General features: G+C 63.5%; 53 protein-coding genes and 1 pseudogene. 29 read left to right on the forward strand and 25 right to left on the reverse strand.

The window, feature by feature from the left end:
• Nucleotides 1-151, forward strand: a pseudogene (locus ACVOMF_RS05820) (MutS-related protein); the annotation flags it as partial.
• Here the strand turns inward: ACVOMF_RS05820 and ACVOMF_RS05825 are convergent.
• Entirely contained in the window at nt 150-2,774 is a 2,625-nt protein-coding gene (locus ACVOMF_RS05825) for a hypothetical protein (RefSeq protein ID WP_481508421.1), read from the reverse strand. The pseudogene ACVOMF_RS05820 and the gene ACVOMF_RS05825 sit on opposite strands and share 2 nt — an antisense overlap.
• Before the next feature lie 173 nt (nt 2,775-2,947).
• Here ACVOMF_RS05825 and prfB point away from each other — a divergent pair.
• Both prfB and lysS read left to right on the forward strand, forming a co-directional pair.
• Nucleotides 2,948-4,073, forward strand: a protein-coding gene (gene prfB, locus ACVOMF_RS05830) for a peptide chain release factor 2 (protein WP_296252185.1) whose coding sequence is annotated in 2 segments (ribosomal slippage) — nt 2,948-3,022 and nt 3,024-4,073 — 1,125 coding nt in all. Because the reading frame shifts where the segments join, the coding sequence is not laid out codon by codon here.
• 100 nt (nt 4,074-4,173) lie between these two features.
• The gene (lysS, locus tag ACVOMF_RS05835) at nt 4,174-5,694 is read left to right on the forward strand and encodes a lysine--tRNA ligase (RefSeq protein WP_481508422.1); all 1,521 of its coding nucleotides are present in this window, start codon (nt 4,174-4,176) and stop codon (nt 5,692-5,694) included.
• 226 nt (nt 5,695-5,920) lie between these two features.
• On the opposite strand, the gene ACVOMF_RS05840 is transcribed toward lysS, so the two are convergent.
• Nucleotides 5,921-6,949, reverse strand: coding sequence for a YeiH family protein (locus tag ACVOMF_RS05840; protein ID WP_481508423.1), 1,029 nt, complete (start codon nt 6,947-6,949; stop codon nt 5,921-5,923).
• 127 nt (nt 6,950-7,076) lie between these two features.
• Between ACVOMF_RS05840 and ACVOMF_RS05845 the strand changes: the two genes are divergently transcribed.
• The 4 genes from ACVOMF_RS05845 (at nt 7,077) to ACVOMF_RS05860 (ending at nt 11,376) form a co-directional block, all read left to right on the forward strand.
• Nucleotides 7,077-7,982, forward strand: a complete 906-nt coding sequence (locus ACVOMF_RS05845) for a LysR family transcriptional regulator (RefSeq protein ID WP_481508424.1) — start codon at nt 7,077-7,079, stop codon at nt 7,980-7,982.
• A 35-nt stretch (nt 7,983-8,017) separates the two neighbouring features.
• Nucleotides 8,018-9,907, forward strand: a complete 1,890-nt coding sequence (locus ACVOMF_RS05850; RefSeq protein WP_481508425.1) for an ATP-binding cassette domain-containing protein — start codon at nt 8,018-8,020, stop codon at nt 9,905-9,907.
• A gap of 85 nt (nt 9,908-9,992) precedes the next feature.
• Nucleotides 9,993-10,421 carry a VOC family protein gene (locus ACVOMF_RS05855; protein ID WP_481508426.1) on the forward strand — a complete coding sequence of 143 codons (429 nt, stop codon included), beginning with the start codon at nt 9,993-9,995 and terminating at the stop codon, nt 10,419-10,421.
• Between the two features lie 427 nt (nt 10,422-10,848).
• The gene (locus ACVOMF_RS05860) at nt 10,849-11,376 is read left to right on the forward strand and encodes an SRPBCC family protein (protein WP_481508427.1); all 528 of its coding nucleotides are present in this window, start codon (nt 10,849-10,851) and stop codon (nt 11,374-11,376) included.
• A 3-nt stretch (nt 11,377-11,379) separates the two neighbouring features.
• Here ACVOMF_RS05860 and ACVOMF_RS05865 read toward each other — a convergent pair whose 3' ends face one another.
• Both ACVOMF_RS05865 and ACVOMF_RS05870 read right to left on the reverse strand, forming a co-directional pair.
• Nucleotides 11,380-11,826 (reverse strand): barstar family protein, encoded by a 447-nt coding sequence (locus ACVOMF_RS05865; RefSeq protein WP_481508428.1) that lies wholly within the window; start codon nt 11,824-11,826, stop codon nt 11,380-11,382.
• Nucleotides 11,823-12,296: a guanyl-specific ribonuclease gene (locus ACVOMF_RS05870; RefSeq protein ID WP_481508429.1), complete on the reverse strand. Its 474-nt coding sequence runs from the start codon at nt 12,294-12,296 to the stop codon at nt 11,823-11,825. The genes ACVOMF_RS05865 and ACVOMF_RS05870 overlap by 4 nt, the downstream gene beginning before the upstream one ends.
• Nucleotides 12,297-12,575: 279 nt before the next feature.
• On the opposite strand from ACVOMF_RS05870, the gene ACVOMF_RS05875 reads away from it, so the two are divergent.
• The gene (locus ACVOMF_RS05875; protein WP_481508430.1) at nt 12,576-13,187 is read left to right on the forward strand and encodes a superoxide dismutase; all 612 of its coding nucleotides are present in this window, start codon (nt 12,576-12,578) and stop codon (nt 13,185-13,187) included.
• 123 nt (nt 13,188-13,310) lie between these two features.
• Here the strand turns inward: ACVOMF_RS05875 and ACVOMF_RS05880 are convergent, their stop codons facing one another.
• Nucleotides 13,311-14,120, reverse strand: coding sequence for an endonuclease/exonuclease/phosphatase family protein (locus tag ACVOMF_RS05880; RefSeq protein WP_481508431.1), 810 nt, complete (start codon nt 14,118-14,120; stop codon nt 13,311-13,313).
• Between the two features lie 178 nt (nt 14,121-14,298).
• Here ACVOMF_RS05880 and ACVOMF_RS05885 point away from each other — a divergent pair, with 178 nt between their 5' ends.
• Nucleotides 14,299-15,873 (forward strand): POT-type proton-dependent oligopeptide transporter, encoded by a 1,575-nt coding sequence (locus ACVOMF_RS05885; RefSeq protein ID WP_481508432.1) that lies wholly within the window; start codon nt 14,299-14,301, stop codon nt 15,871-15,873.
• Nucleotides 15,874-15,875: 2 nt separating this feature from the next.
• Nucleotides 15,876-16,496 (forward strand): rhomboid family intramembrane serine protease, encoded by a 621-nt coding sequence (locus tag ACVOMF_RS05890; RefSeq protein ID WP_282270348.1) that lies wholly within the window; start codon nt 15,876-15,878, stop codon nt 16,494-16,496.
• A 132-nt stretch (nt 16,497-16,628) separates the two neighbouring features.
• On the opposite strand, the gene ACVOMF_RS05895 is transcribed toward ACVOMF_RS05890, so the two are convergent.
• Nucleotides 16,629-16,793 (reverse strand): hypothetical protein, encoded by a 165-nt coding sequence (locus tag ACVOMF_RS05895; protein WP_481508433.1) that lies wholly within the window; start codon nt 16,791-16,793, stop codon nt 16,629-16,631.
• Nucleotides 16,794-16,992: 199 nt separating this feature from the next.
• Between ACVOMF_RS05895 and ACVOMF_RS05900 the strand changes: the two genes are divergently transcribed.
• The 7 genes from ACVOMF_RS05900 (at nt 16,993) to ACVOMF_RS05930 (ending at nt 23,242) form a co-directional block, all read left to right on the forward strand.
• A complete protein-coding gene (locus tag ACVOMF_RS05900; protein WP_481508434.1) occupies nt 16,993-17,286 on the forward strand; it encodes a GNAT family N-acetyltransferase in 294 nt (97 codons plus the stop codon).
• Nucleotides 17,287-17,346: 60 nt separating this feature from the next.
• Nucleotides 17,347-18,174, forward strand: coding sequence for a DUF3298 and DUF4163 domain-containing protein (locus tag ACVOMF_RS05905; RefSeq protein WP_481508435.1), 828 nt, complete (start codon nt 17,347-17,349; stop codon nt 18,172-18,174).
• Nucleotides 18,175-18,191: 17 nt separating this feature from the next.
• Nucleotides 18,192-19,307: a cyclopropane fatty acyl phospholipid synthase gene (cfa, locus tag ACVOMF_RS05910; RefSeq protein WP_481508436.1), complete on the forward strand. Its 1,116-nt coding sequence runs from the start codon at nt 18,192-18,194 to the stop codon at nt 19,305-19,307.
• 90 nt (nt 19,308-19,397) lie between these two features.
• A complete protein-coding gene (locus ACVOMF_RS05915) occupies nt 19,398-19,892 on the forward strand; it encodes a MarR family winged helix-turn-helix transcriptional regulator (protein WP_481508437.1) in 495 nt (164 codons plus the stop codon).
• A 7-nt stretch (nt 19,893-19,899) separates the two neighbouring features.
• On the forward strand, nt 19,900-22,044 hold the full coding sequence (locus tag ACVOMF_RS05920) for an FUSC family protein (protein ID WP_481508438.1): 2,145 nt from the start codon (nt 19,900-19,902) through the stop codon (nt 22,042-22,044).
• A complete protein-coding gene (locus ACVOMF_RS05925) occupies nt 22,034-22,231 on the forward strand; it encodes a DUF1656 domain-containing protein (RefSeq protein WP_282270361.1) in 198 nt (65 codons plus the stop codon). The genes ACVOMF_RS05920 and ACVOMF_RS05925 overlap by 11 nt, the downstream gene beginning before the upstream one ends.
• A 9-nt stretch (nt 22,232-22,240) precedes the next feature.
• Nucleotides 22,241-23,242 carry an HlyD family secretion protein gene (locus ACVOMF_RS05930; protein WP_481508439.1) on the forward strand — a complete coding sequence of 334 codons (1,002 nt, stop codon included), beginning with the start codon at nt 22,241-22,243 and terminating at the stop codon, nt 23,240-23,242.
• Nucleotides 23,243-23,584: 342 nt separating this feature from the next.
• Here the strand turns inward: ACVOMF_RS05930 and ACVOMF_RS05935 are convergent, their stop codons facing one another.
• A complete protein-coding gene (locus ACVOMF_RS05935; RefSeq protein WP_481508440.1) occupies nt 23,585-25,756 on the reverse strand; it encodes a M3 family metallopeptidase in 2,172 nt (723 codons plus the stop codon).
• Between the two features lie 155 nt (nt 25,757-25,911).
• Between ACVOMF_RS05935 and ACVOMF_RS05940 the strand changes: the two genes are divergently transcribed.
• Nucleotides 25,912-26,394, forward strand: a complete 483-nt coding sequence (locus ACVOMF_RS05940) for a glutathione peroxidase (RefSeq protein ID WP_481508441.1) — start codon at nt 25,912-25,914, stop codon at nt 26,392-26,394.
• 16 nt (nt 26,395-26,410) lie between these two features.
• Here the strand turns inward: ACVOMF_RS05940 and ACVOMF_RS05945 are convergent, their stop codons facing one another.
• The 9 genes from ACVOMF_RS05945 to sigJ form a co-directional block, all read right to left on the reverse strand.
• Nucleotides 26,411-26,704: a HigA family addiction module antitoxin gene (locus ACVOMF_RS05945; RefSeq protein ID WP_481508442.1), complete on the reverse strand. Its 294-nt coding sequence runs from the start codon at nt 26,702-26,704 to the stop codon at nt 26,411-26,413.
• Nucleotides 26,704-26,982 (reverse strand): type II toxin-antitoxin system RelE/ParE family toxin, encoded by a 279-nt coding sequence (locus ACVOMF_RS05950; RefSeq protein WP_481508443.1) that lies wholly within the window; start codon nt 26,980-26,982, stop codon nt 26,704-26,706. The genes ACVOMF_RS05945 and ACVOMF_RS05950 overlap by 1 nt, the downstream gene beginning before the upstream one ends.
• Before the next feature lie 113 nt (nt 26,983-27,095).
• Nucleotides 27,096-29,504 (reverse strand): AAA family ATPase, encoded by a 2,409-nt coding sequence (locus ACVOMF_RS05955; protein WP_481508444.1) that lies wholly within the window; start codon nt 29,502-29,504, stop codon nt 27,096-27,098.
• A 112-nt stretch (nt 29,505-29,616) separates the two neighbouring features.
• Complete coding sequence (locus ACVOMF_RS05960; protein ID WP_481508445.1) at nt 29,617-30,405, reverse strand: ferredoxin--NADP reductase; 789 nt, start codon at nt 30,403-30,405, stop codon at nt 29,617-29,619.
• A 246-nt stretch (nt 30,406-30,651) separates the two neighbouring features.
• Nucleotides 30,652-32,511, reverse strand: a complete 1,860-nt coding sequence (locus ACVOMF_RS05965) for an ABC transporter ATP-binding protein (RefSeq protein WP_481508446.1) — start codon at nt 32,509-32,511, stop codon at nt 30,652-30,654.
• 70 nt (nt 32,512-32,581) lie between these two features.
• Nucleotides 32,582-32,899 carry a BON domain-containing protein gene (locus ACVOMF_RS05970; RefSeq protein ID WP_481508447.1) on the reverse strand — a complete coding sequence of 106 codons (318 nt, stop codon included), beginning with the start codon at nt 32,897-32,899 and terminating at the stop codon, nt 32,582-32,584.
• Nucleotides 32,900-33,183: 284 nt separating this feature from the next.
• Entirely contained in the window at nt 33,184-33,828 is a 645-nt protein-coding gene (locus ACVOMF_RS05975; protein ID WP_282272938.1) for a trimeric intracellular cation channel family protein, read from the reverse strand.
• Nucleotides 33,829-33,905: 77 nt separating this feature from the next.
• Entirely contained in the window at nt 33,906-34,355 is a 450-nt protein-coding gene (locus ACVOMF_RS05980; protein ID WP_481508448.1) for a carboxymuconolactone decarboxylase family protein, read from the reverse strand.
• Between the two features lie 36 nt (nt 34,356-34,391).
• Nucleotides 34,392-35,288, reverse strand: coding sequence for an RNA polymerase sigma factor SigJ (gene sigJ, locus ACVOMF_RS05985; RefSeq protein WP_481508449.1), 897 nt, complete (start codon nt 35,286-35,288; stop codon nt 34,392-34,394).
• A gap of 232 nt (nt 35,289-35,520) precedes the next feature.
• On the opposite strand from sigJ, the gene ACVOMF_RS05990 reads away from it, so the two are divergent.
• The 3 genes from ACVOMF_RS05990 to ACVOMF_RS06000 all read left to right on the forward strand — a co-directional run bounded on the left by ACVOMF_RS05990 (nt 35,521) and on the right by ACVOMF_RS06000 (nt 38,225).
• Complete coding sequence (locus tag ACVOMF_RS05990; RefSeq protein ID WP_282271569.1) at nt 35,521-37,038, forward strand: fumarate hydratase; 1,518 nt, start codon at nt 35,521-35,523, stop codon at nt 37,036-37,038.
• Between the two features lie 92 nt (nt 37,039-37,130).
• The gene (locus tag ACVOMF_RS05995) at nt 37,131-37,430 is read left to right on the forward strand and encodes a hypothetical protein (RefSeq protein ID WP_481508450.1); all 300 of its coding nucleotides are present in this window, start codon (nt 37,131-37,133) and stop codon (nt 37,428-37,430) included.
• 159 nt (nt 37,431-37,589) lie between these two features.
• Nucleotides 37,590-38,225, forward strand: coding sequence for a glutathione S-transferase family protein (locus tag ACVOMF_RS06000; RefSeq protein WP_481508451.1), 636 nt, complete (start codon nt 37,590-37,592; stop codon nt 38,223-38,225).
• A 78-nt stretch (nt 38,226-38,303) separates the two neighbouring features.
• On the opposite strand, the gene ACVOMF_RS06005 is transcribed toward ACVOMF_RS06000, so the two are convergent.
• Nucleotides 38,304-39,413 carry a sterol desaturase family protein gene (locus ACVOMF_RS06005; protein ID WP_481508452.1) on the reverse strand — a complete coding sequence of 370 codons (1,110 nt, stop codon included), beginning with the start codon at nt 39,411-39,413 and terminating at the stop codon, nt 38,304-38,306.
• Between the two features lie 188 nt (nt 39,414-39,601).
• Between ACVOMF_RS06005 and ACVOMF_RS06010 the strand changes: the two genes are divergently transcribed.
• Nucleotides 39,602-40,135, forward strand: coding sequence for a DsbA family protein (locus ACVOMF_RS06010; RefSeq protein ID WP_481508453.1), 534 nt, complete (start codon nt 39,602-39,604; stop codon nt 40,133-40,135).
• Between the two features lie 55 nt (nt 40,136-40,190).
• Here ACVOMF_RS06010 and arsC read toward each other — a convergent pair whose 3' ends face one another.
• The 3 genes from arsC to ACVOMF_RS06025 all read right to left on the reverse strand — a co-directional run bounded on the left by arsC (nt 40,191) and on the right by ACVOMF_RS06025 (nt 42,292).
• Nucleotides 40,191-40,541: an arsenate reductase (glutaredoxin) gene (gene arsC / locus ACVOMF_RS06015; protein ID WP_481508454.1), complete on the reverse strand. Its 351-nt coding sequence runs from the start codon at nt 40,539-40,541 to the stop codon at nt 40,191-40,193.
• 3 nt (nt 40,542-40,544) lie between these two features.
• Nucleotides 40,545-41,684, reverse strand: a complete 1,140-nt coding sequence (locus ACVOMF_RS06020; protein ID WP_481508455.1) for a phospholipase A — start codon at nt 41,682-41,684, stop codon at nt 40,545-40,547.
• 122 nt (nt 41,685-41,806) lie between these two features.
• Nucleotides 41,807-42,292: a DUF456 domain-containing protein gene (locus tag ACVOMF_RS06025; protein ID WP_481508456.1), complete on the reverse strand. Its 486-nt coding sequence runs from the start codon at nt 42,290-42,292 to the stop codon at nt 41,807-41,809.
• A gap of 233 nt (nt 42,293-42,525) precedes the next feature.
• Here ACVOMF_RS06025 and ACVOMF_RS06030 point away from each other — a divergent pair, with 233 nt between their 5' ends.
• Nucleotides 42,526-42,735 carry a cold-shock protein gene (locus tag ACVOMF_RS06030; protein ID WP_282271583.1) on the forward strand — a complete coding sequence of 70 codons (210 nt, stop codon included), beginning with the start codon at nt 42,526-42,528 and terminating at the stop codon, nt 42,733-42,735.
• A 72-nt stretch (nt 42,736-42,807) separates the two neighbouring features.
• On the opposite strand, the gene ACVOMF_RS06035 is transcribed toward ACVOMF_RS06030, so the two are convergent.
• Both ACVOMF_RS06035 and ACVOMF_RS06040 read right to left on the reverse strand, forming a co-directional pair.
• Entirely contained in the window at nt 42,808-43,305 is a 498-nt protein-coding gene (locus ACVOMF_RS06035; RefSeq protein WP_481508457.1) for a glycine zipper 2TM domain-containing protein, read from the reverse strand.
• A 111-nt stretch (nt 43,306-43,416) separates the two neighbouring features.
• A complete protein-coding gene (locus tag ACVOMF_RS06040) occupies nt 43,417-43,854 on the reverse strand; it encodes a cytochrome c (protein WP_481508458.1) in 438 nt (145 codons plus the stop codon).
• Between the two features lie 128 nt (nt 43,855-43,982).
• On the opposite strand from ACVOMF_RS06040, the gene ACVOMF_RS06045 reads away from it, so the two are divergent.
• A complete protein-coding gene (locus ACVOMF_RS06045; protein ID WP_481508459.1) occupies nt 43,983-44,774 on the forward strand; it encodes a tRNA threonylcarbamoyladenosine dehydratase in 792 nt (263 codons plus the stop codon).
• Nucleotides 44,775-44,902: 128 nt separating this feature from the next.
• Here the strand turns inward: ACVOMF_RS06045 and ACVOMF_RS06050 are convergent, their stop codons facing one another.
• Together ACVOMF_RS06050 and ACVOMF_RS06055 are read right to left on the reverse strand one after the other, a co-directional pair.
• Nucleotides 44,903-45,664 (reverse strand): TatD family hydrolase, encoded by a 762-nt coding sequence (locus ACVOMF_RS06050; RefSeq protein ID WP_481508460.1) that lies wholly within the window; start codon nt 45,662-45,664, stop codon nt 44,903-44,905.
• A 3-nt stretch (nt 45,665-45,667) separates the two neighbouring features.
• Nucleotides 45,668-45,889, reverse strand: coding sequence for a DUF6116 family protein (locus tag ACVOMF_RS06055; RefSeq protein WP_062166057.1), 222 nt, complete (start codon nt 45,887-45,889; stop codon nt 45,668-45,670).
• Between the two features lie 176 nt (nt 45,890-46,065).
• Between ACVOMF_RS06055 and ACVOMF_RS06060 the strand changes: the two genes are divergently transcribed.
• The 4 genes from ACVOMF_RS06060 (at nt 46,066) to ACVOMF_RS06075 (ending at nt 50,766) form a co-directional block, all read left to right on the forward strand.
• Nucleotides 46,066-46,899 carry a glycine zipper 2TM domain-containing protein gene (locus ACVOMF_RS06060; protein ID WP_481508461.1) on the forward strand — a complete coding sequence of 278 codons (834 nt, stop codon included), beginning with the start codon at nt 46,066-46,068 and terminating at the stop codon, nt 46,897-46,899.
• Nucleotides 46,900-47,179: 280 nt separating this feature from the next.
• Complete coding sequence (locus tag ACVOMF_RS06065; protein ID WP_481508462.1) at nt 47,180-47,716, forward strand: GNAT family N-acetyltransferase; 537 nt, start codon at nt 47,180-47,182, stop codon at nt 47,714-47,716.
• A gap of 96 nt (nt 47,717-47,812) precedes the next feature.
• Complete coding sequence (locus ACVOMF_RS06070) at nt 47,813-48,436, forward strand: glutathione S-transferase family protein (protein WP_481508463.1); 624 nt, start codon at nt 47,813-47,815, stop codon at nt 48,434-48,436.
• A 59-nt stretch (nt 48,437-48,495) separates the two neighbouring features.
• Entirely contained in the window at nt 48,496-50,766 is a 2,271-nt protein-coding gene (locus ACVOMF_RS06075; protein ID WP_481508464.1) for a thiamine pyrophosphate-dependent enzyme, read from the forward strand.
• 299 nt (nt 50,767-51,065) lie between these two features.
• Here ACVOMF_RS06075 and ppsA read toward each other — a convergent pair whose 3' ends face one another.
• Entirely contained in the window at nt 51,066-53,441 is a 2,376-nt protein-coding gene (gene ppsA / locus ACVOMF_RS06080) for a phosphoenolpyruvate synthase (RefSeq protein WP_481508465.1), read from the reverse strand.
• A gap of 197 nt (nt 53,442-53,638) precedes the next feature.
• On the opposite strand from ppsA, the gene ppsR reads away from it, so the two are divergent.
• A complete protein-coding gene (gene ppsR / locus ACVOMF_RS06085) occupies nt 53,639-54,460 on the forward strand; it encodes a posphoenolpyruvate synthetase regulatory kinase/phosphorylase PpsR (protein ID WP_282272415.1) in 822 nt (273 codons plus the stop codon).
• Nucleotides 54,461-54,603: the final 143 nt, after the last annotated feature.

Here is a 54,603-nt window from a genome sequence, read left to right on the forward strand (position 1 = left end):
GGAAATGGCCGAGACCAGCTACATCCTGCACCACGCCACCGAGCACTCGCTGGTACTGATGGATGAGATCGGCCGCGGCACCTCGACCTACGACGGCCTTGCCCTGGCCGATGCCGGTGATCTGGCATCGGCCTTTCGGTGCCGCTCGCTTACTTGCGACGTGCCAGCAGGCGGTAGCTGCCGGTGGCGTTCGGATCGAAGCTGTGCGCGAACACGATGTAGCGGCCGGCTTCCAGGTCGATCTCAAGGTTCGGATCGAGGCTGGAGTCGCTGTCGTCCTGCTGGGCGACTTCTTCGCCGTTGCGCATCAGCGTGATCATGCCATCCAGGCTGGACGAGCCCGCGGTCATGCTGATCACGTACTTGCCCTTGCGCGGGATCTCCAGCGTGTACATGTCGCGGTTGCCAGCACGCAGCTGGCCCTGTACTTCGCGACCGATCTTCAGTTCGGGGCGGATCGGGCCATCGGGCGCGGCTGCCGTGCCGGTAGCCAGCTGGAACACACCGCCACGGCTGTTCACCGAACGCACCGAGACGTTGTACTCGCCTGCGTCCAGCACCTGGCTGATGCGCGAATTGACTCCGCCGCCGCCATCATCGTCGCTGAGGGTGATGTCGCCGCCCTGCAGCGTGAGCATGGTGTCCAGATCCTTGCCGCTGGCATCGAGCTGTACGCGGCGACGTTCCGGTAGGTTCAGTACGAAGCTGCGGGTGTCGTCGGCACCGATGAAGCCGCTGACGGTGCCTTCGAGCGGCAGGTTGGTGCCGTCGTTGAATACCAGACCTTCGGGGAAATCCGACTGCTCGACGCCCAGGTAGAACGCACCGGAAGCTTCGCCCAGACCGCCAGCGGTCAGCGTGTAGCGGCCCGGCTGCAGAGGTGCGACCAGGCGCGCGTTGAGGTTGCTGCCGCCGTCGTCATCTTCCAGGTTGAGGCCGTTGCCGCTCAATTCCAGGCGTGCGTCGAACTCTGTGGACTCCAGGTCGATGGTGTACAGGCCCGGCTTGTCGACCTGCAGGACGAAGGTCTTGTCGCCGTTGCGCAGCCAATCGGTGACCCGGCGGCCTGCGGTAAGCGGCTTGCCGTCATAGGCGACGATGGGTTCGGCCGAGAGCTGGAACGGGCCGAAGGCGCGCGCATCGGCACCGCTGACGGCGACCAGGTACTGACCGGCCTTGTCGGCGCGCATGCTCAGCGTGGTGCTGCCTTCGCTGCCGGCGTCGGTGCGCGAGACCAGTACATCACGATTGAACACGGCCAGCGCACCATTGAGCGCACCTTCCAGCTTCAGCGAAACCGCCTGGCCGGCGCCCATCTGCAACGAGAACAGCTGGCTGCGGGTGCCGTCGCTGTAGTTGACCGGGCTTGAAGAAGTGATTTCGCCGTTGACATCGCCATCGATGGCGAGGGGGCGGGCCGGGCCGGCGGCATACGCGGGGGCGTGCACGGCGGCGGCAATGGCAAGGGACAGCAGTCCGGCTGCAAGTCGCTTCACTTGAACTCCTTTAGGTGGGAAGCAGGGGGAGGTAAAGAACGGCCACGCTGCCTGCGGGGGCAGACTGCGCGGCCGTGGGCCCATCACACCAACTGGCGGTTGGGGGGGGGGGGATTTGGGCTGGCCGGCGGCGGCGGCGGGGGCTGCGGCGGCTGCGGCCTCTACAACGGCAGCCTGGGGGTTGCTGTTGGTTGGGGGGGCGACGGCGCCGCCACCCAGGTCGGTGGTTTCCAGCTCGAACACGCCCTGCTGGCTACCCAGGCTGGTGACCGCAACGATGTAACGGCCGGCGCGCAGGTTCAGGGTCAGCTGGGCGTTGGTGCCGTTGCCGCCATCGTCGTTCTCTTCGTCAACGCCGGGGCCAGTGATGTGCAACACCGAGTCAAAGCCGTCAGCGATAGCGTCGAACTGGATGTGTTTGGGCGCATCAAGGTTCAGCACGAAAGTGCGGCGGCCACGCGAATCCATCATCGACTGTGCGGCCTGGCCTACGGTCAGCGCAGTACCGTCACGGGTAACCAGGCCATTTTCGGTAGGGGTCAGCTTGACGTTGAGCTTGAACGAGCCGGTGTTGCCATTCACCGAAGAGGCAGCGACGGTGTACTCGCCCGGCTCCAGGTAGGTGCGGATGCGGGCGTTGAGGTTGCCGCCGTTGTCATCGTCTTCCAGCTCGACGTTGCGGCCGTTCAGACGCAGGTAGGAGTCGAATGCGCTGGACTCCAGGGTGATGGCATACAGCCCTGCCTTGTCGACCTTGAGCTTGTATTCCTGCTTGTCACCCATCAGCCAGTCGGTGATTTCGCTTTCGGCGCCCAGCGGCTTGCCGTCATACGGCACAACCTTGGCGCTCTTGAGCTTGAACGGACCAAACGCGTCGGCGCTGGCGCTGTTGACTGCGACCAGGTAGGTGCCGTCCTTGGGGGCGCGGAAGGCCAGATTGACGGAGCTGGATGAGTCGCCTTCGCTCATGCCCGAGGAGGAGGCATTGGCGATCATGTTCTGGCCGTCGAACACCGCCAGCTGACCGCTGAGCGAGCCACCCAGTTCCAGAGAGACGGCTTCGCCGTTCTTCATGGTGATCTTGTAGCCCTGGTGACGACTGCCGTCGTTGTAGTTCAGGGTGCTGGACGAGGTGATTTCACCAGAGACCGTTTCCCCAACGGTCAGGTTCGAGGCCTTGTCGCCGCCGGTGGGGGCGAGGCCGCCCAGCTTCTGGCAGGCAGCAAGTGCCAAGGTCAAGGTGATGGCTGCAAACAGGCGGGCGGGTCTGGCGTTCAAGCTTAGGTCCTTCATGGTCAGAAATGTCTCCTTTTCCCGTCTTCGCGGGTCAGGGAGCGATTCTAACGTTAAGTTGTGTCTATTCAGCGAGAACGTTTTCACGACCCAAAGGCCCAATTCAGGAGCCGCCTGGATGCTAGAATTGACAGCTTGTCTGCCTCACTAGACCGACCATGATCGAACTCAATCCCATCCGCCAGCGAATCACCGATCTCACCGATCGCGTGCTATCGCTCAGGGGGTATCTTTGACTACGACGTCAAGAAAGAACGCCTCGAAGAAGTAACCCGCGAACTCGAAAACCCGGACATCTGGAACAACCCCGAGTACGCCCAGACCCTGGGCCGTGAACGCTCGATGCTGGACAAGACCGTCACCGGCATTGCCGATGTACTGGACGGCCTGTCCGAAGCCACCGAACTGCTTGAGCTTGCCGAAAGCGAACAGGACGAGGACACGGCGCTGGCCGTGGTGGCCGACCTGGACAAGTTCCAGGCGCACATCGAGAAGCTCGAATTCCAGCGCATGTTCTCCGGCGAGATGGACAGCTGCAACGCGTTCGTCGACATCCAGGCCGGTGCCGGTGGTACCGAAGCCCAGGACTGGGCGGAAATGATGCTGCGCATGTACCTGCGTTGGTGCGAATCGCGCGGCTGGAAGACCGAGCTGATGGAAGTGTCCGGTGGCGACGTCGCCGGCATCAAGTCGGCTACCTTCCGCGTCGAAGGCGAGTTCGCCTACGGCTGGCTGAAGACCGAGATCGGCGTGCACCGCCTGGTGCGCAAGTCGCCGTTCGACTCGGACAACCGCCGCCACACCAGCTTCACCTCGGTATTCGTGTCGCCGGAAGTCGATGACAACATCGAGATCGACATCAACCCGGCCGACCTGCGCACTGACGTGTACCGTTCCTCCGGCGCCGGTGGTCAGCACGTCAACAAGACCGAGTCGGCGGTGCGTATCACCCACATCCCGACCAATACCGTGGTTGCCTGCCAGACCGGCCGCAGCCAGCACCAGAACCGCGACACCGCGATGAAGATGCTGGCCGCCAAGCTGTACGAACTGGAAGTGCAGAAGCGCAACACCGAGCGTGATGCGCTGGAAGCCACCAAGTCGGACATCGGCTGGGGCAGCCAGATCCGCAACTACGTGCTCGACCAGAGCCGTATCAAGGACCTGCGCACCGGCGTTGAACGCACCGATACGCAGAAGGTGCTGGACGGCGACCTGGATGAATTCATCGAGGCCAGCCTCAAGTCGGGCCTGGAAGCCGGCGCCAAACGCAGCGACGCGTGATCCGGAATGGCCCTGTGCGGGCCATTCCCTTGTTGTACGGTGCGGTTTCACCATGCGGTGGCCGCACCTTGGTTAACTCCCCCAAATAGAAATCAAAGCCATGACCGAACAGACCCCTGAAACGCAGCAGCTCCCCGTCGACGAGAACAGCCTCATCGCCGAGCGCCGCGCGAAACTCACGGCGCTGCGCGGGCAGGGCATCGCTTACCCGAACGACTTCCGCCGCGAAGACTTCGCCGGCACGTTGCAGGCTGAGTACGCCGATGCAGAGACCTGGACCAGCGAAGCGCTGGAAGCCACTGGCCGCACGGTGAAGATGGCTGGCCGCTTGATGGCCAAGCGCATCATGGGCAAGGCCAGCTTCGCCCAGATCCAGGACGAGAGCGGCCGCATCCAGCTGTTCCTGCAGGCTACCGCGCTGGGCGACATCTATGCCGCGTTCAAGGGCTGGGACGTGGGCGACATCATCGCCGTCGAGGGCGGCCTGACCCGTACCAAGACCGGCGAGCTGTCGGTCAAGGCGACCAGCATCCGTCTGTTGACCAAGTCGCTGCGTCCGCTGCCGGACAAGTGGCATGGTCTGGCCGACGTCGAGCAGCGCTATCGCCAGCGTTACGTCGACCTGATCGTAACCCCGGAATCGCGTGACGTGTTCATCAAGCGCTCCAAGATCATCCGCGCGATGCGTGCATGGCTGGACAACCGCGACTTCCTCGAAGTCGAAACGCCGATGATGCATTACATCCCGGGCGGCGCCACGGCCAAGCCGTTCACCACCCACCACAATGCGCTGGACCTGGACCTCTACCTGCGCGTTGCGCCGGAGCTGTACCTGAAGCGTCTGGTGGTTGGCGGCCTTGAGCGCGTCTACGAAATCAACCGCAACTTCCGCAACGAGGGCGTCAGCACCCGCCACAACCCGGAATTCACGATGATGGAGCTGTACGAGGCCTATGCCACGTACAACGAAGTGATGGACCTGACCGAAGGGGTGATCCGCGATGTCGCGCAGAGCGTGCTCGGCACCACGGTTGTGGAGTGGGATGGCGCGCAGATCGACCTGGCCCCGGCGTTCCGTCGCTGGCGCATGGACGAAGCCGTGCGTCACCACAACCCGGAGATCTCGGCTGCCGACTGCACCGATCGTGATGCGCTGCTGCGCCATTGCGAACGCCTGAAGATCCGCGTCAAGCCGAGCTACGGCTGGGGCAAGCTGCTGCTGGAGATCTTCGAGGCAACAGTCGAGCACACCTTGATCCAGCCGACCTTCATCACCGACCACCCGGTCGAGGTCTCGCCGCTGGCCCGCGCCAGCGATAACGACGCCGGTTACACCGACCGCTTCGAGCTGTTCGTCAACGGCAAGGAACTGGCCAATGGCTTCTCCGAGTTGAACGACCCGGAAGACCAGGCTGCACGTTTCCAGGCCCAGGTCGAAGCCAAGGACGGTGGTGACGACGAAGCCATGCACTACGACGCCGACTACATCCGTGCGCTGGAATACGGCATGGCACCGACCGGTGGCCTGGGCATCGGCATCGACCGTCTGGTGATGATGCTGACCGGCCGCGCCTCGATCCGCGACGTGCTGCTGTTCCCGTACATGCGCCCGGAAGCCTGATTCAGGGCGACCCGGCTGCAGCCGCAAGAACAAAGGCCTTCCCCTGACCGGGAAGGCCTTTTTGTTTGCGAAATGTAGTGCCGAGCCATGCTCGGCAGGTGCTTTACCAGCGAAAAACTGCCCTCACCCCAGCCCCTCTCCCGTGAACGGGAGAGGGGCTAAAGCCGTCGCCGCCCCAATCCTGTAGTGCCGAGCCATGCTCGGCAGGGTCCTTCCCGATAACACTTCAGCCCAGCACAGCCCGCACCCCCAGATTGATCAGCATCCCGCCAGCCAACAACCAGACGAACAGCAGCAGAGCCAACAGCATCGGCTTGGCACCGGCCTGACGCAGTGCCGAAGCATGCGTGGTCAGGCCCAACGCAGCCATCGCCATGGCCAGCAGCACGGTGTCCAGGTCGACCAGCACCTTGACCACTTCAGCAGGCAACAGCTGCAACGAGTTGAAACCAACCATCGCGATGAAGCCAAACGCAAACCAGGGAATGGTGATCTTTGAACGCTCGCCATTGGCGTTGTTCTGGCCGCTGGCCAGCAATGCAGACAGGCCAACCAGGAACGGTGCCAGCATCATCACCCGCACCATCTTGGTGATGACTGCGGCATCGGCGGCAGGCTCACTGACCGCACGGCCAGCAGCCACCACCTGCGCAACTTCATGCACGGTAGAGCCGGTAAATACGCCGAATGCGGTTTCATCCAATGGCATCCAGCCCGCCGACACGCCCCACTGGTACAGCAGCGGGTACAGGAACATCGCGATCGTGCCGAACACCACCACCGTGGCCACGGCGACGGCAACCTGTTCGGCGCGGCCCTTGATCACCGGTTCTGCCGCCATCACCGCGGCGGCGCCACAGATCGAACTGCCGGCGCCGATCAGCAAGGCCGAATTGCGGTCCATGCCCAGCAGCTTGGTGCCCAGCCACCAGGCTAGGCCGAAGGTCGAGCACAACACCAGCGCATCGATTGCCACGCCGGCAATGCCAACCTGGCCGATGTCCTGCAGGGTCAGGCGCAGGCCATAGAGAATGATGCCGGCGCGCAGCAGGGTGGCCTTGGAGAAACCAACGCCAGCGTCGGCGCGCGTGGCCAGGCTGCGATAAACCGTGTTGCCCAGCACGATGCCGATGACGATGGCCAGGGTCAGCGCGCTGATGCCGTGGTTCTGCATCCATGGCAGGGTGCCCAGCCAGATCGACAGGCCGGCGACGGCGGCCGTCAGCAGCAGGCCGGGGAGGCGGGAGAGGGGCATCGAGGTCAGCCCTTGGGTCGAGGTGTTCATAACGTTGGGTTATTAGAAGATAGCCCATGCTGCGCCTACGGTTACTACCTGTAAAACGGATAATATTGGTTGAATCAACCGATTTTAGAGATAGGTTATGCATCTCTCCCTGCGTCAGCTGCAGATCTTCTCCGGCATTGCCGAGGCCGGTACCACGACGGCAGCGGGCGAGTTGTTGGGCTTGTCGCAATCGGCTGTCAGTGCTGCGCTGGTCGAACTGGAGAACCTGCTCGGGTTGGCCTTGTTTGACCGGATTGGCCGCCGACTGGTACTCAATGGACACGGACGGGCACTGCTGCCACAGGCGCGGGCCCTGCTTGCAGGGATGACCGATATCGAGCGGCGGTTCCGTGCCGACAGTCAGACTGGCGCCGCCGTGCGTTGGCAGGTCGGCGCCAGCACCACCATCGGCAACTACCTGATGCCGACGCGTATCGCCGACCTGCAGGCCTCCAATCCACACGCCCATGTCGAACTGGTGATCGGCAACACCCGCGAGGTCACTACCGCCGTGCAGCGGTTGGAAGTGGATGTCGGCTTGATCGAAGGACCAAGCCACGAACCGGGCCTGGAAGTGGCGCACTGGCAGCAGGACGAGCTGGTGGTGGTGTTCGGCGAACGACATCCGCTTGCCCCGCAGTTCAGGAACGGAGCCGACCTGGCAATGCTGCGACAGGCGCGCTGGCTGCTGCGCGAACCGGGTTCAGGCACTCGTGAGGCCGCCGAGCAGGCCTTGTTGCCGCATCTGCATGGGTTTGCCGAGGTGCTGCAACTGGGCGGCACCGAGGCGATCAAGCAGGGTGCGGTGGCCGGGCTGGGCCTGGCCTGCCTGTCGCGGCATGCGGTGGCCGACCTGGTGACGCTGGGCAAGCTGCAGGTGCTGGCGACGCCCTTGCCGCCACTGCAGCGTCAGTTGTGGGTTGTGCGGCATCCCGGCAAGCGCATTCCGGCCAGCCTGCGCCAGCTGCTGGGCCTGCCGGCGGATGTGTTTAGCGACGATTGAGCGCGGTCGGCCGCCGGAGCCCGTACAATACGCCCATGCCTTTGATTACCTTGCAGAACGTCGACTACAGCGTCGGCGGCCCGTTGTTGCTGGAAAAAGCCGAACTGTCGATCGAGACTGGCGAGCGTATCGCCCTGATCGGCCGCAACGGCGCCGGCAAATCCACTCTCATGAAGCTGATGGCTGGCGAGCTCAAGCCCGATGACGGCGAGGTGCGCGTGCAGCAGGGCGTGCGCGTCACCCGGCTCGAGCAGGAAGTACCGCATGGCGCTGCCGGCAGCGTGTTCGACGTGGTCGCCGATGGTCTTGGCGAGCTCGGCCATTGGCTGGCCGAGTTCCACCGCCTGAGCCACGCCGAGGTCTTCGATGGCGAGGCCATGGGCAATGTGCAGGCCAAGATCGATGCCGCCGATGGCTGGGGCCTGGACCAGCGCGTCGGGGAAACCCTGACCAAGCTCGACCTGGATGGCGATGCCGAGTTCGGCCGTCTGTCCGGTGGCATGAAGCGCCGCGTGCTGCTGGCGCGTGCATTGGTCGCTGGCCCGGACGTGCTGCTGCTCGACGAGCCGACCAACCACCTGGACATCGAAGCCATCGATTGGCTGGAAACCTTCCTCAAGGGCTGGAACGGCTGCGTGGTGTTCGTCACCCATGACCGCCGCTTCCTGCGCGCCCTGGCTACCCGCATCGTCGAAATCGACCGTGGCCAGGTGACCAGTTGGCCGGGCGACTGGGACAACTACGAGCGTCGCCGCGAAGAGCGCCTCAACGCGCAGGCGCAGGAAAACGCCCGCTTCGACAAGCTGCTGGCGCAGGAAGAAGTCTGGATTCGGCAGGGCATCAAGGCTCGCCGTACCCGCGACGAAGGCCGTGTGCGCCGGCTCAAGGCGATGCGCAACGAGCGCAGCCAGCGCCGCGAGCTCGGTGGCAACGTCAAGCTGGAAGCGGCCGGTGCCGAGAACTCTGGCAAGAAGGTCATCGACATCAAGAACATCTCCTTCTCGTTCGGCGAGCGGGTGATGGTCAAGGACTTCGAAACCACCATCCTGCGCGGTGACCGTATCGGCCTGATCGGCCCCAACGGCAGCGGCAAGACCACCTTGCTGAAGCTGCTGCTGGGCGAACTGCAGCCGGACAGCGGCGAAGTGCGCCAGGGCACCAACCTGCAGATCGCCTATTTCGACCAGTACCGCGCCACCTTGCGCGAGGACTGGAGCGCGATCGAGAACGTGGCCGAAGGCGCGGACTTCATCGACCTCAACGGCAAGCGCAAGCACGTGCATGCCTATCTTCAGGACTTCCTGTTCACCCCGGAACGCGCACGCGCGCCGATCACCCGCCTGTCAGGCGGTGAGCGCAACCGCCTGCTGCTGGCCAAGTTGTTCGCGCAGCCGTCCAACCTGCTGGTGATGGACGAACCGACCAACGACCTGGACGTGGAAACCCTGGAGCTGCTGGAAGAGCTGCTGGCTGACTACACCGGCACCTTGCTGCTGGTAAGCCATGACCGCGACTTCCTCGACAACGTGGTGACCTCAACGCTGGTGCTGGAAGGCGAAGGCAAGGTGGGTGATTACATCGGTGGCTACAGCGACTCGCTGCGCCAGCGCCCGGCACCGACCCAGACTGCGATGGCGGTGGCCAAGGCGTCGGCGACGGCGGCGCCTGTTGCTGCACCTGCCGCGCCGGTTGCTGATGCCGCGCCCAAGCGCAAGCTGAGCTTCAAGGACGCGCGCGAACTGGAGCAGCTGCCGGCGAAGATCGAGAAGCTGGAACTGGACGTGGAAGGCCTGACCTCGGCAATGAACGATCCCTCGTTCTACACCCGCAGCAGCGACGAAGTCACTGCACACACGCAGCAGCTGACCAAGGTGCAGGCCGAGCTGGATGCCGCCTACGCACGTTGGCAGGAACTGGACGCCTGAACCGGTTCTGACGGTCTGCGCCTTGCTTCACCTGCCGTCCTCGCCGAGGACGGCAGGATGTGTCCTTGGATGCTGCGAGGTGATGATGAGAAGACCGTTTGAGGTTGAGCGTATCGATCATGTGGTGTTCCGGGTCCGCGACCTGGAGCGCAGCATTGCGTTCTATTCAACCGTGCTCGGCTGCGAGGTGGTGCGACGACGCGACCATCTTGGCTTGGTGCATCTGCGTGCTGGCGCGTCGATGATCGATCTGGTCAGTCTGGATGGCGCGTTGGGTGCGCGCGGCGGTGCCGGACCGGGAGCGGAAGCGCGCAATGTTGATCATCTGTGCCTGCGCATTGAGCCTTTCGATGAGGCGGGATTGGTTGCGCATCTGTCCCTGCATGGCGCAACGCCGTTGGCAGCAGCCGAAGTCAATTTCGGCGCTGAAGGGGATGGGCTGTCGCTTTACTTCAAGGACCCTGATGGCAACACCATCGAGTTGAAGGGGCCGGTTTCGGCGGACTTGGGCTGACGCTCTGCTCCCTCCCTTGCGCCGAAGGCGCAGGGGAGGATGGGGACGGGGCTTTTCGCTGTACCCGTGCCGTCGCGTATTTGGCGAAGATCAAAAGCACCCCTCCCAACCCTCCCCTTCGCTGCGCGAAAGGGAGGGCTCAGGTGCTCGGCCGAAGGGAGGGCTCTGCGCTTCGCTCCCTCCCTTGCACCGCAGGTGCAGGGGAGGGTTGAGGAGGGGTGCTTTGAGCTTTTGATTTTGGTTTATTGGGCTTGCAGCTGTAGCGTTGATGGGTTGCTGGGAAGGCCCCTGCCGAGCATGGCTCGGCACTACGCTACCTCCCTTGTGGCGCGAAGGTCCAGGGGAGGGGGCTCTTCGCCATGAACCCAGCACTTGCTGCGCAAGCATGCACCGCTCATGCTCATGCCATTCAACAAGAGCAGCAGCCATGCCCCGCAGACTCACTACGCTCCTGCTGCTCGCAACAGCCTTCGCCTTGCCCGCGTACGCCGAAGTCAAAGACGCCACGCCTGCAGGCTTCACCGTCGAGAATAGTGTCCTGATTGCTGCATCACCCGCGCGCGTCTGGCAGGCGATGACAGCCGATATCGACCATTGGTGGCCAAAAGACCATAGCTGGTGGGGCAAGGCCGCAAGGCTGTCCATCGATGCCCGCGCCGGTGGCTGCTTCTGTGAGATTGCAGACGCGCAACAGGCGCAGCACCTGCAGGTGGTGTTCGTCGATCCGGAGAAAACCCTGCGCATGACCGGCGCGCTTGGGCCGATGCAGGGCATGGGCCTGCATGGCGTTGCCGAGTGGACGCTGCAGGCAGAAGGCGCAGCTACCAGGGTGACATGGCGCTACCGCGCTGGTGGCTACAGCCCTGATGATCTCCGTGTTCTGGCACCGGTGGTGGACAAGGTCCAGGCGCAACAGCTGGACGGCCTGGCGCGCTGGCTGCAGGCCGCCCGCTGAGGATCACTCCTCTTCGTCGCCAGCTGCCTCCTCGCCGCCACCCGGCAGCTCCAGAAAGGCCCAGAACGCCACCTTGTCCTCGGCCCAACTGGCCGAGGCTTCGGATAGCACATCCAGCAAGGTATCGAAATCCGCCGGGCTGCCCTGGCGCAGGTCGTTGGCATCGCTGAACAGCAAGGCATAGCCATTGGCTGGCAGCCAGGACAGGTCACGCAGGCCATCGGACAGCGCATCCCAGTTGCGGCTCCAACCGGCGGGGAAGTCGAGCTGGGTACCGAGTCGCATCAGCAAGGTGCGCTTGTCGGCGCAACCTTCCAGGTCGATTCTGCACACGCGCAGCCCTGCATCGCGTGCGACCGCCGCCAAACCACCAAGGTCGCCATCGCCGACACCGTAGACGCCGGCCTGGCTGACATCTTCCAGGCCCATATCGAAACCGCTGTCACTCATGGCGTACTCCTGGCGGGGACTTCGAAGCTGCGGAAGCTCTCGTAATGGTCGTCGGTGTAATACCAGGCCTCCGGCGGATCGCCGCCGGTGACGATGCGCTTGGCGCCACGATGGCTCAGCCCGGGTGTATCCACGGTGTATTCGCGGTAATAGCCGCGCGGGCGCTGCGGCAGCTGGCGCTCGCGGTTGCCGAAGGTGCTGCCGTCCTGGCGATGCGGGTAGGGCCCGCCGCGCTGGATCAGGGCGATGGTCTCGCGTGCCTCGGGCGGCAGGAAGGCCGGTAGCGGATCGCGTGCTGTCGCCGCGCGGGATTGCGCTTCTGTCGCGGTTTGCGGATCGCTTCCGGCGCCAAGGTCCGCACCCAATGAGGGTGCGAACTGCGGTGGCGGTGGTTGCTGCGCAACGCGCATACCCCACAGGCCGGCAACCAGCAGGACTACGGCTATGACGAGAAGGTAGGGCTTGCGCATCAGGGCAGGCGATCAATCGAAGAAAGGAGAATGATTATCACGCCGTCAGCTGGATTTTGTTGAACGGGCGATTCATGCGTGATGCCTGCAGCTTGGTTCACAGGCCGATAACAATGACGACGCACAGCCCTGAAATCGCGTCGATTCCGATTGCGGGACAAAGTTTCCTTTACATCGGTCTTGGTAAGTTGGACGTTCCTGCCTACCATTCACTGCTGTATCTGCATCGCCCGGGTTCTCCGGGCACAGACCCCAGGCATATACCCAAGGAGATTTGTGATGGCCTATACCCTGCCCAAGCTGCCTTACGCTTACGACGCGCTGGAACCGTACATGGATGCGGCCACGGTCGAGATCCACTACTCCAAGCACCACCAGACCTACGTCAACAACCTCAATGCACTGGTCGAAGGCACCGAATACGCCGACCTGCCGATCGATGAGCTGCTGCGCAAGGTCAAGACCCTGCCGGAGAACCTGCAGCAGGGCGTGCGCAACCAGGGCGGCGGCCATGGCAACCATTCGCTGTTCTGGGACGTGATCGCCCCGAACGCCGGTGGCACCCCGGGCGGCGCGCTGGCCAAGGCCATCGACGAGCAGCTGGGTGGCTTCGACAAGTTCAAGGAAGCCTTCACCAAGGCCGCGCTGACCCAGTTCGGTTCCGGCTGGGCATGGCTGAGCGTCACCGCCGACAAGAAGCTGTTGGTGGAGAAGAGCTCCAACCAGGAAAGCCCGCTGATGGAAGGCCGCACCCCGGTGCTGACCATCGACGTGTGGGAGCACGCCTACTACCTGAAGTTCCAGAACCGTCGCGCCGAGTTCATCGAAACCTTCTACAGCCTGATCAACTGGAAGGAAGTCGAGCGTCGCTACCAGGAAGCCATTGCCTGAGTGCAGTGACATGAAGCGGTGGCCCCAGTGGTCGCCGTTGCCGCAGAGGCCGGGCATTGCCCGGCCTTTGTTGTTTCGGGGGTGTTCGGCCGCAGCGTGCCGTTCCCACAGCGACCGGCCGCCTCAGGGCTGCTCAGCATCAACGCTGGCGGGAATCCGGGTAATCCGCAGCGTCGCCATCATTCCCAGTGGCTCGGTTGCTGGCTGCGCATCGCTGGCCGGTAGCTGGATTGCCTGCTGGGTGATATCGGCAAAGCTACGGACCTGGTACAGCACGTCCATACCATGCTGGGTGTCGGCAGACAGGCGGGCTTCGCCGTGACGGGTGGAGGGGTTCCTGCGCGCTGGCTGATAGCCCGGCAGCTGTCGCACCAATTCCTCGGTGGGCGCGGCAAAGTCACCGATGATCAGCGACGGCAGGCCATCAGCGGTGGCGTCCATCCATGAGCGCAGGTCAGCAGCCTGGTGGCCGCGCGCGACCGAGCTGTTGTCGCTGGGGCACATGCTGGCGGCGTAGATGTTCAGCTGCGCCTGCTGCAACTGCAGGCGCTGCATGCCGGCTGCGGTGGGGGCGTCGTCACCGTGCAGAAGGGTGATGCCGTCCCGCTGTGCCTGCAGGCGGGTCAGCACCGCATTGCCACGCCGCACCGGTTGGCTGGGGCGGTCGGGACTGATGAAGTCGCAGCTGTATTTGAGGCGGGTACCCAGCCAGCAGGCGGGGTTGGGGGTGTTGGCCAGTTGGCGTACGTCCTGTACCACGATCACGTCCGGTCGCAGATCCTGCATCAGCGCGGCGATCCGCTCGCGCTGGCTGCTCCAGATCTCACCACTGTCGGGGAGACGCAGGTTGGCTACCTTGATGACCGGCAACACCGGCTCGGCCAAGACGCCAAATGACAGGACCAACAGTCCAAAACAACCCCAGCGCAGCATTGCAACGCCTCGAAATGAGGGATTGTCATCCTAATGCTAACTGCGTCGAAGGGGCGTGCAGGCGTGTGAGCAAAGGTTTTGCCGGTATGGGCGGTAGTTGTTTTGCTGGTCCGAACCGGTCTGGCGGGCGGCCTGATGCGTTACGCTTGCAACCTTTGTATTTTCGGATCGCCCGCAGATGACGACCAGCCACGTAGCAGCTTCACCCGCGCCCAAGGGGCGGATGCCCCGCCAGATTCCCTACATCATCGGCAACGAGGGTTGCGAGCGGTTCAGCTTCTACGGGATGCGCAACATCCTGGTGCAGTTCCTGATCACCTCGACCCTGCTGCAGCACATCCTCGATTCGGGTGAGCGGGCATTGGCGGCCAAGGATCTGATGCACACCTTCATGATCGGTGTGTATTTCTTCCCGCTGCTGGGCGGCTGGGTCGCCGATCGCTTCTTCGGCAAGTACAACACCATTCTGTGTTTCAGTCTGGTCTACTGCCTGGGGCATGCCTTCCTGGCGGTGTTTGAAGACAACCGCATGGGCTTCTTCGCCGGCCTTGGCCTCATCGCCTTTGGCGCTGGTGGCATCAAGCCGTTGGTCGCTTCCTTTGTCGGTGACCAGTTCGACCAGAGCAACAAGCATCTGGCCAAGAAGGTTTTCGATGCCTTCTACTGGATCATCAACTTCGGCTCGTTGTTCGCATCGCTCACGATGCCGCTGTTGTTGGCCAGCTACGGCCCGTCGGTGGCGTTCGGTATTCCCGGCCTGCTGATGTTCATTGCCACGTTCGTGTTCTGGCTGGGCCGCAAGAAGTACGTGCTGATCAAGCCGGACATGGCCGATGACCCGCACTCCTTCAGCAAAGTCATCCGCACCGCGCTGTTCGCGCACAAGGCAGGCAAGGGCCGGCCGGGCCTGCTGCTGGCCGGGCTGGGCCTGGTGGCTGCGGTGGTCTCGCTGGCCATGACCCCGGTGCTGGGCTTCGTGATCGCCGCCTGCATCGCGCTGGTGGTAGTGATCGCCTTCATTGGCGGCGGTGCATGGTTGCAGCTGGATCGCGCCCGTGGCGTCCACCCTGACGCAGCCGTCGACGGTGTGCGCAGCGTGCTGCGGGTGCTGGTGATCTTTGCCCTGGTCACACCGTTCCATTCGTTGTTCGACCAGAAAGCGTCCACCTGGGTCATCCAGGGTGCGGAGATGACCAAGCCGGCGTGGTTCCAGGCAGGGCAGATGCAGGCCTTGAACCCGGCGCTGGTGATGATCCTTATCCCCTTCAACAACCTTGTGCTGTACCCGATGCTCGCGAGGATGGGGTGGGAGCCGACCGCATTGCGGCGGATGACCGCGGGTATCGCGTTCAGCGGCCTGGCCTGGATCGCGATTGGCGGCATCCAGGTAGTCATGGACGGCGGCGAACCGATGTCCATCGTCTGGCAGGTGCTGCCGTATGCGCTGCTCACCCTGGGCGAGGTGCTGGTTTCGGCCACTGGTCTTGAGTTCGCCTACAGCCAGGCGCCACAGTCGATGAAAGGCGTGGTGATGAGCTTCTGGAACCTGACCACCACCATCGGCAACCTGTGGGTGCTGCTGGCCAATTTCGCGGTGCGCAACGATGCGGTGAATGGCAGCATCGCCACCACCGGCTTGAGCGTCACGGCATTCCAGATGTTCTTCTTCGCTGGGTTTGCGCTGTTGGCGGCATTGGCTTTCGGCTGGTATGCGCGGCGGTATAAAGTCGTCGACAACTACCGGGCGGTTTGAACATGCAAGGACCGATAACCCTGATCCTGATCGCCATCACCGCGCTGGTGTCGTGGATGGCGTTCAACAACCGCAAGCTGGCTGATCGGCTGATCCTATGGCCGCCGGCGATCGACAAGCACAAGCAGTACGACCGGCTGGTGACCTACGGGTTCATCCATGCTGACTTCGGGCACCTGTTGTTCAACATGGTGACCCTGTACTTCTTCGGCCGCTCGATCGAGGTCATCATGCTTGGTACCACCGGGCAGTGGTGGGTCTATCCGCTGTTCTACCTCTCGGCGCTGGTGGTATCGATCCTGCCGACCTACTTGAAGAACCAGAAGAATCCGAACTATCTGAGTCTGGGTGCTTCAGGGGCGGTGTCGGCTGTGCTGTTTGCCTACATCCTGATCGCGCCGTGGAAGCTGATCCTGGTGATGTTCATCCCGGCGCCGGCCATTCTGTATGCCGCGTTCTACGTCGGCTACAGCATCTGGATGGACAAGAAGGGCGGGGACAACGTCAATCACAGCGCGCACCTGGCCGGTGCCGCGTTCGGTGTGATGTTCATGCTGATCATGGAGCCGGAGCTGCTGCAGCACTTCCTGCAGAGTCTGATGAATCCTACTTTCCGCTTCTGATCAGCGGAGAGGGAACTGGGGGCTGTATCGCCCCTCTTGGCAGGGGCCGCGCGCATCGTGTCGTCGCGGCCCCGTTTCGTTCATGGCAGCTGCGCCCTAGGCGCGCCGCACGCGTGAACGCCGGTGGCTTGCTCAGGCGGCGTAGCTGTCGAGCAGACGCGAATAGACTTCGCTGTCGATCTTCTTGAATTCCCAGCCGCTGGTGTCGCCGGCGACGGCTAGCTGGAACAGGCCCTCCAGCAAGGTGGAGTCATGGTCGTTGGACGGGATCTGCATCGTGCGGTCGTTGTCGAACACGGGACACCTCGGCTGTCAGCTGTTGTTTGCGGGTATATGCAGCAAATCCCGTGCCAGCTTTTGAGACGCAGTCCATGCTTTGGTGGCGGTGGCGCTGCTGGCGCGGATGTCGGAAAGTGACGCAAAGTGGCGCTTCCGACCGCCAGCACGCGTCATCACGTCGCGTTCACCAAAACCACCGCGTTCCGCAGGAGTAGTCATGACCTTGAGCAAACCACCAGTCCCAGACATCGAACATGACGCTGCCGCAAGCAGGTTCCAGACCCTGGTCGATGGCCAGCGCGCGGTACTGGATTACGAGCTGGACGACGGCGTCATGGTAATCACCCATACCGGGGTGCCCGAAGCCATCGGCGGTCGCGGCATTGCCGCAGCATTGACCCGTTTCGCGCTGGAGCATGCACGTGCCGCCGGTTGGAAGGTGATACCGGCCTGCGCTTATGCCGCAGCTTTCATGCAACGACATGGCGAATATGCAGACCTGCTGGGATAATTCGCGGGCATGGCCAAGCCCGACCGGGCAGCCGCACACACCTCCAAGGGATAAAAGGGCATGAACAGGTTGGTACGGGGATCGTCTGCCGCAGCGGTACTGCTGTTGGCATTGGCTGGTTGCAAGCAGGATGGGCAAGGTGCGCCGGCCGCACCGGCCGCGGAACCGGTGCAGGCACCGGTTGCGGTCGCTCCTGCGGCAGCTGATCTGCGCGATGTGATTGAAAATACCCCAAGCTACGTCATAGGTATCAGCTACCCGCCGGCAGCCGCCAAGTACCCGGGGCTGGCCAATGCGCTGAGCGATTATGCCGGCCACGCCAAGGCCGATCTGTTGAAGTCGGTTGCCGAGCTCGGCAACGACAAGCCCACCGCTCCGTACGAATTGTCACTGGCCTTCGACATGCTGGTGGAATCGCCGGCGGTTGTAGCGGTTTCCGCCGACGGCAGCAGCTACACCGGTGGCGCGCACGGCCAGCCACTGGTAGCCCGTTTCGTATGGCTGCCCGAGCAGCAACAGTTGCTCAAGGCAGAAGACCTGATCACCACGGCAAAGGGGTGGCAGGCGATCAGTGACTTCACCGAGGACAAACTGCTCGAGCAGGCCACCGTGCGCGCCCAGGGCGAGGATATGTCGCCGGAAGAGCAGCAGGCCCAGGTCCGCAACCTGTCCAAGATGATCGACGAAGGCACCACCGCCGACGCCACCAACTTCGGTCAGTTCCAGCCGGTGCTGGACGCGGCTGGCAAGATATCGGCACTGCGTTTCGTGTTCCCGCCCTACCAGGTGGGGCCGTACTCGGATGGCACGCAGACCGTGGATGTGCCGGCGGCGGTGCTGTTGCCGCATGTGGCGGCGGCTTACCAGGGGCTGTTCGCGCACCCCTGAAACACAGGAGGTCAGTGATGGATGCAGGGCTGCAACGACGTGTCGAAGCACTGCTGCAGGAGGCCGATATCACCCCTGGTGGTGATAGGCCGCAGGACCTGGACATCCTCGACCCGCGCTTTTATGCGCGGGTGCTGGCCGATGGCTCGCTCGGTCTGGGCGAGAGTTACATGGAAGGATGGTGGCAGGCGCATTCGCTGGATGGCCTGCTCACCCATCTGCTGGATGCGCGACTGGATGAGCGCGTGCACGGCAGCGGCGAAGTCTGGGATGCGCTCAAAGCCAAGCTGTTCAACCTGCAGAGCGGGCAGGGCAGCTACGAGGTCGGCAAGCGGCACTACGACCTGGGCAACGACCTGTACCGGGCCATGCTTGGCAAGCGGCTGGTCTACAGCTGTGGATACTGGCGCAATGCCAGCACTCTGGACGACGCGCAGGAAGCCAAGCTCGAACTGATCTGTCGCAAGCTCGGCCTGCAGCCGGGCATGCGCGTGCTGGATATTGGTTGTGGCTGGGGCGAGGCGCTCAAGTTCGCAGCCGAGCGCTATGGCGTGCAGGGGGTGGGCGTGACCATCTCGCAGGAGCAGGCCGTGTTTGCCCGTGAGCTGTGTGCCGGCCTGCCGATCGATATACGCCTGCAGGACTACCGCGAGCTGGACGAGCACTTCGACGCCGTGTTCTCGGTGGGCATGTTCGAGCACGTCGGGGTCAAGAACTACCGCAGCTACTTCGAGGTCGCCCGGCGCTGCCTGGGCGAGCAGGGCCTGTTCCTGCTGCACAGCATCGGCACCAACGTCAGTCGCGACCGTACCGACCCGTGGATCGCCAAGTACATCTTCCCCAACTCCATGCTGCCATCGGCCGCGCAGATCACCCATGCGATGGAAGGGCTGTTCGTGCTGGAGGACTGGCATAACTTCGGCACCGACTATGACCGCACGCTGCAGGCCTGGCGCGACAACGTCGAAGCGGCCTGGGCGCAGTTGGACGCGCGCTACGACGAGCGCTTCCGGCGCATGTGGCGTTTCTACCTGGCTGCGTCGATGGCGACCTTCCGTACCCGCCACTCGCAGCTGTGGCAGCTGCTGTTGTCGCCGCGGGGGGTTCGTGAGGGTTATCTGGCGCCACGCTGAATGTGGAACGCTGCCATCGCAAAATTGATTTAAAACTTTATATTACATATGTGTATTATCTGCCTCATCCCAGAATGAGCCGGATAGCCCATGAGCAGCTTCGACGCGACCGAGACCCGGATTGATGCCACCTGCGCTCGCTGGCCGGGCTTTCCACGTGAGCCGGCGGTGCTGGTGCGCCTGGTCAAGGGTATCTACAAGACCGTCCATGACCGCGCCAACGCGGTGTTGCGTGATTTCGACCTCAGTCACGCCGAATACAACATCCTGATGATGCTGTACGGCACGCCGGACCGACCGCTGAACCCGTCGGAACTGGCCGAGGCCGCCACCGAAAAGTCCGCCAACATCACCCGGCTCACCGACCAGCTCTGCAACAAGGGCCTGCTGGAGCGGATTCCGGACACCAATGACCGGCGCAAACTGGGTCTGCACCTGACCGACAAAGGCCTGGCCTGCATCCAGAGCCTGCTGCCGGAGATGGCCGAACTGCTGGTCCTGCAGGTACAGGGCCTGGACGAGAGTGAGCAGCACCAGCTCGAACGGCTGCTGAAAAAGATGCTTGATGGCATCGAGGCCATCTGAGTACGCCATGTCTGCCATCCCATCATCGGTAAGCGCGTCGGCGACGACGCCCTGGCATGCCGGCATGCGCGGCTTCCTCAAGGGCGAGGCTGACACCTGGCTGTTCGTACTGCGCACGACCGTGGCCTTCTTCCTGACCGGTTGGTTGGCCATGCGCCTGCAACTGCCACAGCCGGGTACGGCGATGATGACCACGGTCATCGTCATGCACCGGCAGAGCGGCATGGTGCTGGCCAAGGCCTTCTACCGGGTGCTCGGCACCTTTGCTGGTGCGGCGGCCGCGCTGCTGATCGTGGCGTTGTTTCCACAGCAACGCGAACCCTTCCTGCTGCTGATGGCGCTGTGGATCGCTGGCTGTGTGGCCGGCGCTACCCTGCATCGCAACTTCAAGTCCTATGCCTTCGTGCTTGCCGGTTACACCGCGGCCATCATTGCCTTGCCGGTGATCTCCACCCATCCCGGGCAGATCTTCGATTCGGCGGTGGCGCGCATCAGCGAGGTGCTGTTGGGCCTGCTGGTGACCGCGGTGATCAGCGATACCATTTTCCCGGTGCGCCTGCGTGACACCTTGCGCACGGCGGTGAACAACCAGTACGAGAGTTTCCTTGGTTTCATGCGTGGTGCCCTGCTTGGTGAGGTGCCACGCGAGCGCATGGAGCAGGCACATCTGCGCGTGGTGCGCGATGCGGTGACGCTGGAGGACCTGCGCAGCTCGGTGATCTTCGAAGACGGAGAAGCGCGTGCGCGCAGCGCGCACCTGCAGCGCTTCAACCAGCGCTTCATGGCGGCGTCGACCACGTTCCAGTCCCTGCACCATCTGATCAACCGCTTGCTGCGCCAGCCCGACCCGGCTGCGGGCCAGGCGCTGCAGGCCTTGTACCTGCCACTGGGTGCTGCCCTGCAGGCCAGTGAACAATCGCCGGCGCAATTGGCAGAGCAGATCCACGCCGTACGCAAAGGCCTTGCTGCGCGCTCAGGCCAGCTGCGCGCTGCCCTGGGCGGCGTCACCCAGATCGAGGACTTCGATGTGGGGGCGCAGTTGTTGCGGCGCTTCGTCAAGGAGCTTGAACACTACGTGCATGCACGCCGGCAGCTGACGCTGCAGGTCGCACCGACCGAAGACGATGCACGTGCGCAGTTCATCCGCGGCAATGACTACCTCGGTGCCGCGGTGGCGTTCACCCGCACTGCCATCACCATGCTGCTGTTGGGCGCGCTGTGGGCCGCCAGCGGCTGGGCGATGGCGGTCAACGTTATGTTGCTGGCAACCATCTTCTCCGGCTTGTTCGCCACCATGCCAAATGCGGCGCGGATGACCGGCAAAGTCGCCTGGGGCTATCTGCTTGGTGTGTTCGCAGCCTATGTCTGTGACTACATGGTGCTGACCCGGATGGAAGGTTTCGTCCTGCTGGTTGCGGGGTTGCTGCCGTTCTTCGTGGTCGGCCCCTATCTGGTCAGCCGCCCCAAGCTGTCGGTGTTCGGGCTGGGCTATACGATGGGCCTGGTCAATGTCCTGGCCATCACCAGCGTGCACGCCTTCGACCCGGTGCGCTTCTTCAACGAAGGCACCTCACAGATGATGGCGATGGGTGCGGCGGTACTGAGCTTCGCGTTGATGCCACCGCTGGTGGGCACGGCATGGTTGCGGCGGCGACAGATGGCTGGCTTGCGCGCACAGGTGGGCTTGGCGGCGCAGGCGCCGTTGCGTGGGCTCCAGCACCGTTTCGAAAGCATCAACAGCGACCTGCTGCACCAGATCGTCACCCACACGGCGGCGGGCAGCGAGGAGTCCCGCCAGCAGCTCGCCTGGGCCTTGGCGGTCAACGAAACCGGCCGCGCACTGATCCACCTGCGCCAGGACGTGGCGCGTGAACCGGCATCGACGCAACTGCACCAGTGCGTGGATTCGGTGGTGCGGGCCTTGACCGATTTCTTCGCCCTGCCGAATGCAACGGCATGGCAGCGTGCCGACACCGTGCTGACCGAGGCCATCGCGCTGGCGCGTGCACAGGCGGCTGACGGTGGTGTCGCAGCACGGGTGCTGCTGCACCTGCGGCTGGTGCGATTGGCGATGGTGGATGACAGCTCGGTCATGGCCGCCTACATCGCACCCACTGATTCCAAGCCGGAGGCACCTCACCATGCCCATTGAGATTGCATTCGCGGGAACCCTGTTTCCCGGCCTGCTGCTGTTGTTCGTACTGGTCTGCATCGCGCTGTGGGCGCTGGACACGCTGGCTGGCCGTCGCGGTTGGTACCGCAACGTCTGGCACCCGGCCTTGTTCCGCACCGCGGTCTTCATCTGTCTGTTTGGTGGCTTCGGCCTGCTGCTGTTCTGAGAATTCCCCATGACCCCCAAAGTCCAATCCATTCTTCGTTTCTCCATCACCGCCGTGGTGGTGGCGATAGCTGCCTTGATCGCGATGGCGATGTGGCGGCATTACATGTACTCGCCGTGGACCCGGGAAGGTCGCCTGCGCGCGGAAGTGGTACGCGTGGCCCCGGACGTCTCCGGCCCGGTCAGCGCGGTGGCGGTGCGTGACAACCAGTTGGTGAAGCGCGGCGACGTGCTCTACCAGATCGATCCTGCGCGCTACCAGAACGCCTTGAACCAGGCGCGCGGCAACCTGGCCGCCGCACAGGCAGCGGCACGTGCGGCTGGTGCAAGCATCCAGGTCGCGGCAGCCGGCGCTGCACAGCAGAGTGCCAATGCCAGCCGCTATCAACAGCAGTACGAGCGACGCCAACGCATCACCGGCAGTTTGATTTCCGAAGAAGCGCGCACCGATGCGTTCAGTGCTGTGCAGGCAGCGCGCGCCGGGGTGGCACAGGCGCAGGCCAGTCGGCAGCAGGCCAATGCCTCGCAGCAGCAGGCACTGGCAGCGGTGGAGCAGGCGCAAGCAGCGTTGGATACGGCCGAATTGAACCTGGAGCGCACCCAGGTGCGGGCGCCGGTGGATGGTTATGTGACCAACCTGGAAGTACGGCAGGGTGATTACGCTACCGCCGGCGCGGCCAAGTTGGCGGTGATCGATACCAATTCGTTCTGGGTCTACGGTTATTTCGAAGAGACCAAGCTGGCGCAGTTGCATGTGGGCGACGGCACCCGCGTGCAGTTGATGAGCGGGCAGGAGCTGCACGGGCATATCGAGAGCATTTCGCATGGCATCACCGATGCGGATAGCCCGACCGGCAGTGATCTGCTGGCGAATGTGAACCCGACCTACAACTGGGTGCGGCTGGCGCAACGGATTCCGGTTCGGATCAAGCTGGACGCCGGTTCGTTTGCGAAGGGCGTTGTGTTGGCCAATGGCATGACCGCTACGGTGATTGTGGAGCGTGGGCGGTAGGGTTGGGTTTGCTTTGCTTGCGGACGGGACCTTGGTTGTGCGAAGTCCGACAGAGCCAGAAGCACAAAGCTGGAAGCGAAAAGCTCCCTCATCCGCCCTCCGGGCACCTTCTCCCGCGAGCGGGAGAAGGGAATGCTGGCGCTGCTTGAGCTGAAGGTTCGCCGCGCCATGCATGCGCGCAAGCAATGCATCAGAGCCCCGCAGCGTCGGACCACTCCCTTCTCCCGCCTGCGGGAGAAGGTGCCCGGAGGGCGGATGAGGGGGCTTTTGATCTGCCGCACGAAGCACAAGAAAACGCCCGGCAAAGCCGGGCGTTTTCTTTCCATCAAAACCAGCGACTGCTTACTTGGCAGAAGCACCGGTGGTCAAACCACGCTTCTCAAGCAGCGGCTCGATCTGCGGCTCGTGGCCGGCGAAGTTGCGGAACAGCTCCATCGCATCGACGCTGCCGCCCTTGGACAGCAGGGTCTTGCGGAAGTGGTCGCCATTGGCGCGCGACAGGCCGCCGTTCTCGCGGAACCACTTCTGGGTGTTGGCATCCAGCACTTCCGACCAGATGTAGGCGTAGTAGCCAGCCGAGTAGCCGCCCATGATGTGGCTGAAGTACGGGGTCTTGTAGCGCGGCGGGACCGGCGCGTAATAGATGCCGTCCTTGACCAGCGCATCATGCTCGAACTTCATCACGTCCTTCGGTGCCGGGATCTGGCCAACACCGATCTGGTGCCAGTTCTGGTCCAGCATCGCGGCGCCCAGGTACTCGGTGGTGGCAAAGCCCTGGTTGAACTTGGACGCGGCAATCACCTTGTCCAGCAGCGCCTGCGGCATCGCCGAGCCGTTCTGGTAGTGCTTGGCGTAGTTGGCCAGGATGGTCGGCTCGTCGGACCACATCTCGTTCACCTGCGAGGGGAACTCGACGAAGTCGCGCGGCACCGCGGTGCCGGCGAAGTACGGGTACTTCACGTCCGAGAACATGCCGTGCAGTGCGTGGCCGAACTCGTGGAAGGTGGTGGTCACTTCGTCCCAGGTCAGCAGGGTCGGCTTGCCGGCCGGCGGCTTGGGGATGTTGAGGTGGTTGGCGACCACCGGCTTGTCGCCGGTCAGGCCCGACTGCGACACATAGGCATTCATCCACGCACCGCCACGCTTGGACTCGCGTGCATACGGATCGAAGATGAAGATCGCCAGCTGGCTGCCATCGGCGTCGAACACGTCATAGACGGTGACGTCGTCGTGGTAAACCGGCAGGTCGGTGCGCTGCTTGAAGCTCAGGCCGAATTCCTTGCCGGCGGCGAAGAACACGCCGTTCTCCAGCACGTTCTTCAGTTCGAAGTAGGGCTTGAGCTGCGATTCGTCGAAGTTGTACTTGGCCTGGCGAACCTTCTCACTGTAGAAGGCCCAGTCCCACGGCTGCAGCTCGAACGTCGGCTTGCCGGCTGCCTTCTGCTCGCTGTCGATCATTGCCTGCAGGTCGGCAGCTTCGCGCTTGGCGTTGGTGACGGCGGCCGGGGCCAGCTGGCCGAGCATGGCGTTGACTGCTTCCGGGGTCTTGGCGGTCTGGTTGCCCAGCGAATACGTGGCAAAGTTCGGGAAGCCCATCAGTGCGGCCTTCTCGGCGCGCAGGGTCATGATGCGCGACACCAGTGCGGTGTTGTCGTACTCGCCACCCTTGCTGCCACGCGAGACCGAGGCTTCGTAGATATTCTGGCGCAGCTCGCGGTTGGCCAGGTTGGTCAGCGGCGGCTGGCCGGTGGTGTTGAGCAGGGCGATGACGTACTTGCCGTCCAGCTTGCGGGCCTTGGCGGCTTCGGCAGCGGCTGCGATCTGCTCGGCCGACAGGCCGTCCAGTTGCTTGACGTCATCAACCACGATGAAGGAGGCGTTGACCTCGGCCAGCACGTTCTGGCTGAACTTGGTGCCCAGGTTGGCCAGCTCGGCGTTCATCGCCTTGAGCTTGGCCTTGTCGGCGTCGCCCAACTTGGCACCGGCGCGGACGAAGTTGTCGCGGTACTTCTCGACCAGACGCAGGCTTTCAGCGTCCAGGCCCAGGTTGGCGCGGTTGTTGTACAGGGTCTCGATGCGAGCGAACAGCTTGCCGTTGAGGTTGATGGCATCACTGTGGGCGGCGAACTTGGCCGAGTAGTCGCCCTGCAGCTTCTTGCGCGCGTCGTTGGTGTCGGCGCCGATCAGCGCGAAGAACACGGTGGTGGCGCGGTCCAGCACGGCGCCGCTGTTTTCCAGCGCAATCAGCGTGTTTTCAAAGGTCGGGGCGGCCGGGTTGTTGGCGATCGCTTCCACTTCCCGCAGCTGCTGGGCCATGCCAGCGTCGAAAGCCGGCGCGAAATCGGCGTCCTTGATCTTGTCGAACTGCGGGTAGTGCAGCGGCAGTGGGCTTTCAGCGAAGAACGGATTGGCCTGCTGGGCCGACTGGGTGGTCGCAGTGGTTGCGGCCTGGCTGTAAGCCGGCAGGGCAAGACCCAGGGTCGCGGCAAGGGCGAGGGCGAGACGGGTGTTCAAGGCGGAAACTCCGGTAAAAAAGACTGATCTTTCAGGGTACCTGCAGGCGCGCCTGTATGGGTGTGTCGAATGGCATGGTTGCGCTGAAAGGCCACATCTTGCATGCCGTTGGCGCCGTGATGGCGTACGCTGGCGGTCCTGTGAGGAGCCTTGTCATGCCCAATGCCTTTGATTTCGAGTTGACCGCGCTGGATGGCCGTCCGCTGCCGCTGGCTGCGTTTGACGGCAAGGCGCTGCTGATCGTCAATACCGCGTCCAAGTGCGGCTTCACCCCACAGTACGAAGGGCTGGAGCAGCTGTGGCAGGCGCTGGGCCCGCAGGGGCTGGTGGTGCTGGGCTGCCCCTGCGACCAGTTCGGCCACCAGGAGCCGGGCGATGCCGCCGCCATCCAGGACTTCTGCAGCATCAACTACGGTGTCAGCTTCCCATTGTCGGCCAAGCTCAAGGTCAACGGTGCCGACGCGGATCCGCTATGGCAATGGCTGCAGCGGCAGAAGCGCGGCGCGCTGGGCATCGCCGCGATCAAATGGAACTTCAGCAAGTTCCTGATCGGCCGCAACGGGCAGGTGCTTGCCCGCTACGCGCCGACCGCGCGCCCGGAGGCGCTGGAAGCGGATATCCGGGCTGCGTTGGGTTGAAGCGAGCGCTGCGTAATCAAGCCGCAGCCAGCTGCAGGCGGCCTACAGACTTCAGATCGACATGCTGGCGGGCGACCCAGAGATCATGCGCGTCCTGCATCGCGAGCCAGCTTTCCGGACTGCGTCCAAGGGCCACAGATAGGCGCAAGGCCATTTCGGGGCTGACCCGGCTGCTGCCGTTCAACACCCGGCTCAACGTCGAGGCGGAAACCCCAAGTGCCTGTGCCAATTCGCGGCCGCTGACATTGTTCGGCTCCAGATAGATGCCGGAAATGAAGGCGCCCGGATGCGGCGGGTTGTGCATGCTCATCAGTGATAGTCCTCGTAGTCCAGCACGTGGCGATTGCCATCCTTGAATTCAAAGGTGACACGCCAGTTGCCGCTGACGGCAATCGACCAGCGTCCCTTCATCTCACCCTTCAGTGCGTGCAGGCGAAATCCAGGGATATCCATGTCCTCGATTGTGTGTGCTGTATCAAGTGCCGCCAGCTGCAGGCGCAGTCGATTCGCATGACTGGCCTGTATGCCAGCGGTGCTTCCGGTTTCATAGAGCTTGCGCAGCCCTTTGTGTCGGAATGACTTGATCATGCTGGATTGCAGCATGTTGCGCATCGCGCAACATTTGCTGAGGGGCGAAGGCGGTAGCGGGCTCAGTCGGGGTGTGGGAGTGCCCGGCGCTGGACTGCGCCGGGCAACCTTGCTTAGACCGGATCGGTCTCCGCTTCGTCCAGCAGGTCTTTCTGCTGCAGCTGCACCTTGGTAGGGTCGCCGTGTTCGGCCATGGCGCGTTGCAGGGCGCGGCGGGTGGCGGCGGTGACCAGTGACTGCAGGTCGCGGCCGGAGCTGCCTTCGGTGGCGGCTGCCAAGGTGCCAAGCACCTCGTCCACGGCAAAATCCAGGGGCTTGCCAGCCAGCTGAAGGCGCAGGATGGCGGCGCGCGCGTCGATGTCGGGCAGGCCGATCTGGATCTTGCGCTCCAACCGCGACAGCAGGGCGCTGTCGATGGCTTCGAGGTGGTTGCTGGCGGCAAGCAGGAATACCTGGCCTTGTTTGGTGCTGATGCCGTCCAGTTCCTGCAGCAGCTGGGCGACGATTTCGGCGTTCAACTTGTCGGAATTGCCGCTGCCGCGGGGTGGGGCAATGGTGTCGATCTCATCGAGGAACAGGATGCACGGTGCCTGCGCACGGGCTTTTTCGAACAGCTGCTTGACCCGTGCGCCGCCGTCGCCGAGGAACTGGCCCTTGATTTCCGCCGACGAGGCGGCGATGAAGGACAGCCCGGACTGGCCGGCCAGCACGCGTGCGATCTGGGTCTTGCCGGTGCCGGGCGGGCCGTACAACAGGATGCCGCGTGGCACCGGGATGTTCATCCGCGCCAGTTCTTCGGCATGCAGCAGCTCCTTGCCCAGGCTTTCAAACTCGGCACGGGTGCTGGCCGGCACGATCACATCGTCCCAGCCCAAGGTCTGCACCGAGGTGGAGCTCTTGCCGCGCAGGCGCGCGATGGCGGCACTGAAGTCGCTTTGCGCAGGACGCCCAGCCGGGTGGGTAGCCATCACGCTGGTGATCAGGGTGGACAGGTCGCGTCCGGACATGCCGGCGGTTTCACGCACCAGCGCTTCGGTCACCGGTAATGCCAGCTGGGCCTTGTCGAACTCGGCCAGCAGGATGCGCTCGCGCGCCTCGGCGTTGGGCGAGGCCAATTCGATGGAAACGGTGAAGCGCGACAGCACCGCATCATCGATCAACTCCTGGCGATTGGTGGCGCCAATCACCAGCACATTGCCGCTGCCCTGGTTGAAGCCATCCCATTCGGCGATGAAGGTCTGCACCAGTTCGTTGCCGAAATTGTCGGTGTCGCGGCTGCCGCGGCGGGCGAAGGCGCTTTCGCATTCGTCCACGAACAGAATGGTTGGGCCCTTGCTGCGTGCGTCTTCCCAGATCTTCTTGACCTTGGGACCAGTGTGGCCGATGTGCTCGCCCTTCAGATCGGCGATGGTGACTGCGACGAAATTGCAGTCCACGTGTTCGGCCAGCTTGCGTGCGATCAGGGTTTTGCCCGTGCCGGGAGGACCCCACAGCAGCATGCCCTTGGGCAGCGGCGGGGTGCCGGCGGCAAAACGGTCCACCAGTTTGATCACCTGCTCCAGGGTCTGTTCCGGGATGGCGACGTCCTTCCAGTTGGCTTCCAGCTTGTCCAGCGAGGCCAGCCGGGTCAGCAGCGACTGCTGCAGCTGCAACTCGCGCTCATACGGCGCGCTCAGTGCCTGCAGGTCAAGAATGGGCTGGGCCAGTGGTGCCAGCATGGGTGCCAGTTCGGCAGCCAATGGAGTCCACGTCGCGGCGTGTTCATCCGCTTCGGCGCGGACGCGTACAAGGCCGCCGGGGTGGCCGTTGAGCGGCAGGCGGATGAAGATGTCGGGGTCCTTGTCGTTGGCGACATCAGTGCTCATGCCAACCATCACCGCGTTGGAGTTGTCGTGCTTGTCACCGAGCTGCCAACTGTTGCCCAGCTTCTCCACCGAGGGGGCGGGCGCGCGGACGACGGGATAGGGGTGGCTGCGGCCATCGCCGTGCTTCTTGCCGAAGGCGTGCAGCTGCAGCTGGCGTTTGCCCAACGCATCGATCGATGCCAACCCTGCGGCGGCATTGCGCTTTGACATACGGTTGCGGCCCAGCCAGACCAACAGCGCATAGAGGACCAGGCCAGGCGGAATGTAGACGAACAACAGGAACAGCGTGCTGGCCGGGAAGGGCAGCGTGTACGACAGCTGGCCGCAGAAGTTCCGAACCGGGCCATACAAAACCAAGCTGCCGAGAAGCAGCAACCAGGCCACAGTGCGGACACCACCAGTGCCCAAGGTGGCGCGCAAGGTCAACGCAGGGCCCCAGCTGCCTTTGCGGCCTTGCCGCCGGATATTGCGGCGCTCCTGTGCCAGACCCTCTTCGAACGCTGGGCGCATCGTCTGCGCTGCCTGGCATGCGGCGGGGTAGGCAGCGCCCATCGCCTGCTTTGCGGTCTCGGTACGTTGCTGGCATTGCGCCAGCTCGTCGAGCAGCACGCTGCGCTGGTTGTCGATGAAGCTGCTGCGGGAACTGCTTGAAACCATGAATCCTTTCCCCTGAACTGAAAACGGCCGGATCAGTGTGATCCGGCCGTTACGCTACGCCATCATTGTCTGGGTTCATAGCGACCAATGGTCGGTAAGAACCCTGCACACCTTACTTCTCGACGAAGGCGCGCTCGAACACGTAGTGGCCTGCGGTGCCGATGCGCGTGGAAACCTCGAAGCCGCGTGCGTCCAGCACGTTGCGCAGGTCGGCCAGCATCTGCGGGCTGCCGCAGATCATGAAGCGGTCGTTGGCCGGATCCAGCTGCGGCAGGCCGAGTGTTTCCTGCATCTGACCACTTTCCATCAGCGAGGTCAGGCGGCCCTGGTTGGGGAAGGGCTCGCGGGTGACCGCCGGGTAGTACAGCAGCTTGTCGCGGACGATATCGCCGAGGATCTCGTCGTTCGGCAGTTCCTGCTCGAAGTACTCGCGGTAGGCCAGGTCCTTCTCGTAGCGCACGCCGTGGCAGACGATCACCTTGTCGAAACGCTCGTAGGTTTCCGGGTCCTTGACCACGCTCAACCACGGCGCCAGGCCGGTGCCTGTGCCCAACAGATAGAGGTTCTTGCCGGGGTGCAGATCGCTGATCAGCAGGGTGCCCGTGGGCTTCTTGCCGACCAATACCTTGTCGCCGGGCTTGAGGTGTTGCAGACGCGAGGTCAGTGCGCCTTCCTGCACCTTGATGCTGAAGAAGTGCAGTTGCTCTTCCCAGTTGGCGCTGGCGATGGAATAGGCACGCAACACCGGGCGGGCGCCTTCGTTTTCGTTTTCCAGCCCGATCATCACGAACTGGCCATTCTCGAAGCGGAAGCCGCTGTCGCGGGTGGTGGAGAAGCTGAAGTAGGCGTCCGTCCAGTGACGGACCTCAAGCACCGTTTCGGCGCCAAAAGCGGAAGACATGCCGTGATTCGTAGATTGGAGACCCGCCTATTCTAGCCGATAACCCATAAATAGGAATGAATCTCATTTGACTGGGCTGTTGTAGTGCCAAGCCATGCTCGGCAGGGGCTCTACCGGTAGTGTCTCTGCCGAGCATGCCTCGGCACTACGCTCCCTCCCTTTGGCCACAGGCCAAGGGGAGGGCTGGGGAGGGGGGCTTTTTGCCGGGAACGCCACTGCCGAGCATGGCTCCGCACTACATGTGGCTTATCTGTAGCCCGCTGCCTGCAGCTCGAACAGCTCCGCGTAACGACCACCTTCAACCATAAGCTCCTCGTGGGTGCCGCTGGCTTCGATACGGCCGTCGGCCAGCACAAGGATGCGATCGGCCATGCGCACCGATGAGAAACGGTGCGAGATCAACACAGCAGTGCAGTTGTCCGACAGCTCCTTGAACCGCTGGAATACCTCGAACTCAGCCCGCGCATCCAGCGCTGCGGTGGGCTCGTCGAGGATCATCACCTGCGCATCACGCATATAGGCGCGGGCGATGGCGATCTTCTGCCATTGGCCGCCGGACAAGTCCACGCCGGTCTTGAAGCGGCGCCCGATCAGCTGCTCATAGCCAGCGGGCAGGGCGTCGATCACTTCATCGGCCAGTGCGCGTCGCGCCGCATTGCGGATACGCTCCTTGTCGTTCATGGCTTCGACCAAGCCAACGCCGATGTTCTCGCCAGCAGACAGGTGGTAGCGCACGAAGTCCTGGAAGATCACGCCCATGTTGGCGCGCAGGTCGTCGAGGTCGTAGTCGCGCAGGTCGCGGCCATCGAGCAGGATGCGGCCTTCGTCCGGGTCGTAAAGGCGTGCCAGCAGCTTGACCAGGGTGGTCTTGCCGGCGCCGTTCTCGCCGACCAACGCAATCACTTCACCCGCCTGCAGATGGAAACTGAGGTTGCGTACCGCCCAGCGCTCGGCGTCCGGGTAGCGGAAACCGACGTTGTCGAAGACAAAGCCTTCGCGGATCGGTCGCGGTATGGCGATCGCATCCGGACGCGAACGGATCTCCGGTTCGATGGCATAGAACGAGAACAAGTCATCCAGGTACAGCGCCTGTCCGGCGACCTGCGAGAAACCGGTGAGCAGGCCTTCCAGCAACTGGCGCAGGCGCAGGAAGCTGCCGGACAGGAAGGTCAGGTCGCCGATGCTGAAGTCACCGCGGATGGTGCGCCAGGCGATATAGCCATAGGCGGCGTAATAGCCCAGCGTCCCCAGGGCAGCCAACAGCGTGCCCCAGATCGCGCGCTTGCGTGCGAGCGCACGGTTGGCCTTGTAGAAGCGCTCGGCCAGCAGCTTGTAGCGATCAATCAGGAAACGGTTGAGGTTGAAGATCTTCACCTCCTTGGCCGTTTCCACGCTGGCACCAACCTGGCGCAGGTAATCGAGCTGGCGGCGCTCGGGCGTCCAGCTGAAGTTGAGCGAATAGCCCAGCGTGTTGAAGTGCGACTCGCCAATGAAGGCCGGGACCAGGGCAATCGCCAGCAGCACGATCAGCCATGGTGCGTAGACGATCAGGCCGGCGGCAAAACTGACGACGGTGATGGTGTCCTGCACCTGGCCGAACAGCTGGCTCATCAGGCTCATGCGGCCCATGGTCTGGCGGCGGGCACGGTCCAGCTTGTCCTGCAGGTCGGGGTCTTCGAAATCTTCCAGATCGAGCTCGGCGGCGTGCTCCATCAGCCGCACGCTGGTGGCGTTGGTGAACAGCTCGGACAGCAGCGAATCGGCGTAGTTGATCAGTCGGCCAAGCAGGTCCGAACCGATCGCGATGGCCAACTCCAGCAACAGCAGCTCAAGCAGGGTATTGAGATGGCCGCTGGAGAACGCCTCTGCCAGCGGTGGCATCGGACCAGCACCAGCCAGGCGTACCGCTTCATCAATGATCAGCTTGCCCACGTACAGCATTGCCACCGGCATCAATGCACGGACCAGGCGCAGGCCGAGGCTGGCGAGTGTCAGCCAGCGGCTGGTCTGCCACACCTGCCGCAGGAAAGGCGGCAGGTTGCGCATCGCATCGACGCGCTCGCGGAAGCTGGGTTTCTTGACGGGAGCGGGCTCGGGGTGGGGCATGATGGACTCAAGCAGCGAGATGCGGGTTCAGGTTACCTGCAAACGTGTTGAGCCCGCTGCCTCAAGGTGCTCAACCGTCCTTGCCCAGGTCGATATCGCCCATCTGCGCGTCGTCGCGACCGTCTGGATTGTCACGGACAGCCTCGCCTGCACTACCGAACGATCGCTTGCCGTTGTCGACATTGAGATGGCTGACCACGTTGCGCACGCCTTCGATGGCGGCGATGACTGCTTCAACCTTGTGCTTGACTTCGGTGCTGGGAACGTCGCCGGACAAGGTCACCTGGCCATCCCTGACCTGGGCAAGTACCTGCGAGGTTTGCGCCTGCTGGCCAAGGGTGTGGACGACTTCATCGCCGATCAGGGTGTCGGAGCGTTCTGCGGCCATGGTTGGGTCCTCTGGATGTGGGACTTCCACCATGGCGGATCAGGTGTGAGTTTGACGTTACCTCGGCTTCGCTTCCTGGCTTTGCTGGAGCCAAGGGTACGGCCGGCGTTTCACTCCCACCCTTTGCCGCAGGCAAGGGGTGGGTTGGGGAGGGGTGCTTTAGATTTGGCTTTGGCTCTGCCCCTAATCTCTGTCCTCGTGCCGTCATTCCTGCCTTCGCGGGAAGGACGCCATCAAAGCGGGGAGAGCAAAAAAACAATAGCCACGCGCCTGCATCCCCTAGATCACTTCCGCGGCCCTTCCGGCGGCGGTGGCTCCGATGACTGCAACGCCACCGGCAGATGCCAGCCAAAATGCATCGCCATCATCCGCAGGCCAAAACACAGTCCTGCACCAACCAGGGCACACGGCAACGGTGGCAAGCCCAGCCAATAACCGACGGCGACCACGGCAGCACCGGCCAGGGCCGCAACCGCATACAACTCGGCCTGCAAAACCAGCGGCACCTGTGCCAGCAGCACATCACGGGCAATGCCGCCGCCAATGCCGGTCAACATGCCCAGGGCAGCCGCCATCGGCGGATCGATGCCATATGCCAATGCCTTCTGCGTACCGGCTACGGCAAACAGCGCCAGACCCATCGCATCGAACATGCGTACTGGGTACTGCATGCGCTCGATCAAGGGCGCCCAGAAGAAGGTGACGATGCCTGCAGCCAGGGTGATAGCCGGGTAGCGCCAATCGCTGATCGCCGCCACCGGGGTAGCGCCGATCAGCAGGTCGCGGGTGATGCCGCCGGCCAGTGCCGCCGCGAACGACAGCACCAGCACGCCGAAGATATCCAGTCGCCGGCGCACGCCCATCGTTGCCCCGGACAGGGCGAAGACGAAGGTGCCGATGAGGTCGAGGATCAGTACGAGGGTTCCCATGCGGCATATTGTGCGGTGTGGCGCCGGCTGCGGCCATCAGTCCGGGCTGGATTGATGGCTTTGGGTTCCTCTATCGATCAGGGCAGCGGCGGTAGCAAGCTGGCGCCGAGTCGATTCCAGGCGTTGATCACCGCCACGGCCATGCTCAGGTCGCTGATGCCCTTGTCGTCGAAATGCGGCCTCAACGCATCGAAGGCGGCCTGCGAGGGCGCGCCATCCGGCAGCCGCGTCATCGCCTCGGCCCAGCCCAGCGCGGCGCGCTCGCGCTCATCGAAGAAGCGGCTCTCGTGCCAGGCCGGCAGCGTGTCGAGCTTGCGCGGTTCGATGCCGGACTTGCGCAGGGCGGTGGCATGCATGTCCATGCAGTAGCCGCAGCCGTTGATCTGCGATACGCGCAGGAACACCAGCTCCTGCAGCTCGTGCTCGATGGAACTGTCATGCACGGCCTTGCTGGTGGCCAACAGGCCCTTGAAGGCATCGGCGGCGAGACGGGTGTAGGGCGCGCGGGGGAAGGTGGTAGCGGACATCAGGTTTCTCCAGACAGCCACGATGGCCGTCTTTCGTTACAAGGACGCAGCAGCGGCTTCGTGCGTGACAAGTGGGGGCAACTTTTCTGGATTGAGCACGCTGTAGAGGGCAGCGATGCGCCCATCCACCACTTCGATGGTGGTGAATGAGGCCAGCCTGCCTTCGGCGAAGCGCAGGATTGCCGGTTCGCCGTTGACGTAGCCAAGTTGGGCGGGCAGGGCAGCACCGCGGCGGGCGATGGCCCAGTACAGACGGCCGATGCGCTCGGCGCCCCGCAGTGGGCGGATGGCAGCGGTGACGATGCCGCCACCGTCGGAGAACTGGGCGGCATTGGCATGCAGCAGGGCCTGGATGGCGGGGCTGTCGCCGCGCTGGGCCGCTTCCATGAAGCGCTGCAGCAGCTGCCTATGCTGTGCCGGCGGCGGCTGGAAGCGTGGTGCACCGGCCTGCAGGCGCTGCTTTGCCCGGCGCACCAGTTGCCGGCAATTGGCCTCGCTGTGGCCTAGCAGGCTGCCGATCTGGCGGTAGTTGTGGTCGAAGGCCTCTTTCAGCAGGAAAGCGGCGCGCTCGTCTGGGCTCAGTTGCTCCAGCAGGGTCAGGAAGGCGACGGAGACTTCGTTGGCGACGGCATGGACCTGTGCAGGATCGGTTGCGGTGTCGGGCGACAGTTCGACCTGCAATGGTTCCGGCAGCCACGGGCCGGGGTAGTGCTGGCGCTCACGCTTGGCCGCGCGCAGGCGGTCCAGGCTGAGTCGCGTGGTCGCGGTGATCAGCCAGGCCTCGGCGTCGCGGATGTCGGCGGTTTCGCTGCCCGCCCAGCGCAGCCAGGCGTCCTGCAACACGTCCTCGGCATCCGCGCGGCTGCCCAGCATGCGGTAGGCCAGTGCCAGCAGGCGCGGGCGGTGGGTCTGGAAGATGGATTCGGGGTTCATGAAGGCAGGACGGCGCGGGGCGGGCTGGCGTGACAGTGCCACTTTGCCTGAACCAAAGCCTGGCTGCGGTTGAGGTTGTGGGAGCGGTGTCAGCCGCGAAGCTGAAGATCTGTCCGTTCACCGGTTTCGCTGCTGACGCCTCTCCCACGCCCAAGGTCGGGCAGCACTACGCCGCGGCAAGGCGTAAAATGGTGGGCTGAACCCCCGCCAGCCTTCAGCAAGCGAGCTAGCCGTGACATCGATCAAGCAGGAAGACCTCATCCAGTCCGTCGCCGACGCACTGCAGTACATCTCGTACTACCACCCGGTCGACTACATCAAGAACCTCTCCGCTGCCTATGAGCGCGAAGAGTCGCCGGCGGCCAAAGAGGCCATTGCCCAGATCCTGATCAACTCGCGCATGTGCGCCGAAGGCCATCGGCCGATCTGCCAGGACACCGGCATCGTCACCGTGTTCCTGGAAATCGGCATGAACGTGCGCTGGGACGACGCCACCATGGGTGTCGAGGACATGGCCAACGAGGGCATCCGCCGCGCCTATGCCTACCCGGACAACAAGCTGCGCGCCTCGGTGTTGGCTGACCCGGCCGGCAAGCGCACCAACACCAAGGACAACACGCCGGGCGTGGTCAACGTCAAGGTCGTGCCGGGCAATACGGTCGATGTGATCGTCGCCGCCAAGGGTGGCGGCTCGGAGGCCAAGAGCAAGTTCGCAATGCTCAATCCGTCCGATTCCATCGTTGACTGGGTGCTCAAGACCGTGCCGACCATGGGCGCTGGCTGGTGCCCGCCGGGCATGCTCGGTATCGGCATCGGCGGCACCGCCGAAAAGGCGATGCTGCTGGCCAAGGAATCGCTGATGGAGCCAATCGACATCACCGATCTGCAGGCCCGTGGTGCCTCCAACCGTGCAGAAGAGCTGCGCCTGGAGCTGTACGAGAAGGTCAATGCACTGGGCATCGGCGCGCAGGGCCTGGGTGGCCTGACCACGGTGCTCGACATCAAGGTCAAGGATTTCCCGACCCACGCCGCCAACCTGCCGATCGCGATGATCCCGAACTGCGCCGCTACCCGCCACGCGCACTTCACCCTGGATGGCAGTGGCCCGGTGATGCTGGACCCGCCGTCGCTGGAAGATTGGCCCAAGCTGACCTACGACGCGTCCAAGGGCACCCGCGTCGACCTGGACAACATCACGCCGGAAGAAGTGGCCGCGTGGAAGCCGGGCCAGACCCTGCTGCTCAACGGCAAGCTGCTGACCGGCCGCGACGCCGCGCACAAGCGCATGGTCGAGATGCTCAACAAGGGTGAGCAGCTGCCGGTGGACCTGAAGGGCCGCTTCATCTATTACGTCGGCCCGGTCGATCCGGTGCGTGACGAAGTGGTGGGCCCGGCCGGTCCGACCACCGCGACCCGAATGGACAAGTTCACCCGCCAGATCCTGGAACAGACCGGCCTGCTGGGCATGGTCGGCAAGGCTGAGCGCGGCCCGGCCGCGATCGAGGCGATCCGCGACAACAAGTCGGCCTACCTGATGGCGGTCGGTGGCTCGGCCTATCTGGTGTCCAAGGCGATCAAGGCCTCCAAGGTCGTTGGCTTTGCTGATCTGGGCATGGAAGCCATCTACGAATTCACCGTGCAGGACATGCCGGTGACCGTGGCGGTCGACTCCACCGGCGAGTCGGTGCACAAGACTGGTCCGCGCGAATGGCAGGCACGCATCGGCAAGATTCCAGTGATCGTCGAGTAATCGAACGCTGTCACTGGTGATGCAATGACGGCCCGGGCTATGCTCGGGCCGTCGTCGTTTCCAGGGATTGTCCGATGTGCAGGTTCAAATGGATGCTTGTTCCGATGGTGTTGTTGCTCGCCGCTTGCGCAAGCGGAGGCGGTTGGGATGGCGCGCCGCGCAATGATCCCGCAGCCTGCGTGACGTATTGCCAGAACGCCTATCAGCGCTGCAATGCCAACCCGCGCAGCTACGGCGACTGCGGTGAAGCGAACCGCAACAACCAGTGCGACAAGATCACCAATCCGGAGCTGCGCGGTGCCTGCCAGACTTCACAGGCGTTCTGCCAGAACAGGTCAGCCGCGTCGGTGTGTGGCGAGCGTTTGAACGGCTGCATGAACAGCTGCAACTGAACCAGCCGATAGCTGCGACGAGCCTGTAGTGCCGAGCCATGCTCGGCAGAGGCTTTCCCGGGAAGTCATCAAATCATCAGCTTCGCGGCTTACGCCGCTCCCACAAGGGTCAGGCCAGGCTTGGTTAGAATGCGTTTTCTCCAGCCGGGAACCCAGCGCATGTCAGTTGTTCTGTACGGATCGCAAAGCACTGCTTCATTGGTGGTGCATTGGCTCTTGCTTGAGCTCGGCATTGAACATGAGTTGCGCCAACTGGACTTTGAACGCGGCGAGCAGAAGTCAGCGGAGTTTCTGGCGATCAATCCTGCCGGCCGCGTGCCTGCGCTGATCATGGATGGGCAGGTGCTGACCGAGTCCGCTGCCATTGCCATGCAGTTGGCCGATCTGCACCCGCAGGCAGGGCTGGCGCCAGCGCCTGGCACGACCGCGCGCGGTGACTACTACCGCTGGATGTGTTTCTGCGTGTACACCTTGATGCCTGCGTATCGCGCTTGGTTTTATCCGCAGGAGCCGGCTGGTGAGTTGCATGCGGAGGAAGTGAAGCAGCGGGCCCGGCTGCAGTTGGAGGCAGCCTGGCAGCAGATGGCTGATCATCTGGGTGCGCATGGCCCCTATGTTCTGGGCGATCAGCTGAGCGTCGTCGATTTCATGTTGACGATGCTGATGCGCTGGAGCCGCAACATGCCGCGGCCTACCGACAACTGGCCGGTGCTGGCTGCGCACGCGGCGCGGATGAAGGCGCGGCCGGCATTTGTCGAAGTTTATCGGCGTGAAGCGATCAGTGATTGGTTGTGAGGGTGGCGAGGCGGAGCTTGCAGGCAACTATGGCTTCGCGGCTTAAGCCGCCCCCACAACCGATCGAGCGCAAGGAACTCAATCGACGTGGTCGTCGAACTTGCGCCCGCCCTGGAATGGCATCAGGTGCTGTTTGATGATGCCGTTTGGCACCGTCTCCAGTTTCATGACGCCGTATTCCTGCGGCCATTGCGCCTGATCGCGCGGTAGCTTGAAGGTGCCCATCAACATGTCCACCAAGGGCAGGTGAATGGCGTAGTTCACATCGACGTATTCCTGCTGCCGGGCGTGATGCCAGTGGTGGTAGCGCGGCAGCACCAGCAGGTACTCCAACCAGCCGAAGCGGATGCCAAGGTTGGCGTGTGCCAGCACCGCCTGCAGGCCGACCAGGATCACGTAGGCATTCAGCGCCGAGGTGGAGAAGCCAAGGATCAGCAGCGGCAGCAACACGGCACTTCGGGTCAGTACGATCTCGACAAAATGCACGCGTGAGCCGGCCAGCCAATCCATATGCCTGCTGGAATGGTGCACGGCGTGGAAGCGCCAGAGCCAGGGGATGTTGTGATATGCGCGGTGCAGCAGGGCTTGTGCCATGTCGGCGACGAAGACCGCGATCAGGAACTGCGCCCACACCGGCAAGGACTGGATGGCAGCCTTCAGGGAGGGAAAGGCGGCCAGCCCGGCGATGGTCGAGGTGGAGGCGGTCACCAGGATCAGGATGAACTGCACCAGCACGTGGCTCATGAAGAAATAGGCCACATCGGTGCGCCAGCCTGGGCGTAACGGTGACAGTTCGCGCTTGCCGAGATAACGCTCCAGCGGCACGAACACCAGTGCCGAGAAGAACAGCGACAGCACGAACCAATCCAGCCCCAGTGAGTAAGGGGTATTGCCGATGGCGTCGAACTGCACGTTGGTGCCGCCCAGCAGCACCGCCGCGGTTGCCGTGCCCACGCCCAACGTGGCGATGCGTTTATTGCGATCACGCAGGATGGCGACGGTGCCCATGATGAAGGCGGCCGCCAGGCCAACCAGCAGCAGGTGGCGGGCAAACTGCTCGTTGTAGACCGCGCGGAACTCGCGGCTGGTCAGCAGTTCGGGGAAATGGAAGCAGGCGACGGCCAGCAGGCTCAAGACCCCAAGCAGCGCGGAGCCGTAGGCAAAGAACGAGCGGCGGGTACGGACCATTGCGGACTTCCTGTCTTTGATCGGCCGATTCTGCCTGCGTCTGCTGAACGGGGAAAGTGGTACGGGAGCCCCGGGACGGCCTGCTTCACGCTGGCTGTGCATTTATGGCGGTAGCTTGATGTGCATCAGGCACGGGCACGCCATGTGCTTGTACGCTGGGCCTTCCGGGAATGATCTGGGGTGGATGGATGAGTGGATTGATGGTTCCGGTGAGCGCGGCTGATCACATCCAGGGCAAGCTGGATGCTGCGGTCGTACTGGTTGAGTATGCCGACTACCAATGCCCGTACTGCGGCGAGGCGTTTTCGCTGGTCAAGCGGCTGCAGCAGCGCTTTGGCGATGGCTTGTGTCTGGTGTTCCGCAATTTTCCGCTGGTGCAGGCGCATCCGCAGGCGTTGCCTGCCGCGATCACCGCCGAGTACGCCGCCGCCCACGGCAAATTCTGGGAGGCGCATGACGCGTTGTTCCGCAGCCAACAGCAGCTCGGCGAGGTGGTCTACCGCGAGCTGATGCGTGAGCTGGGCTTGCCGGAAGATGGGCTGGTCGCAGCGATGGACGACAGCAATAATCTGCTGCGGATACAGCGTGATATCGAGAGCGGTATGCGTAGCGGTGTCACTGGCACGCCCAGCTTCTTCATCAATGGCGAATTATTCCAGCCCAGGCAAAGCTTCGAAGAGCTCTACGACGCCATCGTCCAGGCCAGCGCCAAGCGAAACTGAGGGTGCTTGGCGCACGCAGCTGCGGCGCCAGGGTGGGCGCCGCAGTTGCCTTGGCTCAGTCGATCAGGCCGAGCACGGTTTCCGGCGGGCGGCACAATGCGGTGCCCTTTGCGGTACGCACGATCGGGCGATTGATCAGCGTCGGGTGCTGGCTCATTGCCTCGATCAGCGCGGTCTCGTCATCAAGCTTGGTAGCCAGCCCAAGCTCGGCGTAGGCTGCCTCCTTGCTTCGCAACAGGTCGCGAGCGGGCATGCCCATGGCGTCCAATAGCGTGCGCAGCTGTGAGGGCGAAGGTGGGCTGTCGAGGTAGTTGATCACCTCGACTTCGGCACCGGCTTCCTGCAGCAGCGCCAGCGCGCCACGTGAGTTGGAGCAGCGGTTGTTGTGCCAGATGGTCGCTTTCATTGTTCAGAACCACTCCAGCAGGGACACGCCAAGGCCGATGTAGGTGGCGCGGTGGTTGTAGTCGATCATGCTCTCGCCGTAGCCATCGAATACCTGCACATGGCCGCGCAGCAGCTTGTTGATCGGGAAGCCGTAGTCCATCTGCAGCGAGCCATGCGAGCGATCACCACTGCGCAATGAATGGCGGCCGGTGATGGCCAGTTCATGGCCGTTGCGGTTGTAGACCAAGGTGGCATCACCACGGCCCATGTAGTCCTCGATATCCGGGTTGTTGTCGTCGCTGCGACCTTCCGGGATGCGGTACCACGGGCGCAGCATGATGGCCCAGTTCTCTCGATCCAGGCCGATGTTCATCACCACCCGGTTCCAGCTGCGCGAGAGTGGATCGCTGCGGCCATTGGATTGATGGTTGAGGCTGAAGCCGGTCATGCGTCCGTTCCAGCCGAACAACGAGTAGCCGTTGCGGAAGGTCAACATCACCTCCGGCTCGTAGTTGGTCTCGCGGAACGGGCGCGACAGTTCGCTGTTATAGGCCTGCCAGCGCGAGCTCTGGGTATAGCCAACCCAGATGTCGCCGTTGTCGCCAAACAGGTTCTCGGTGACCTTGGTCTTGAAGCTGAGCTGGAACTTCAGCTCGGTGCTGTCCAGCTCTTCGGCCTGGGTGACGGTGTTGTTTGGGTTGGGCGAATGCGGCATCTCGTTGGGCTTGCTGCTCCAGAAGGCCGGCAGCAGATACACCGGCTTGTAGGCGCGCAGCTGGAACAGCCCCAGCTTGGAGTCCTTGGCCAGTTCCCAGCGGCTGTCGAGCAGGGAGCCACGGCCGGCGTTGGCGGCAGCAGAATCCAGTTCGTCATGCGCGAACAGCTCATTGCGGCGCGGCAGCGGCTCGTCCAGCTCCTTGGCGGTGGCCTTGGCCTCCTTGCGCGCCTGCAGAGCGGCGGCTGCCGCAGCATCGGCTGCGCGGGTGTCGGTCGGGGTACGGCCAAGTGCGCTGTCGTAGCAGGCCAGACGGGTGGCATCGGTCTCAAGCGCGAAGCAGGCCTGCGGCGAGGCGGGCGTCGGCATCGATTCCTGGGCAAGGGCGGAGGCGCTGGCGCCGCTCAGGATGAGCAGCAGGGCATGGCATAGAGCGTGTGTTTGCATTGGTTCCATCCGGTCGCTGTGGGGTGGCCGGGCCGGGGCAATCGGGGAAATTGCACGCCGGCAGCAGTGGCAAGTTGAGGATTGTCGGTGATTACCCTGTCCACGTGGAGTCAGGGCGGCGTTCAGAAGAACCATGCAATGGCGAACACACCGACCATGGCGACTGCCAGGCCCAGCTTGAGTGCGACCCCGAGGACGATGCCCAGCCAGGTGCCGAGGCCGACCTTGGTAGCCTGGCCAAGCTGGCGGCCATGCAGGTATTCGCCGCCCAGCGCGCCCAGAAACGGACCAACAAACAGGCCAATCGGCATGAAGAACAGGCCGACCACCGTGCCTATTGCCGAGCCGATCAGGGCCAGCTTGCTGGCGCCCACCTTCTTGGCACCGGCGATAGTGCAGATCACATCCACGATGATCGAGATGACGGTCAGTACGCCCAATACCACCAGTGGCAGCCAGCCCACCCGCTCGAATCCATCGCCCCAGGCCGCCAACAGCAGGCCGACGAATACCAGCGGTACCCCCGGCAGCGCGGGCAGGATGATGCCGGCGATGCCGACAAGGACCAGCAGGGCGCCAACCAGATAGAAGATGAATGAATAGTCCATGTGTGCTCTGAAGGGGGTCGTATAGGGGTTGACTTTAATGCATGGGGCGGTGTTGCAATTTGTTTAGCCCCGAGTTAAGTTGCAGCCGCTGAGCTTGGCAAGGTCACCGTGAATCGTGGCCTGATGGGTAGATCCAAGGATTTGCTGCATCGTTGCACCTCGCTTCCTCCTTGCAACCAGCCGCCTCACCGGGCGTAACCATCAAACGAAAGAGCTACAGGGAGTAAGTCGAGATGTCTGATCGCGAAACCGGTACCGTCAAGTGGTTCAACGACGCCAAGGGCTTCGGCTTCATCAGCCGCGAGAATGGTGAGGACGTGTTCGTGCACTTCCGCGCCATCCAGACCGATGGCTTCAAAAGCCTGAAGGAAGGCCAGAAGGTTACCTTCACCGTTGTGCAGGGCCAGAAGGGCCTGCAGGCTGACGCCGTACAGCCGGCCTGATCCGGCGGCAGTGCAGCCAAAAGAAAGGCCCGCGCATGCGGGCCTTTCTTCGTCACCGGTAACGGTGACTGTTCAGCGGATCACCACGCGGCCGTTGACCACGCGCACATAGGTGTTCTCGCGGATGCCGCCCAGGTCCTTCTGGTTGACCACGATCACGCGGCCATCGTCCATCCGCACCTGGATGTCATACGAGTTGCCGGTGACGTTCTGCTGGATCTTGTTACCGGCCATGGCGCCACCAACCGCGCCTGCGACAGCGGCGATGTTCTGGTTGCCCTTGCTGCCGCCGGTCTTGTCGGAGATCTCATGGCCGGCCACTGCGCCGACGATGCCACCGAGGATGGCGCCGGTGGCGCTGGGCGCGGTGCGGCCGGAGGCCACGGTATCGATGCGGGTGACGATGCCGCAATCGGTGCAACGGTTCTGGTTGTAGCCGTTGTTGTTGCCGTAGTTGCCACCATTGTTATAGCCGCCGTTGTTGTAGCCACCACCGTAACCGGGGGAGGTAGCACAGCCGGCCAGCGCCAGACTGGCAATTGCGCCTACAGCGATCAGTTGGATCTTCATGGTGTTTCTCCTTGCCAGATTGAAAGTGGGTACAGCTGTGTGACCCGCGGCGAAGATCCTGCGGTTTTGCATGTGAATGGAGGGCCAATCACGTGTTGAAACGCAGTTTGCTTACTTGAAATCCTGATGGCATGACTTGCAGTCGCTGCCGATTTTTTGCACTGCAGCAGCCAGTGCCGCGCAGTCTGCCGGCGGCTTGGCCAGTGCATCGTTCAAGGTGGCGCGATAGCGGCTGGCGTGCTGCTGGAAGCGCTCGTCATCGCGCAGGCCGGGGAAGGCGGTTTCCAGATCGTTGGCCAGCGCGCGCAGGGTCTGCAGGCGCGGCGTGCTGTCGGTGACGCTGCAGCGGTTCTGTTTCCGGCTCTCATCCAACAACTGGGCCTGCTTGGCCATGACCGTCATCAGGCTGTCCGGGAAGTGATCCTGGCGGGCCTGGATGGCGCGCATCCCCATCACGGTGGCAATCACGCCGATGAGCAGGCCGGCGAGCAGGACGAACAGATAGCGCGAGGCTTTGGACGGGGGACGGGCGGGTGCAGGGTCGGACATTGCGTTGGCTCCAGGCTACGTGGCAAAAGGGTTCGACTGCCGATCATTATGCAGCGGCACAAGCGAAGCCCGTGTCATGGAGCTGCTGGCCGACTCACCTCGGGCTGGGTAGGCCGTAAAATGCGCGGATGAAAGAAGAATTGCGTGAGCGCTTTGCCGGTATCGACCGGCTGTACGGAGCCGGCACCATCGCCCACCTGAGCGGCTGCAAGGTGGCCGTGGTGGGCATGGGCGGGGTGGGCTCGTGGATCGTGGAGGCGCTGGTGCGCTCGGCGGTCGGCCATTTGAGCCTGATCGACGCTGATGATATCTGCGTCTCCAATACCAACCGCCAGCTGCCGGCGATGGCTGGGCAGTACGGGCGCAACAAGGCGCTGGCCATGGCCGAGCGCTGCCGCGCGATCAATCCGGATGTCGAGGTCGAAGCGGTGGAGTCGTTCCTGACCCCTGCGAACATGGCCGAGTTGCTGGACCGTGGCTTTGACCTGGTGATCGACGCCTGCGACAGCTTCCGGGTAAAGGTGGAAACCATCGCCTGGTGCCGCCGCCGCAAGCTGCCGATGATCACCATCGGTGCGGCTGGCGGACGTACCGATCCGACCCTGGTGCGGGTGCGCGACGTGTCGCGGACCGAGCACGACGCGATGATGGCGCTGATCCGCAAGAAGCTGCGCAGCGAGTTCAACTTCCCCAAGAGCGCAAAGCGCTACTTCGGCGTACCGGCGGTGTATTCGCTGGAGAACGTGAAGTACCCGCAGGCCGACGGCAGCGTCTGTGGCATCCGCCCGAACCTTGGGCCGGATGAAGCCTTGAAGTTGGATTGTGGTGGCGGCCTGGGGGCAGCAACGCATATCACCGGCGCGTTCGCATTCGTAGCGGTGGGCAAGGCGCTGGAGATGCTGCTGAAGAACCGCGCGTGAGAGCTGGCGGGCGGCTGTGGTTTATGGGAGCGGCGTAAGCCGCGAAGCTGGCATTTCTGGAAATGCCAGGGTGTTTGTGATCTGACTGACCTGTGGTTTCGCGGCTTACGCCGCTCCCACAATCGGACCTATAACCCGAATAGGCGCACCGCATTGGCCGTGGTCTGCGCGGCGATATCGGCTGCCGATTGCTGACGTAGTTCAGCAACGGTATCGAGAATCTGCCGCAGCCGCGCCGGCTCATTGCGCTGCCCACGGATGCCGGCATCCGGTTGATCCGGAGCATCGGTTTCCAGCAGCAGGAACTCCAGCGGCATCTGCGTCACCAAGCCGCGCAAACGATTGGCGCGGGTATAGGTGATGGGGCCGCCCAGGCCAATCATGAAGCCCAGGTCCCATAGTTGCCTGGCCTGCTCTGGACTGCCGGAAAAGCTATGCACCACGCCGCTGAGCCCGCCAACGCGGCGGATGCGCAGGATCACTTCATCCAGGGCACGGCGTGCATGCACGATCAGTGGCAGCTGGGTATCGCGAGCCAGCTCCAGTTGGCCTTGGAAGTACAGGCGTTGCGCTTCCGGGTCCAGATTGTCGACAAAGAAATCCAGCCCGCATTCACCGATGCCGCATGGCTTCTCGCGCTCGACCCAGTCGCCCAGCTGCTGCAGGTGCTCGGGACGGTGCTCGGGCAGGAACATCGGGTGCAGGCCGTAGGCCGGATGCAACCCAGCGTCGGCCGCGCAGACCTCGCGCAGCTTGGGCCAGCTGGCCGCAGTCACCGCCGGCACGATCTGCATGCCCACGCCGGCAGCGCCGGCGCGGGCGATCACCGCCTCGCGGTCGATGTCGAATTCAGCTGCATCCAGATGGCAGTGGCTGTCGACCAGCTGCACGGCTCAGCGCTTGCCCGGCAGTATCGGTGGCTCGGCTGGGTCCTTGCGTCGCTTCCAGTTGGCGAGCAGCAAGGTGCTCAGGCCGAACAGGATTTCATCGACAAACGGGATCGGGTCGGGCAGCAGCATGCTGATGACAAACAGCGCACCGGTCAGCTTGAACAGGGTGGGGTAGCGCAGCTTGCGTGCCCATTCCAGAAACGGCGACAACATCATGCTCGACATGGCGTATCCAGATGAAGAGGGTTCAGACTGTCTTGTCGAATCAAGGCCAGCAGGCTGAATATTGCGACGACTCGAACGATTTCGATAGGGATGCGGCAGAAATACTAGCCTCTGTTCAGCTTACCCATGCTGGAATCCCCCCAACACACACGCGGCCAGCCGCACGGAGACAGAACATGAAGAGCACAACCACGACCGTTTTGGTTGCCGCCGGCGCGTTGCTGGTAGGTGGCATCGCCACCGCCGCCTTCATGCAGGGCCGCGACAAGGCCAGCACCGCGCCTCTGGTCGAGGGCGCGCGCCCGGTACTGGACAACTCTCCACTGGTGGACGATGCCGCCGTCACCGGCAAGGTGGAAACCCCGGCCGAACCGCAGCTGCAGTACGCCGACGTGCTCAAGGTTGCTCCGGTCACGCAGAAAGAGCGCGTCTACGGCACCGTTACCGGCAGCGATCCGATCCGTGAAACGTCCACTACGAGCACCCCACATGAAGTCTGCGAGGACGTGGTGGTGCAGGAACGTCTGCCCGAACGTGACGGCAATGTCGGCGGCACCGTTGCCGGTGCGGTCATCGGTGGCCTGCTGGGCAACCAGGTTGGTGGTGGCAACGGCAAGAAAGCAGCCACCGCTGCCGGTGCCGTCGCAGGTGGCTTGATCGGCAACCAGGTAGATAAGCGCCATGTAGGTGGCCGTGTGGTGAACCGTACCGAGCGCCAGTGCCATACCGAGCAGCGCACCGCCGAGTCCAGCCGCATCACTGGTTACAACGTCAGCTACCGCAAGCCCGATGGCAGTACCGGCACGATGCGCATGGACAGCCGTCCGGGTGAGCGCGTCTCGCTGGGCAACGCCAACCAGACCATCGGTTACGACGTGACCTACCGCTACGAGGGCGCAGAGAAAACCGTGCGCATGCAGGACAAGCCTGCCAGCGATCGCCTGCCGGTTATCGATGGCCAGCTGGTGACGCAGACCGCGGCCATGGCGCCGTCGGCAAACCGCCAGTAACCATCGCAAGCCGTAAACCTGCTTACTTCAGCAGTTGAGTCCCAGGAATCCGATGCCAGACCTCTGGCATCGGATTTTTTATTGTTTTGGGGGAGCGGCGTAAGCCGCGAAGCCCGCACGCTATCAGGCGGCGCGAAAACCCCTTCACGGAGCGAACAGTGTCAGTTTCGCGGCTTACGCCGCTCCCACAAATAGTTACCAGCCGGGTATCGGCGGTTTGACCGGCAGGGGTGGCAGGCGCAAGCTCGGCGTCCTTGTTTACCTGCACACAGGAACCACGATGAGTGTTTTCGACCTGCGACTGGAAACCGAGCGCCTGCTGCTGCGACCACCGGCTGCCGAAGACTTCGGGGCCTTCTCTGCGTTCTGCGCCGATCCCCAGACCATGCAGCATCTCGGCGGAGTGCAACCGCCTTCGGTCGCATGGCGCAGCCTGGCGGCGCTGACTGGCAGCTGGCAGCTGCTCGGGTATTCGATGTTCTCGGTGATTGAAAAGAGCAGCGGACGCTGGATCGGGCGGGTCGGGCCCTGGCAGCCGCACGGATGGCCGGGCACGGAAGTGGGCTGGGGCATCGCGTCGGAATTCTGGGGCCGTGGTTATGCGCCGGAAGCAGCGCGGGCGAGCATCGACTGGGCCTTCGATACGCTGGGTTGGCAGGAAGTGATCCATACCATCGTGCCGGCCAATACCAGTTCGGTGGCGGTGGCACGCAAGTTGGGTTCAAGCTTGCTGCGGCAGGCGCGATTGCCAGCGCCCGCCGATATCGAGGTGGATGTGTGGGGGCAGTCCCGGCAGCAGTGGATGTCACAGCGCTGAGAACCCGTTTTTGCTGCGGTCGCAGCTTTACCGAAGCACCCGTGATCCGTTCAGATGAATGCTGTCGTCTGCCATTCGGTAGCGGGGAGCGGATCAGTGAGTGTTTCGGGTGCTGGGTTGCGGGTGTATGGCATGTCCTCGTCGGGCAACTGCCACAAGGTGCGCTTGCTGCTGGAGCAGTTGGGCACGCGTTACGAATGGGTTGAGGTGAACAGTGCCGAAGGCCAGACCCGCACCCCTGAATTCCTCGCGCTCAATCCGAACGGAAAAGTGCCGCTGGTGCAGCGCTCCGACGGCCGGGTGCTGACCGAATCCAACGCCATCCTGTTCTGGTTGGCCGAAGGCACCCCGTTCTTGCCGACCGATGGTTGGCAGCGGGCGCAGGCCTTGTCGTGGATGTTCTTCGAGCAGTACAGCCATGAGCCCTATATCGCTGTCGCGCGCTTCATCAGCATCTGGACGCCAGCCGATTCGCTGCGCCGCGCTGAACTGCCGCGTCTGCGCGAGCGTGGCCATGATGCGCTGGCAGTGATGGAGCGCCACCTGCAGGGCAATTCGTGGTTTACCGGCTCCGACTACGGTGTGGCCGATATCGCGCTGTTTGCGTATACCGCTGTCGCCGAGGATGGCGGCATTGGCCTGTCCTCGTACCCAGCAATCCAGCGCTGGTTGCGGGCGGTGCAGGCCCAGCCCGGCTTCATGCCGATACTGGCTGGCTGAGCGTTCCTTGTTGATGCTTGATTCCGTTGTCTCACCTGTTTGCTGTGGAGTCTGTCTGCATGTTTGCTCGTGTACCGAATCCCATCCCGGCCCGCATGAAGGGCTTGAATCGCGCTGAGATCTGTGACACCAATTTCATCGAATTCGTCGGCGCGCTGCCACCTGGTCCACTACAAGGGCCGCAACCGGCCGCCCCCATACTGCCAGGCAGCACGCTGGACACGCAGAGCTTCCGCGAGTTGTTCGAGTCGCAGTTGATCAGTCGCCATCTGGACCTGATGGCACGCGTGCTGCGCGTGCAGAACAAGGTCTTCTACACGATTGGTTCGTCCGGCCACGAAGGCAATGCAATGGTGGCGCGCGCCGCCCGGCATACCGATCCGGCCTTCCTGCATTACCGTTCCGGCGGCTTCATGGCCGAGCGCTTTCGCAAGCTGCCGGGCATGGACCCGGTGATGGATTCGGCGCTGTCGTTCGCGGCCAGCAAGGACGATCCGGCCAGCGGCGGCCGCCATAAAGTGTGGGGCAGCAAGCCGTTGTGGGTGCTGCCGCAGACCTCGACCATTGCTTCGCACCTGCCCAAGGCGCTGGGTACGGCGATGGCTATCGAAGCGGGCAAGCGACTGGGGCAGGGGCTGCCGATTCCCGATGACAGCATCACCATCTGCTCGTTCGGCGATGCCTCGGCCAATCACGCCACTGCCCAGACCGCGTTCAACGCGGCCGCCTGGAGCAGCTTCCAGAAGCTGCCGGCGCCGGTGCTGTTCGTCTGTGAAGACAATGGCGTCGGTATCTCGGTGAAGACGCCGGAGGGCTGGATCGCCGAAAGCTTCCGTCACCGGCCGGGGCTGGACTACTTTCATGCCGACGGTCTGGATCTGGTCAACGGTTACGCCGACGTACAGCGCGCAGTCGAGCATTGCCGGCGTACGCGGCGGCCGACCTTCCTGCACCTGCGCACCACTCGCTTGATGGGCCATGCCGGCACCGACTTCGAGATCGAATGGCGGGCGCTGGAGGAGCTGTGTGCGGTGGAAGCGGGTGATCCGCTGCTGCGTTCGGCACAGGTTGCAGTGGAATCGGGGCTGATGGACAAGGCCGAAGTGCTTGCCCTGTACGAGCACACCCGCCAACGCTGCTTCGCCGCCGCCGAGGATGCCGACAAGCGCCCGCGCCTGACCGAGCTGCAGGATGTGATCGCGCCGCTGGCGCCGTATACGCCGGACAAAGTGCAGGCCGAGGCGGCGCGCGCCGATTACAGCGAACGACGCCTGCAGGTGTTCGGCAGCGAGGCTGGCTTGCCGGAGAATCAGCCGGCCAAGCACCTTGCGGTGCAGATCAACCAGGCGCTGCACGATCTGTTCGCCAAGTACCCGGAGACCCTGCTGTTCGGCGAGGACGTGGCGCAGAAGGGTGGCGTTTACACCGTCACCAAGGGACTGCAGAAGGCATTTGGTCCGCGACGGGTGTTCAATACCCTGCTCGACGAAACCATGATCCTGGGCATGGCCCAGGGCTTCGCCAACATGGGCATGTTGCCGCTGCCGGAGATCCAGTACCTGGCCTATCTGCACAACGCTGCCGACCAGGTGCGCGGCGAGGCCTGCTCGCTGCAGTTCTTCTCCAATGACCAGTACCGAAACCCGATGCTGATCCGCATCGCTGGGCTGGGCTATCAGAAAGGCTTTGGCGGCCACTTCCACAACGACAACTCGATCACTGCCATCCGCGACATCCCCGGACTGGTCGTTGGCTGCCCTTCGCGCGGTGATGATGCGGCGGCAATGGTGCGCACGCTTGCTTCCCTGGCCAAGGTCGACGGGCGGGTCTGCGTGTTCCTGGAGCCGATCGCGCTGTACATGACCAAGGACCTGCATACCGCTGGCGATGGCCAATGGCTGTTCCCGTATCCGGCGCCGGATCAGGCGCTCACGTTGGGCGAGGGCAGGGTGTATGGCGAGGGCAACGATGACCTGCTGATCATCAGCTACGGCAATGGCGTACCGATGGCCTTGCGTGCCGCTAGAACCGTCGAGCAGCAGCACGGCTGGAAGGTACGGGTGGTTGATCTGCGCTGGCTGGTGCCGCTCAATGCCGGTTATATCGCCGAGCAGGCCAAGGGCGCGAAGCGCATCATCGTGCTCGACGAAGGCCGCCAGAGTGCCGGTGTGGGCGAGGGCGTGATCACCGCCCTGGTTGAAGCCGGCCATGGGCAGGTGCCGCTGCGCCGGGTGACCGGTGTGGATACCTATACGCCGCTGGCTGGTGCGGCCTTGCTGGTGCTGCCGGGTGATGCCGATGTGGTGGCAGCGGCGGCGGAGTTGGTGTGAGCCGCTAGCGTTTGTTTGTGGGAGCGGTGTAAACCGCGAAGCTGGCAATGCTGAAATCACCAGCACACCTGCGACCTGACTGATCCGTGGCTTCGCGGCTAACACCGCTTCCACAGCTCTGTCCCCTCCCTTTGGCGTAGCCAGGGGGAGGGCTGGGGAGGGGTTGGCTTTTGGCGCTTTGAGGGGCTGCGAGCCTCGCGGCTTACGCAGCTCCCACCAAAGACCAAAACCAGCGCTACCTCGCAGGCAAACAAAACCCCGCCAAGGCGGGGTTCTGTTTTCATGCATCAACAGCCAGATCAGCTATTGGCTTTGAGCTTGGCCAGGCGCAGCCAGGTGTCGACCACGGTATCCGGGTTCAGCGACACCGACTCGATGCCTTCCTGCATCAGCCACTCGGCCAGATCCGGATGATCGGACGGGCCCTGGCCGCAGATGCCGACGTACTTGCCCTTGGCGCGTGCACTCTTGATCGCCATCGACAGCAGCTTCTTGACCGCAGGATTACGCTCGTCGAACAGGTGCGCGACGATCGAGGAATCGCGGTCCAGGCCCAGGGTCAGCTGGGTCAGGTCGTTGGAGCCGATCGAGAAGCCGTCGAAGATTTCCAGGAACTCATCGGCCAGCAGCGCGTTGGACGGCACTTCACACATCATGATGATCTTCAGGCCGTTCTCGCCCTGCTTCAGGCCATTGGCGGCGAGCACTTCAACCACCTTGCGGCCTTCTTCCAGGGTGCGGACGAACGGGATCATCACCCACAGGTTCTCCAGGCCCATCTCGTTGCGCACACGCAACACGGCCTGGCATTCCAGCGCGAAGGCCTTGGAGAAGCTCGGGTCGACGTAACGGCTGGCGCCGCGGAAGCCGATCATCGGGTTCTCTTCGTGCGGCTCGTAGTTGTTGCCGCCGATCAGGTTGGCGTACTCGTTGGACTTGAAGTCCGACAGACGCACGATCACCGGGTTCGGTGCGACCGACGCGGTCAGGGTAGCGATGCCCTCGGCCAGACGGTCCACATAGAAGCTCACCGGATCCTTGTAGCCAGCAATCTTCTCGTCGATCTTCTTCTTGGTGGCAGCGTCCTGGCGGTCGTATTCCAGCAGTGCATTCGGGTGGATGCCGATATGGCTGGCGATGATCATTTCCAGGCGGGCCAGGCCGATGCCGGCGTTCGGCAGCTGGCCGAAGTCGAAGGCACGTTCCGGGTTTGCCACGTTCATCATGATCTTCAACGGTGCCGGCGGCATGTTGCCCAGATCGGTGGTGGTGCGGTCAAAGGCCAGCTTGCCGGCGTAGATGAAGCCGGTGTCGCCTTCGGCGCAGCTGACGGTCACTTCCTGGCCGTCCTGGATCAGCTGGGTCGCATTGCCCGAGCCGACCACGGCCGGCACGCCCAGCTCACGCGCGATGATCGCGGCGTGGCAGGTGCGGCCGCCACGATTGGTGACGATGGCCGACGCGCGCTTCATCACCGGCTCCCAGTCGGGGTCGGTCATGTCGGCAATCAGCACGTCGCCCGGCTGCACGCGAGCCATGTCGTCCAGCGACTTGACCACGCGGGCCACGCCAGCGCCGATCTTGGCGCCAACGGCGCGGCCTTCGGCAATGACTTCACCCTTTTCCTGCAGCGCGTAGCGCTCGATCTGGGTGGCCTTGGCGCGCGATTTCACGGTTTCCGGGCGCGCCTGGACGATGAACAGCTTGCCGCTGACGCCGTCCTTGGCCCACTCGATGTCCATCGGGCGGCCGTAATGCTTTTCGATGACCAGCGCCTGCTTGGACAGTTCCTGCACGTCCTCATCGCTGATCGAGAAGGTATTGCGCACCTCGACCGGGGTGTCCTCGATCTTGACGCGCTCGCCCGGGACGTCCGAATAGACCATGCGGATGGCCTTGGAGCCCAGCGAGCGGCGCAGGATCGCCGGCTTGCCGGCATGCAGGCTGGGCTTGTAGACGTAGAACTCGTCCGGGTTGACCGCGCCCTGCACGACCATTTCGCCCAGGCCGACCGAAGAGGTGACGAACACGACATCGCGGAAGCCGGACTCGGTGTCCAGGGTGAACAGCACGCCTGAGGAGCCTACGCCCGAGCGCACCATAAGCTGCACGCCGGCGGACAGGAACACGTCTTCGTGCTTGAAGCCATGGTGCACGCGGTAGGCGATGGCGCGGTCGTTGTACAGCGAGGCGAACACTTCCTTGACCTTGTGCACGACGTCGTCGGCACCGGTCACGTTGAGGAAGGTTTCCTGCTGGCCTGCGAAGGAGGCATCCGGCAGATCTTCGGCGGTTGCCGAGGAGCGCACGGCAACGGCGATGTCACCGCCGCCATTCTCGGTGCTCAGCTTGGCGTAGGCGTCACGGATGTCTTTGTCCAGCTGCGGCTGCAGCGGGGCATCGATCACCCAGCCGCGGATTTCCTTGCCGGCAACGGTAAGGGCCGCGACATCTTCCACGTCAAGCGTGGCCAGCTTGTCGAAAATGCGCTTGGACAGGTCATTGTGGGCAATGAAGTCCTTGAACGCTTCGGACGTGGTTGCGTAACCACCGGGGACGGAGACCCCAAGACCGGCCAGATTGCCGATCATCTCCCCAAGCGAGGAGTTTTTGCCACCTACGCGGGCCAGATCGGCCAAGCGCAGCTCATGCAACCACAGGATATTCTCGTTCAAGCGCGATGCTCCGTTGAGGCCATCGCCCGTGGCGGGCTTGGGATGGCCACGTCCGTAGGAAGAAGCCAATATGATGCAGTGCACACCGAAGCCGCACAAGCTTGTGACAATACTTTGTCTTGTGCTTGTCTTTTTCGGGACAGGCTAGGCCATCACGCTTGACCCGTGGTCAGGATCACACTCTGAAGGGAGCTTTCATGACGGCAATCCGGCCGGTTTTCTATGTTTCCGATGGCACTGGCATCACTGCCGAGACCGTTGGCCACAGCTTGTTGACTCAGTTCAATGGCTTCAGTTTCGTTACTGATCGTATGTCGTTCGTCGACGATGCCGACAAGGCGCTCGAGGCGGCGGCGCGTATACGGGCCGCCGGGGAGCGCTACCAGGTGCGCCCCATCGTGATCAGTTCCTGCGTGGACTCCAGCCTCGGCTTGATCCTGGAAGAGAGCGGGGCCCTGGTCCTGGATGTCTTCGCCCCATTCATCGGGCCGCTGGAACAGGAGCTGAGCGCAGCCAGGCACTCCAAGGTGGGGCAGGCGCACGGCATGGTGGATTTCGATACCTACCATCGTCGCATCAACGCGATGAATTTTGCGCTGAGCCACGACGATGGCATCGCGGTGAATTACGACGAGGCCGACGTGGTGCTGGTGGCGGTGTCGCGCGCCGGCAAGACCCCGACCTGCATCTATCTGGCGCTGCACTACGGCATCCGCGCGGCCAACTACCCGTTGACCGAGGAAGACCTGGAGCAGGATCGCCTGCCGCCACGCCTGCGTCCGTACCGCAACAAGCTGTTCGGGCTGACCATCGATCCCGAGCGACTGCAGCAGATCCGCCAGGAGCGCCGCCCCAATTCGCGCTATGCCAGCTTCGAGACCTGCAAGCGTGAAGTCACCGCCGCCGAGACCATGTTCCGCATGGAGCGCATCCCGACCCTGAGCACCACCCACACCTCGATCGAAGAGATATCCAGCAAGGTACTGAGCACCCTGAGCCTGCAGCGCGAGATGTTCTAAGCCAAAGGGCGCTGGAACAACCACCTGTAGTGGGGGGGGGGGGGGGGGGGGGGGGGGGGGGGGGGGGGGGGGGGGGGCCGCCCACGGGGGGGGCCGCGGCGAGGGTGTGGGGGTGGGAGGGTGGGGGGCACGCGAGACGGACG

The organism is Stenotrophomonas sp. STEN022 (assembly GCF_056760155.1).

What these genes read in the sequence shown, in the direction of transcription:
- lysS (WP_481508422.1), top strand. Translation starts at nt 4,174, where the DNA reads ATGACCGAACAGACCCCTGAAACGCAGCAGCTCCCCGTCGACGAGAAC.
- ACVOMF_RS05840 (WP_481508423.1), bottom strand. Translation starts at nt 6,949, where the DNA reads ATGCCCCTCTCCCGCCTCCCCGGCCTGCTGCTGACGGCCGCCGTCGCC.
- ACVOMF_RS05845 (WP_481508424.1), top strand. Translation starts at nt 7,077, where the DNA reads ATGCATCTCTCCCTGCGTCAGCTGCAGATCTTCTCCGGCATTGCCGAG.
- ACVOMF_RS05850 (WP_481508425.1), top strand. Translation starts at nt 8,018, where the DNA reads ATGCCTTTGATTACCTTGCAGAACGTCGACTACAGCGTCGGCGGCCCG.
- ACVOMF_RS05855 (WP_481508426.1), top strand. Translation starts at nt 9,993, where the DNA reads ATGAGAAGACCGTTTGAGGTTGAGCGTATCGATCATGTGGTGTTCCGG.
- ACVOMF_RS05860 (WP_481508427.1), top strand. Translation starts at nt 10,849, where the DNA reads ATGCCCCGCAGACTCACTACGCTCCTGCTGCTCGCAACAGCCTTCGCC.
- ACVOMF_RS05865 (WP_481508428.1), bottom strand. Translation starts at nt 11,826, where the DNA reads ATGAGTGACAGCGGTTTCGATATGGGCCTGGAAGATGTCAGCCAGGCC.
- ACVOMF_RS05870 (WP_481508429.1), bottom strand. Translation starts at nt 12,296, where the DNA reads ATGCGCAAGCCCTACCTTCTCGTCATAGCCGTAGTCCTGCTGGTTGCC.
- ACVOMF_RS05875 (WP_481508430.1), top strand. Translation starts at nt 12,576, where the DNA reads ATGGCCTATACCCTGCCCAAGCTGCCTTACGCTTACGACGCGCTGGAA.
- ACVOMF_RS05880 (WP_481508431.1), bottom strand. Translation starts at nt 14,120, where the DNA reads ATGCTGCGCTGGGGTTGTTTTGGACTGTTGGTCCTGTCATTTGGCGTC.
- ACVOMF_RS05885 (WP_481508432.1), top strand. Translation starts at nt 14,299, where the DNA reads ATGACGACCAGCCACGTAGCAGCTTCACCCGCGCCCAAGGGGCGGATG.
- ACVOMF_RS05890 (WP_282270348.1), top strand. Translation starts at nt 15,876, where the DNA reads ATGCAAGGACCGATAACCCTGATCCTGATCGCCATCACCGCGCTGGTG.
- ACVOMF_RS05900 (WP_481508434.1), top strand. Translation starts at nt 16,993, where the DNA reads ATGACCTTGAGCAAACCACCAGTCCCAGACATCGAACATGACGCTGCC.
- ACVOMF_RS05905 (WP_481508435.1), top strand. Translation starts at nt 17,347, where the DNA reads ATGAACAGGTTGGTACGGGGATCGTCTGCCGCAGCGGTACTGCTGTTG.
- cfa (WP_481508436.1), top strand. Translation starts at nt 18,192, where the DNA reads ATGGATGCAGGGCTGCAACGACGTGTCGAAGCACTGCTGCAGGAGGCC.
- ACVOMF_RS05915 (WP_481508437.1), top strand. Translation starts at nt 19,398, where the DNA reads ATGAGCAGCTTCGACGCGACCGAGACCCGGATTGATGCCACCTGCGCT.
- ACVOMF_RS05920 (WP_481508438.1), top strand. Translation starts at nt 19,900, where the DNA reads ATGTCTGCCATCCCATCATCGGTAAGCGCGTCGGCGACGACGCCCTGG.
- ACVOMF_RS05925 (WP_282270361.1), top strand. Translation starts at nt 22,034, where the DNA reads ATGCCCATTGAGATTGCATTCGCGGGAACCCTGTTTCCCGGCCTGCTG.
- ACVOMF_RS05930 (WP_481508439.1), top strand. Translation starts at nt 22,241, where the DNA reads ATGACCCCCAAAGTCCAATCCATTCTTCGTTTCTCCATCACCGCCGTG.
- ACVOMF_RS05940 (WP_481508441.1), top strand. Translation starts at nt 25,912, where the DNA reads ATGCCCAATGCCTTTGATTTCGAGTTGACCGCGCTGGATGGCCGTCCG.
- ACVOMF_RS05945 (WP_481508442.1), bottom strand. Translation starts at nt 26,704, where the DNA reads ATGAGCATGCACAACCCGCCGCATCCGGGCGCCTTCATTTCCGGCATC.
- ACVOMF_RS05950 (WP_481508443.1), bottom strand. Translation starts at nt 26,982, where the DNA reads ATGATCAAGTCATTCCGACACAAAGGGCTGCGCAAGCTCTATGAAACC.
- ACVOMF_RS05955 (WP_481508444.1), bottom strand. Translation starts at nt 29,504, where the DNA reads ATGGTTTCAAGCAGTTCCCGCAGCAGCTTCATCGACAACCAGCGCAGC.
- ACVOMF_RS05960 (WP_481508445.1), bottom strand. Translation starts at nt 30,405, where the DNA reads ATGTCTTCCGCTTTTGGCGCCGAAACGGTGCTTGAGGTCCGTCACTGG.
- ACVOMF_RS05965 (WP_481508446.1), bottom strand. Translation starts at nt 32,511, where the DNA reads ATGCCCCACCCCGAGCCCGCTCCCGTCAAGAAACCCAGCTTCCGCGAG.
- ACVOMF_RS05970 (WP_481508447.1), bottom strand. Translation starts at nt 32,899, where the DNA reads ATGGCCGCAGAACGCTCCGACACCCTGATCGGCGATGAAGTCGTCCAC.
- ACVOMF_RS05975 (WP_282272938.1), bottom strand. Translation starts at nt 33,828, where the DNA reads ATGGGAACCCTCGTACTGATCCTCGACCTCATCGGCACCTTCGTCTTC.
- ACVOMF_RS05980 (WP_481508448.1), bottom strand. Translation starts at nt 34,355, where the DNA reads ATGTCCGCTACCACCTTCCCCCGCGCGCCCTACACCCGTCTCGCCGCC.
- sigJ (WP_481508449.1), bottom strand. Translation starts at nt 35,288, where the DNA reads ATGAACCCCGAATCCATCTTCCAGACCCACCGCCCGCGCCTGCTGGCA.
- ACVOMF_RS05995 (WP_481508450.1), top strand. Translation starts at nt 37,131, where the DNA reads ATGCTTGTTCCGATGGTGTTGTTGCTCGCCGCTTGCGCAAGCGGAGGC.
- ACVOMF_RS06000 (WP_481508451.1), top strand. Translation starts at nt 37,590, where the DNA reads ATGTCAGTTGTTCTGTACGGATCGCAAAGCACTGCTTCATTGGTGGTG.
- ACVOMF_RS06005 (WP_481508452.1), bottom strand. Translation starts at nt 39,413, where the DNA reads ATGGTCCGTACCCGCCGCTCGTTCTTTGCCTACGGCTCCGCGCTGCTT.
- ACVOMF_RS06010 (WP_481508453.1), top strand. Translation starts at nt 39,602, where the DNA reads ATGAGTGGATTGATGGTTCCGGTGAGCGCGGCTGATCACATCCAGGGC.
- arsC (WP_481508454.1), bottom strand. Translation starts at nt 40,541, where the DNA reads ATGAAAGCGACCATCTGGCACAACAACCGCTGCTCCAACTCACGTGGC.
- ACVOMF_RS06020 (WP_481508455.1), bottom strand. Translation starts at nt 41,684, where the DNA reads ATGCAAACACACGCTCTATGCCATGCCCTGCTGCTCATCCTGAGCGGC.
- ACVOMF_RS06025 (WP_481508456.1), bottom strand. Translation starts at nt 42,292, where the DNA reads ATGGACTATTCATTCATCTTCTATCTGGTTGGCGCCCTGCTGGTCCTT.
- ACVOMF_RS06030 (WP_282271583.1), top strand. Translation starts at nt 42,526, where the DNA reads ATGTCTGATCGCGAAACCGGTACCGTCAAGTGGTTCAACGACGCCAAG.
- ACVOMF_RS06035 (WP_481508457.1), bottom strand. Translation starts at nt 43,305, where the DNA reads ATGAAGATCCAACTGATCGCTGTAGGCGCAATTGCCAGTCTGGCGCTG.
- ACVOMF_RS06040 (WP_481508458.1), bottom strand. Translation starts at nt 43,854, where the DNA reads ATGTCCGACCCTGCACCCGCCCGTCCCCCGTCCAAAGCCTCGCGCTAT.
- ACVOMF_RS06045 (WP_481508459.1), top strand. Translation starts at nt 43,983, where the DNA reads ATGAAAGAAGAATTGCGTGAGCGCTTTGCCGGTATCGACCGGCTGTAC.
- ACVOMF_RS06055 (WP_062166057.1), bottom strand. Translation starts at nt 45,889, where the DNA reads ATGTCGAGCATGATGTTGTCGCCGTTTCTGGAATGGGCACGCAAGCTG.
- ACVOMF_RS06060 (WP_481508461.1), top strand. Translation starts at nt 46,066, where the DNA reads ATGAAGAGCACAACCACGACCGTTTTGGTTGCCGCCGGCGCGTTGCTG.
- ACVOMF_RS06065 (WP_481508462.1), top strand. Translation starts at nt 47,180, where the DNA reads ATGAGTGTTTTCGACCTGCGACTGGAAACCGAGCGCCTGCTGCTGCGA.
- ACVOMF_RS06075 (WP_481508464.1), top strand. Translation starts at nt 48,496, where the DNA reads ATGTTTGCTCGTGTACCGAATCCCATCCCGGCCCGCATGAAGGGCTTG.
- ppsR (WP_282272415.1), top strand. Translation starts at nt 53,639, where the DNA reads ATGACGGCAATCCGGCCGGTTTTCTATGTTTCCGATGGCACTGGCATC.